The organism is Corynebacterium efficiens YS-314 (assembly GCF_000011305.1).
GTDB lineage: Bacteria > Actinomycetota > Actinomycetes > Mycobacteriales > Mycobacteriaceae > Corynebacterium > Corynebacterium efficiens.
This window is the reverse complement of the sequence record NC_004369.1, coordinates 172269-228128: the sequence shown is the minus strand read 5'-3', so window position 1 is coordinate 228128 and position 55860 is coordinate 172269. Positions and strand designations below refer to the sequence as shown.

At 65.0% G+C, this 55860-nt stretch carries 55 protein-coding genes, 6 tRNA genes and 1 other RNA gene (2 of these 62 running past the window's edge); 33 read left to right on the top strand and 29 right to left on the bottom strand.

The features are described 5' to 3' along the window. Together CE_RS01340 and CE_RS01335 are read left to right on the top strand one after the other, a co-directional pair. Nucleotides 1-1142, top strand: partial view of a Mur ligase family protein gene (locus CE_RS01340; protein WP_006768476.1) — the 3' portion only. Its footprint begins 130 nt before the window's first position; the window shows 1142 of its 1272 coding nt (coding positions 131-1272); its start codon lies off the left edge, out of view; its stop codon occupies nucleotides 1140-1142. Continuing rightward, complete coding sequence (locus CE_RS01335; protein WP_006768477.1) at nucleotides 1142-1894, top strand: type 1 glutamine amidotransferase; 753 nt, start codon at nucleotides 1142-1144, stop codon at nucleotides 1892-1894. Before CE_RS01340 ends, CE_RS01335 begins: the two co-directional genes overlap by 1 nt. A gap of 426 nt (nucleotides 1895-2320) precedes the next feature. On the opposite strand, the gene CE_RS01330 is transcribed toward CE_RS01335, so the two are convergent. From CE_RS01330 to ffs, 6 genes are all read right to left on the bottom strand, one after another. After that, complete coding sequence (locus CE_RS01330; RefSeq protein WP_006768478.1) at nucleotides 2321-2977, bottom strand: recombination mediator RecR; 657 nt, start codon at nucleotides 2975-2977, stop codon at nucleotides 2321-2323. 111 nt (nucleotides 2978-3088) lie between these two features. Then, nucleotides 3089-3412, bottom strand: coding sequence for a YbaB/EbfC family nucleoid-associated protein (locus CE_RS01325; protein ID WP_006768479.1), 324 nt, complete (start codon nucleotides 3410-3412; stop codon nucleotides 3089-3091). Between the two features lie 96 nt (nucleotides 3413-3508). Continuing rightward, nucleotides 3509-5851 carry a DNA polymerase III subunit gamma and tau gene (locus CE_RS01320; RefSeq protein WP_011074871.1) on the bottom strand — a complete coding sequence of 781 codons (2343 nt, stop codon included), beginning with the start codon at nucleotides 5849-5851 and terminating at the stop codon, nucleotides 3509-3511. A 59-nt stretch (nucleotides 5852-5910) separates the two neighbouring features. Further along, the gene (locus CE_RS01315; RefSeq protein WP_006768481.1) at nucleotides 5911-6576 is read right to left on the bottom strand and encodes a suppressor of fused domain protein; all 666 of its coding nucleotides are present in this window, start codon (nucleotides 6574-6576) and stop codon (nucleotides 5911-5913) included. Then, nucleotides 6577-7857, bottom strand: coding sequence for an aspartate transaminase (locus tag CE_RS01310; RefSeq protein WP_006768482.1), 1281 nt, complete (start codon nucleotides 7855-7857; stop codon nucleotides 6577-6579). Between the two features lie 122 nt (nucleotides 7858-7979). Continuing rightward, an RNA gene (gene ffs / locus CE_RS14650) (signal recognition particle sRNA small type) lies at nucleotides 7980-8076 on the bottom strand. A 137-nt stretch (nucleotides 8077-8213) separates the two neighbouring features. Between ffs and CE_RS01305 the strand changes: the two genes are divergently transcribed. The 3 genes from CE_RS01305 to CE_RS01295 all read left to right on the top strand — a co-directional run bounded on the left by CE_RS01305 (nucleotide 8214) and on the right by CE_RS01295 (nucleotide 10247). Continuing rightward, nucleotides 8214-8298: transfer RNA gene (locus CE_RS01305), tRNA-Ser, on the top strand. 207 nt (nucleotides 8299-8505) lie between these two features. Then, entirely contained in the window at nucleotides 8506-9339 is an 834-nt protein-coding gene (locus tag CE_RS01300) for an SDR family NAD(P)-dependent oxidoreductase (RefSeq protein WP_035109072.1), read from the top strand. A 5-nt stretch (nucleotides 9340-9344) separates the two neighbouring features. Next, nucleotides 9345-10247, top strand: a complete 903-nt coding sequence (locus CE_RS01295) for a GNAT family N-acetyltransferase (RefSeq protein ID WP_006768484.1) — start codon at nucleotides 9345-9347, stop codon at nucleotides 10245-10247. 18 nt (nucleotides 10248-10265) lie between these two features. Here CE_RS01295 and CE_RS01290 read toward each other — a convergent pair whose 3' ends face one another. After that, nucleotides 10266-11603 carry a hemolysin family protein gene (locus CE_RS01290; protein ID WP_006768485.1) on the bottom strand — a complete coding sequence of 446 codons (1338 nt, stop codon included), beginning with the start codon at nucleotides 11601-11603 and terminating at the stop codon, nucleotides 10266-10268. Further along, entirely contained in the window at nucleotides 11600-12520 is a 921-nt protein-coding gene (gluQRS, locus tag CE_RS01285) for a tRNA glutamyl-Q(34) synthetase GluQRS (protein WP_006768486.1), read from the bottom strand. Before gluQRS ends, CE_RS01290 begins: the two co-directional genes overlap by 4 nt. Here gluQRS and CE_RS01280 point away from each other — a divergent pair. Continuing rightward, the gene (locus CE_RS01280) at nucleotides 12519-13346 is read left to right on the top strand and encodes a queuosine precursor transporter (protein WP_006768487.1); all 828 of its coding nucleotides are present in this window, start codon (nucleotides 12519-12521) and stop codon (nucleotides 13344-13346) included. The two genes, gluQRS and CE_RS01280, sit on opposite strands and share 2 nt — an antisense overlap. A 462-nt stretch (nucleotides 13347-13808) precedes the next feature. On the opposite strand, the gene tgt is transcribed toward CE_RS01280, so the two are convergent. Both tgt and CE_RS01270 read right to left on the bottom strand, forming a co-directional pair. Continuing rightward, complete coding sequence (gene tgt / locus CE_RS01275) at nucleotides 13809-15074, bottom strand: tRNA guanosine(34) transglycosylase Tgt (protein ID WP_035109074.1); 1266 nt, start codon at nucleotides 15072-15074, stop codon at nucleotides 13809-13811. Nucleotides 15075-15085: 11 nt separating this feature from the next. Beyond that, nucleotides 15086-17494, bottom strand: coding sequence for an MMPL family transporter (locus tag CE_RS01270; protein WP_006768489.1), 2409 nt, complete (start codon nucleotides 17492-17494; stop codon nucleotides 15086-15088). 310 nt (nucleotides 17495-17804) lie between these two features. Here CE_RS01270 and CE_RS01265 point away from each other — a divergent pair, with 310 nt between their 5' ends. After that, nucleotides 17805-18425 (top strand): hypothetical protein, encoded by a 621-nt coding sequence (locus tag CE_RS01265; protein WP_006768491.1) that lies wholly within the window; start codon nucleotides 17805-17807, stop codon nucleotides 18423-18425. A gap of 59 nt (nucleotides 18426-18484) precedes the next feature. On the opposite strand, the gene CE_RS01260 is transcribed toward CE_RS01265, so the two are convergent. The 4 genes from CE_RS01260 to CE_RS01245 form a co-directional block, all read right to left on the bottom strand. After that, nucleotides 18485-18575 (bottom strand) — tRNA-Ser (locus tag CE_RS01260). Nucleotides 18576-18617: 42 nt separating this feature from the next. Beyond that, nucleotides 18618-18851 (bottom strand): CsbD family protein, encoded by a 234-nt coding sequence (locus CE_RS01255; protein WP_006768492.1) that lies wholly within the window; start codon nucleotides 18849-18851, stop codon nucleotides 18618-18620. A gap of 105 nt (nucleotides 18852-18956) precedes the next feature. Continuing rightward, the gene (gene tadA / locus CE_RS01250; protein WP_006768493.1) at nucleotides 18957-19436 is read right to left on the bottom strand and encodes a tRNA adenosine(34) deaminase TadA; all 480 of its coding nucleotides are present in this window, start codon (nucleotides 19434-19436) and stop codon (nucleotides 18957-18959) included. Then, the gene (locus tag CE_RS01245; protein ID WP_006768494.1) at nucleotides 19436-19921 is read right to left on the bottom strand and encodes a tRNA adenosine deaminase-associated protein; all 486 of its coding nucleotides are present in this window, start codon (nucleotides 19919-19921) and stop codon (nucleotides 19436-19438) included. Before CE_RS01245 ends, tadA begins: the two co-directional genes overlap by 1 nt. A gap of 37 nt (nucleotides 19922-19958) precedes the next feature. Between CE_RS01245 and CE_RS01240 the strand changes: the two genes are divergently transcribed. Beyond that, nucleotides 19959-20981 carry a prephenate dehydrogenase gene (locus tag CE_RS01240; protein ID WP_035109076.1) on the top strand — a complete coding sequence of 341 codons (1023 nt, stop codon included), beginning with the start codon at nucleotides 19959-19961 and terminating at the stop codon, nucleotides 20979-20981. A gap of 119 nt (nucleotides 20982-21100) precedes the next feature. Here the strand turns inward: CE_RS01240 and CE_RS01235 are convergent. From CE_RS01235 to CE_RS01220, 4 genes are all read right to left on the bottom strand, one after another. Further along, nucleotides 21101-21173, bottom strand: a tRNA-Arg gene (locus CE_RS01235). Nucleotides 21174-21322: 149 nt separating this feature from the next. Further along, nucleotides 21323-22933: an SLC13 family permease gene (locus CE_RS01230; protein ID WP_407921235.1), complete on the bottom strand. Its 1611-nt coding sequence runs from the start codon at nucleotides 22931-22933 to the stop codon at nucleotides 21323-21325. 349 nt (nucleotides 22934-23282) lie between these two features. Next, nucleotides 23283-23358: transfer RNA gene (locus tag CE_RS01225), tRNA-Arg, on the bottom strand. 33 nt (nucleotides 23359-23391) lie between these two features. Further along, a tRNA-Ser gene (locus CE_RS01220) sits at nucleotides 23392-23480 on the bottom strand. 160 nt (nucleotides 23481-23640) lie between these two features. Between CE_RS01220 and hisC the strand changes: the two genes are divergently transcribed. The 3 genes from hisC to CE_RS01205 are packed head-to-tail and all read left to right on the top strand — an operon-like array spanning nucleotide 23641 to nucleotide 26009. Further along, a complete protein-coding gene (gene hisC / locus CE_RS01215; protein WP_143758384.1) occupies nucleotides 23641-24669 on the top strand; it encodes a histidinol-phosphate transaminase in 1029 nt (342 codons plus the stop codon). Continuing rightward, a complete protein-coding gene (locus CE_RS01210) occupies nucleotides 24662-25081 on the top strand; it encodes a phage holin family protein (RefSeq protein WP_006768498.1) in 420 nt (139 codons plus the stop codon). The genes hisC and CE_RS01210 overlap by 8 nt, the downstream gene beginning before the upstream one ends. 7 nt (nucleotides 25082-25088) lie before the next feature. Beyond that, on the top strand, nucleotides 25089-26009 hold the full coding sequence (locus tag CE_RS01205; RefSeq protein ID WP_006768499.1) for an ABC transporter ATP-binding protein: 921 nt from the start codon (nucleotides 25089-25091) through the stop codon (nucleotides 26007-26009). Here the strand turns inward: CE_RS01205 and CE_RS01200 are convergent. Next, nucleotides 26006-26263 (bottom strand): MoaD/ThiS family protein, encoded by a 258-nt coding sequence (locus tag CE_RS01200; protein ID WP_006768500.1) that lies wholly within the window; start codon nucleotides 26261-26263, stop codon nucleotides 26006-26008. The two genes, CE_RS01205 and CE_RS01200, sit on opposite strands and share 4 nt — an antisense overlap. Nucleotides 26264-26330: 67 nt before the next feature. Between CE_RS01200 and modA the strand changes: the two genes are divergently transcribed. From modA to CE_RS01165, 7 genes are read left to right on the top strand one after another with little or no spacing between them, the layout of a single operon-like run. Beyond that, nucleotides 26331-27128, top strand: coding sequence for a molybdate ABC transporter substrate-binding protein (gene modA, locus CE_RS01195; RefSeq protein ID WP_006768501.1), 798 nt, complete (start codon nucleotides 26331-26333; stop codon nucleotides 27126-27128). Further along, nucleotides 27100-27951, top strand: coding sequence for a molybdate ABC transporter permease subunit (locus CE_RS01190; RefSeq protein WP_011074865.1), 852 nt, complete (start codon nucleotides 27100-27102; stop codon nucleotides 27949-27951). The genes modA and CE_RS01190 overlap by 29 nt, the downstream gene beginning before the upstream one ends. 10 nt (nucleotides 27952-27961) lie before the next feature. Continuing rightward, entirely contained in the window at nucleotides 27962-29149 is a 1188-nt protein-coding gene (locus tag CE_RS01185; protein ID WP_006768503.1) for a molybdopterin molybdotransferase MoeA, read from the top strand. Nucleotides 29150-29159: 10 nt separating this feature from the next. Then, complete coding sequence (gene moaC, locus CE_RS01180; RefSeq protein WP_006768504.1) at nucleotides 29160-29627, top strand: cyclic pyranopterin monophosphate synthase MoaC; 468 nt, start codon at nucleotides 29160-29162, stop codon at nucleotides 29625-29627. After that, nucleotides 29624-30103, top strand: a complete 480-nt coding sequence (locus CE_RS01175) for a MogA/MoaB family molybdenum cofactor biosynthesis protein (RefSeq protein ID WP_006768505.1) — start codon at nucleotides 29624-29626, stop codon at nucleotides 30101-30103. The genes moaC and CE_RS01175 overlap by 4 nt, the downstream gene beginning before the upstream one ends. Continuing rightward, nucleotides 30093-30551, top strand: coding sequence for a molybdenum cofactor biosynthesis protein MoaE (locus tag CE_RS01170; protein WP_011074864.1), 459 nt, complete (start codon nucleotides 30093-30095; stop codon nucleotides 30549-30551). The genes CE_RS01175 and CE_RS01170 overlap by 11 nt, the downstream gene beginning before the upstream one ends. Further along, entirely contained in the window at nucleotides 30548-31615 is a 1068-nt protein-coding gene (locus CE_RS01165) for a ThiF family adenylyltransferase (RefSeq protein ID WP_006768508.1), read from the top strand. Before CE_RS01170 ends, CE_RS01165 begins: the two co-directional genes overlap by 4 nt. On the opposite strand, the gene CE_RS01160 is transcribed toward CE_RS01165, so the two are convergent. The 3 genes from CE_RS01160 to CE_RS01150 all read right to left on the bottom strand — a co-directional run bounded on the left by CE_RS01160 (nucleotide 31612) and on the right by CE_RS01150 (nucleotide 33252). Then, nucleotides 31612-32529 (bottom strand): type IV toxin-antitoxin system AbiEi family antitoxin domain-containing protein, encoded by a 918-nt coding sequence (locus tag CE_RS01160; RefSeq protein ID WP_006768509.1) that lies wholly within the window; start codon nucleotides 32527-32529, stop codon nucleotides 31612-31614. The two genes, CE_RS01165 and CE_RS01160, sit on opposite strands and share 4 nt — an antisense overlap. Nucleotides 32530-32826: 297 nt before the next feature. Beyond that, the gene (locus tag CE_RS01155) at nucleotides 32827-33114 is read right to left on the bottom strand and encodes a 2Fe-2S iron-sulfur cluster-binding protein (RefSeq protein ID WP_006768510.1); all 288 of its coding nucleotides are present in this window, start codon (nucleotides 33112-33114) and stop codon (nucleotides 32827-32829) included. 53 nt (nucleotides 33115-33167) lie between these two features. Next, a tRNA-Ser gene (locus tag CE_RS01150) sits at nucleotides 33168-33252 on the bottom strand. Between the two features lie 98 nt (nucleotides 33253-33350). Here CE_RS01150 and CE_RS01145 point away from each other — a divergent pair. Further along, a complete protein-coding gene (locus CE_RS01145) occupies nucleotides 33351-34307 on the top strand; it encodes an NAD(P)H-quinone oxidoreductase (RefSeq protein ID WP_006768511.1) in 957 nt (318 codons plus the stop codon). A gap of 6 nt (nucleotides 34308-34313) precedes the next feature. On the opposite strand, the gene CE_RS01140 is transcribed toward CE_RS01145, so the two are convergent. Continuing rightward, the gene (locus tag CE_RS01140; protein ID WP_006768512.1) at nucleotides 34314-35489 is read right to left on the bottom strand and encodes an aminotransferase class V-fold PLP-dependent enzyme; all 1176 of its coding nucleotides are present in this window, start codon (nucleotides 35487-35489) and stop codon (nucleotides 34314-34316) included. Between the two features lie 142 nt (nucleotides 35490-35631). On the opposite strand from CE_RS01140, the gene CE_RS01135 reads away from it, so the two are divergent. The 4 genes from CE_RS01135 (at nucleotide 35632) to CE_RS01120 (ending at nucleotide 39423) form a co-directional block, all read left to right on the top strand. Then, nucleotides 35632-36528 carry a galactan export ABC transporter permease subunit Wzm/RfbD gene (locus CE_RS01135; protein ID WP_035109176.1) on the top strand — a complete coding sequence of 299 codons (897 nt, stop codon included), beginning with the start codon at nucleotides 35632-35634 and terminating at the stop codon, nucleotides 36526-36528. A 12-nt stretch (nucleotides 36529-36540) separates the two neighbouring features. Beyond that, on the top strand, nucleotides 36541-37359 hold the full coding sequence (locus CE_RS01130; RefSeq protein ID WP_006768514.1) for a galactan export ABC transporter ATP-binding subunit Wzt/RfbE: 819 nt from the start codon (nucleotides 36541-36543) through the stop codon (nucleotides 37357-37359). A 504-nt stretch (nucleotides 37360-37863) separates the two neighbouring features. Continuing rightward, nucleotides 37864-38469, top strand: coding sequence for a VOC family protein (locus tag CE_RS01125; RefSeq protein ID WP_035109178.1), 606 nt, complete (start codon nucleotides 37864-37866; stop codon nucleotides 38467-38469). 21 nt (nucleotides 38470-38490) lie between these two features. Continuing rightward, a complete protein-coding gene (locus tag CE_RS01120) occupies nucleotides 38491-39423 on the top strand; it encodes a galactofuranosyltransferase GlfT1 (protein ID WP_006768516.1) in 933 nt (310 codons plus the stop codon). An 8-nt stretch (nucleotides 39424-39431) separates the two neighbouring features. On the opposite strand, the gene CE_RS01115 is transcribed toward CE_RS01120, so the two are convergent. The 5 genes from CE_RS01115 to CE_RS01095 all read right to left on the bottom strand — a co-directional run bounded on the left by CE_RS01115 (nucleotide 39432) and on the right by CE_RS01095 (nucleotide 42453). After that, nucleotides 39432-40067 carry an MOSC domain-containing protein gene (locus tag CE_RS01115; RefSeq protein ID WP_006768517.1) on the bottom strand — a complete coding sequence of 212 codons (636 nt, stop codon included), beginning with the start codon at nucleotides 40065-40067 and terminating at the stop codon, nucleotides 39432-39434. Then, nucleotides 40064-40471 carry a hypothetical protein gene (locus tag CE_RS01110; protein WP_006768518.1) on the bottom strand — a complete coding sequence of 136 codons (408 nt, stop codon included), beginning with the start codon at nucleotides 40469-40471 and terminating at the stop codon, nucleotides 40064-40066. Before CE_RS01110 ends, CE_RS01115 begins: the two co-directional genes overlap by 4 nt. 10 nt (nucleotides 40472-40481) lie before the next feature. After that, nucleotides 40482-40874 (bottom strand): GtrA family protein, encoded by a 393-nt coding sequence (locus CE_RS01105; protein WP_006768519.1) that lies wholly within the window; start codon nucleotides 40872-40874, stop codon nucleotides 40482-40484. Between the two features lie 120 nt (nucleotides 40875-40994). After that, the gene (locus tag CE_RS01100) at nucleotides 40995-41891 is read right to left on the bottom strand and encodes a hypothetical protein (RefSeq protein ID WP_035109082.1); all 897 of its coding nucleotides are present in this window, start codon (nucleotides 41889-41891) and stop codon (nucleotides 40995-40997) included. 70 nt (nucleotides 41892-41961) lie between these two features. Then, a complete protein-coding gene (locus tag CE_RS01095; protein WP_006768521.1) occupies nucleotides 41962-42453 on the bottom strand; it encodes a hypothetical protein in 492 nt (163 codons plus the stop codon). A gap of 23 nt (nucleotides 42454-42476) precedes the next feature. On the opposite strand from CE_RS01095, the gene CE_RS01090 reads away from it, so the two are divergent. The 10 genes from CE_RS01090 to CE_RS01045 all read left to right on the top strand — a co-directional run bounded on the left by CE_RS01090 (nucleotide 42477) and on the right by CE_RS01045 (nucleotide 55582). Further along, entirely contained in the window at nucleotides 42477-42704 is a 228-nt protein-coding gene (locus tag CE_RS01090) for a hypothetical protein (RefSeq protein ID WP_006768522.1), read from the top strand. Between the two features lie 68 nt (nucleotides 42705-42772). Next, a complete protein-coding gene (locus tag CE_RS01085) occupies nucleotides 42773-43594 on the top strand; it encodes an ABC transporter ATP-binding protein (RefSeq protein ID WP_006768523.1) in 822 nt (273 codons plus the stop codon). Then, the gene (locus CE_RS01080; RefSeq protein WP_011074851.1) at nucleotides 43591-44289 is read left to right on the top strand and encodes an ABC transporter permease; all 699 of its coding nucleotides are present in this window, start codon (nucleotides 43591-43593) and stop codon (nucleotides 44287-44289) included. Before CE_RS01085 ends, CE_RS01080 begins: the two co-directional genes overlap by 4 nt. After that, nucleotides 44289-44957 carry an ABC transporter permease gene (locus CE_RS01075; RefSeq protein WP_006768525.1) on the top strand — a complete coding sequence of 223 codons (669 nt, stop codon included), beginning with the start codon at nucleotides 44289-44291 and terminating at the stop codon, nucleotides 44955-44957. Before CE_RS01080 ends, CE_RS01075 begins: the two co-directional genes overlap by 1 nt. A gap of 27 nt (nucleotides 44958-44984) precedes the next feature. Continuing rightward, nucleotides 44985-45896, top strand: coding sequence for an ABC transporter substrate-binding protein (locus tag CE_RS01070; protein WP_006768526.1), 912 nt, complete (start codon nucleotides 44985-44987; stop codon nucleotides 45894-45896). 117 nt (nucleotides 45897-46013) lie between these two features. Then, nucleotides 46014-47480 (top strand): FAD-binding oxidoreductase, encoded by a 1467-nt coding sequence (locus CE_RS01065; RefSeq protein WP_011074850.1) that lies wholly within the window; start codon nucleotides 46014-46016, stop codon nucleotides 47478-47480. Between the two features lie 20 nt (nucleotides 47481-47500). Next, the gene (locus CE_RS01060) at nucleotides 47501-48262 is read left to right on the top strand and encodes a decaprenylphospho-beta-D-erythro-pentofuranosid-2-ulose 2-reductase (protein WP_006768528.1); all 762 of its coding nucleotides are present in this window, start codon (nucleotides 47501-47503) and stop codon (nucleotides 48260-48262) included. A 125-nt stretch (nucleotides 48263-48387) separates the two neighbouring features. After that, a complete protein-coding gene (locus CE_RS01055; protein ID WP_006768529.1) occupies nucleotides 48388-50499 on the top strand; it encodes a galactan 5-O-arabinofuranosyltransferase in 2112 nt (703 codons plus the stop codon). Further along, nucleotides 50492-53962: an arabinosyltransferase domain-containing protein gene (locus CE_RS01050; RefSeq protein ID WP_035109090.1), complete on the top strand. Its 3471-nt coding sequence runs from the start codon at nucleotides 50492-50494 to the stop codon at nucleotides 53960-53962. The genes CE_RS01055 and CE_RS01050 overlap by 8 nt, the downstream gene beginning before the upstream one ends. A gap of 132 nt (nucleotides 53963-54094) precedes the next feature. Then, a complete protein-coding gene (locus tag CE_RS01045; RefSeq protein WP_006768531.1) occupies nucleotides 54095-55582 on the top strand; it encodes a glutamate-cysteine ligase family protein in 1488 nt (495 codons plus the stop codon). 1 nt (nucleotide 55583) lies between these two features. Here CE_RS01045 and CE_RS01040 read toward each other — a convergent pair whose 3' ends face one another. Beyond that, nucleotides 55584-55860 carry the final stretch of a glutamate synthase subunit beta gene (locus CE_RS01040; RefSeq protein WP_006768532.1) on the bottom strand. The gene runs 1250 nt beyond the window's last position, so only the last 277 of its 1527 coding nucleotides appear in the window; the start codon falls outside the window, past its right edge — the gene reads right to left on this strand; it ends in the stop codon at nucleotides 55584-55586.

Genomic DNA, 55860 nt, shown 5'->3' with positions numbered 1-55860 from the left:
CCAACGCCGTCGACCCGGAGATCATGGCCACCCTCGCCGCCGACCGCCCCGTCGCGCTGGTGACCGGCACCAACGGCAAATCCACCACCACCCGCATGCTGGCCGCAGCGATGCGCAGGCAGTTCACCATCGCCACCAATGAGGGCGGGGACAACATGGACGCCGGCATCATCTCCGCGCTGCTCGCCGGGCGCGAGGCCTCCCATGTGGTCCTCGAGGTCGATGAACTCCACGTCCCCGCCGCCATCACCCACCTGCAGCCGTCCTGCCTGGTGCTGCTCAACCTCTCCCGCGATCAGCTCGACCGCGTCGGGGAGATCAACAAGATCGAACGCGTCCTGCGCGATGCGGTGCGCTCCAACCCGGACATGATCGTGGTGGCCAACTGCGACGACGTGCTGGTCACCTCCATCGCCTTCGACGCACCCAACGTCATCTGGGTCGCCGCCGGCAGCGGCTGGCAGGGCGATGCCGTCTCCTGCCCCCGCACCGAGAGCCGCATCGTCTACGAGGGCAACCACTGGCGCGCCACCAGGGAGCTTCTCGACGGCCGCACCTTCGAGCGTCCCACCCCCACCTGGGCGGTCGACGGCGACACCGTGCACACCCCCGAGGGCGACGTGGTCCTCGACCTCAACCTGCCCGGTCAGGCCAACCGCGGCAACGCCGCCCAGGCCATCTGCGCGGCCACCGTCTACGGCGTGCCCCTGGCGGAGGCGGTCGATGCGGTCAACAGCGTGGACAATGTCGCCGGCCGCTACTCCACCATCACCTACGGTGACCACGAGGTCCACCTCCTGTTGGCCAAGAACCCCGCCGGTTGGCAGGAAGCCCTGGCCATGGTCGACCGCACCGCCGACGGCCTGGTCATCGCCGTCAACGGCCAGGTCGCCGACGGCGAGGACCTCTCCTGGCTGTGGGACGTGCGTTTCGAGGACTTCGAGCAACTCTCCGTCAAGGCCTCCGGCGAACGCGGCACCGACCTCGCAGTACGCCTGACCTACGCCAACATCGACCACGACCTGCACCGCGACCCCCTCGCCGCCATCCGCGCCTGCCCACCCGGGCGCGTCGAGGTACTGGCCAACTACACCGCCTTCCGTGACCTGAAGAGGGCACTGGAAAAGGAGATCAACAACTGATGAGTACCCTGACAATCGGCCTGGTCCTTCCCGACGTCCTCGGCACCTACGGCGATGACGGCAATGCCCTCGTCCTGCGCCAACGTGCCCGCATGCGCGGCATCGACGCCGAGATCCAGCGCATCACCCTCGACGACGCCGTCCCCTCGGGTCTCGACCTCTACTGCCTGGGCGGCGGTGAGGACACCGCCCAGATCCTCGCCGTGGAACACCTCGCGCAGGACCGCGGCCTGGCCACCGCGGCCGCCGCCGGTCGCCCCATCTTCGCCGTGTGCGCGGGCATGCAGATCCTCGGCGACTCCTTCCGGGCCGCCGGCCGCATCGTCGACGGTCTCGGGCTTATCGACGCCACCACCGTCTCCCTCCAGAAACGCGCCATCGGTGAAGTCGTCTCCGACCCCACCCGCGCCGGTGTCACCGCCGAACTCACCGACACCCTCACCGGCTTCGAGAACCACATGGGAGCCACCCTGCTGGGCCGCGACGCCGAACCCCTCGGCCGTGTCATCCGTGGCGAAGGCAACTGCGACACCTGGGGCGCCTCCGACGTGGTGGACCACGAACGCCAACAGCACGCCGAGGGCGCCGTGCAGGGCAGCGTCATCGCCACCTACATGCACGGCCCCGCCCTCGCCCGCAACCCCCAGCTCGCCGACCTGCTGCTGGCCAAGGCCATGGGTCAGTCCCTGAAGGACCTCGCGCCTCTCCACATCGAGGTTGTCGACCGCCTCCGCGCCGAACGCCTGGCTTAGGCGCTGGCTGCATCCACTGACAGAGCCACCGACCGTGTCATTGCGGTTGGTGGCTCTGTTGTTCATGCTGCGGGGAGGCTTTCGCGTGCAAAAGGGTGCCATCTCCCCTGCCGGTCTGATCGTTTCCGGAGCTAGTTGGTTCGGTTGTGCTCGTTTCCGGGTGCCGGCGAGCATAACCATGCCTATTCCCCTACCGAACCGACCGTTTCCGGCCCTAACCGGTACGGTTATGCTTCCTGAGGGCCCCGGCGTGCAAAAGGGTGCCATCTCCCCTGTCGAACCGACCGTTTCCCGGCCTAATCGGTACGGTTATGCACCGCCACCGGTCCCGGCGTGCATAACCATGCCAACTCCCCCACTGAACCGACCGTTTCCCGGCCTAATCGGTACGGTTATGCACCGTCACCCGCCCCAGCGCGTCACCCGCTAGAGAGGCAGGCGGCCGCTCAGAGCGCGGGACAGGGTGAGCTCATCGACGAATTCGAGGTCGCCACCCAGCGGCATGCCGGAGGCCAGCCGGGAGACAACGAGGTCGGGGAAGTCCTGGAGGAGGCGGGCCAGGTAGGAGGCGGTCGCCTCGCCCTCAGTGTTGGGGTCGGTGGCGAGGATGACCTCATGGATTTGGGGTTTGTCGTCGAGAAGCGGGGTGTCGGGGGTGGAGTCGGCGAGCTCGCGGTCGTCGAGGACGCCGCCGATGCGCTGGAGCAGGGTGGAGATGGTCAGCTCACGCGGGCCGACATTGGCCAGGGGGTCGAGGGCGCCGCCGAGGACGTGGTAGCGGCCACGGAATTCGCCGGTGCGCTCTATGACCTGGATGTCCTTCGGTTCCTCGACGACGCAGATGAGGCCACGGTCACGACCGGAGTCGTTGCAGATGCGGCAGACCTCATCGCGGGAGATGTTGCAGCAGATACGGCAGAAACGTACGCCGTCACGCACCGCCCCGAGGGCGTCCTGGAGGCGGGTGATGTCGTCGGGATCGACGTTGAGCAGGTGGAATGCGATGCGCTGGGCACTCTTCGGGCCGACACCGGGGAGTCGGGAGAGTTCATCGATGAGATCCTGAAGAGGGCCTTCAAACACGGTTGCGATTCACCTATCTTTAAACGGAGCTTAACCAGCCCAGTATCGCACATGGCAAGACCGGACATCGAAGTGCGTTCACGCACCGACGATGCCCGGCCGGGGGAGGTTCTAGAAGAGGCTGCCCATGTCGCCGCCGAAGCCCTGGGACAGCGGGCCCATCTTCTCCTGTGCGAGGTCGGCGACCTTCTTGTGTGCGTCGAGGAATGCGCCCTGGACCAGGTCCTGGAGGGTCTCGACATCTTCCGGGTCCACCACCTTCGGGTCGATGTTGACCGCGGTGACCTCACCGGAGCCGGACATGGTGACGGTGACCAGGCCGTTTGCCGCATCACCGACGACGGAGGATGCCAGGATCTCCTGCTGGGCGGCCTGTAGCTGTGCCTGCATCTGCTGGGCCTGGGCGAGGATCTGGGACATGTCTGGCTGAGTCATTGTTGACCTTCCTGAAAGATGGGGAATCCGTTTGCGCACGAGTCTACCGACGGCCCGCCCCCGGCGCGCACAAAAACCCGTCGGTTCGCTCTCGGCTTACAGCGGTTTCGCCCCGAGTTCGGAGGCGAGTAGTTCCATGGCGATGGTCTTGGCGTCACGCCGGTCCATCTCGCCGGGTTCGCGGGCGGCCTCGCGCATCATCTCTTCCTCCTCGCTTTGCGACGCCCACCTCCTCTCCCCTCCCCCATCAGCCGGGGGTTGCGGTTCCTGGGTGGCCGGTGTTGCCTGCTGGGCCCGCTGCGGGATCCCCTCATCGGCGCTGTAGTCATAGGGGTCCCCACCTGGGATGGGGTAATCCTCCGGCTCGGGTGGCAGAGGCACCCCACCGGAGAAGGGTGCGCTGGTACCCTGCTGTGCCTGACGGTGTGCGGTGGCGTTGGCCGCGGCCTGCTCCGCGCGCTCCCGCCAGGAGAGTTTCGACTCCGCCTCGGGGCGGGGTCGGGGTGTGGGTGCCGGCGGTGTCACGGGTGTCGGTGCTGCAGGAGGCGCAACCGGCTGCTCATCGCCGATCTTTACCGGCTCACCCCATCCCCCACTCCGCGGGGCCGGACTCTCAGGCTCCTCTGGCTCATCGGGGGCCGCAGCGGGCGCGGGGGCCTTGGGGTGCTGGCGGGATTCCTGGGGCTGGCTCGGCATCTGCTGCTGGGCCGACTGCTCCTGCGGGGTGGGCCTGGTGGGGTTCCAGGTCGGTTGTTCAGGCTGTGACGTGGTGGTGAACCCGACCGCTGATGGGTCGGTACCCACCACGCATTCCACTGCCAGGCGGGTGCCCAGTTCACGTTCCAGCACGGTCACGAGCACCTCATTGTGCTCGGGTGCGTTGAGACGGTTCGCCAACGCCCCCGTGCTGTGCCCGAGGACCAGGGTGTCCTGTCGGATGCCCAGCACCTTGGCCTCGGTGAGCATGATCTCGGTGCGGATGTTCTCCTTGCCCACCAGCGTGCGCAGCTGCGCCCATTTGGAGCGGATCGTCGGCAGCAGATCCGCAGTGGGCACGGCTGGTGTCGCGGGCTCCGGCTCCGGCGCGGGTTCGGGTACAGGCGCAGGTTCGGGTGCCTTGACCGGTTCCGGAGCTGGTTCCGGGGCTGGCGCAGGTTCCGGTTCCTTGACCGGCTCCGGCTCCGGTTTTTTCGGTTCGGGGCGTTGACCATAGCTTTGCGACGCTGCCAACGCCTTCGCCCTCGCCGCCGCAGCCGCGCCGCCCGGCCCGGAGAAGGTGGGGGCGGTCCCCGCAGCGGCAGGTTGGGTCGCACCCACCGCCGGTGCGATGACCTGCGCGACCTGGCCGCGGGAGAGCAGCAGTCGCACGCAGAGGATCTCCAGGAGCAGGCGTGGTGAGGTCGCACCGCGCAGGTCTGCCAAGCCGGTGTTGACCATCGAGGCAAGGGTGGCCAGTTCATTGCCGGAGAACATCGCGGCCTGGTCGGTGAGGACCTGGGCCCGGTCGGTGGGGGCGTCGACAAGCCCGAGGTCGAAGGCCTCCGGGACGGTCTGGAGGATCATGAGGTCACGCAGGCGGTCCAGCAGATCGGTGGCGAAGCGGCGGGGGTCGTGGCCGGCTTCGATGACGCGGTCAATGGTGGCGAACATACCGGCCTTGTCATCGGTGGCGAGGGCGGTGATGGCGGCGTCGATAAGCGTGAAGTCGGTGACCCCCAGCAATGGCAGGGCGCTCTCATAGCTCAGCCCGTCGGGGCCGGCGCCGGCGAGCAGCTGATCCAGGATGGAGAGGCTGTCGCGGGGACTGCCACCACCGGCGCGGATAACCAGCGGGTAGACGGCGTCATCGACGTGCACACCCTCCGCGCGGCAGGTGCGTTCCAGCAACCCGCGCATGGCGCCCGGGGTGAGCAGGCGGAAGGGGTAGTGGTGGGTGCGCGACCGGATCGTGCCGATGACCTTGTCCGGTTCGGTGGTGGCGAAGATGAAGATGAGATGCTCCGGTGGTTCCTCCACGATCTTGAGCATCGCGTTGAAACCCTGCGGGGTGATCATATGCGCCTCATCGATGATGAACACACGGTATCGGGACTCCGCCGGGGCGTAGTGCGCCTTCTCCCGCAGCTCACGCATATCATCCACACCGTTGTGGCTGGCCGCGTCGAGCTCGGTGACATCCAGGTTCCCCGGCCCACCGGGTGCCAGAGACACACAGGAGTTGCACACCCCACACGGGGTGGACGTCGGCCCCTGCACACAGTTCAGGGACCGGGCCAGGATGCGTGCCGACGACGTCTTGCCGCATCCGCGCGGACCCGAGAACAGGTAGGCGTGATTGATGCGTCCACTATCCAACGCGACAGAGAGCGGGGCAGTCACATGCTCCTGCCCCACCACCTCGTCGAAACTTGCCGGTCGATACTTGCGATACAGAGCCACGCTTCGAGCATACCCGGGCAGACCGGGCCCACCAGACCGCCTGTGGGGACCGGTCGGGATCAGCGACGCAGGTCGAGCAGATCCACCTGCTGGGCCGCCATCTGCTGGAATAACACATCGCCACCGTGTTGGGCGGCCACGGCGAATTCCTCATCGGTGAGCAGGATCAGCTGAAGTGGGAGGGTCAGACGCGCCAGACCGGAATCCTCATCACCGGGCTCCACATGGACCTCGCCGGCCTCCTCGCGGACAAACGGGATCTCCGGACCCCAGATACGCGGGTCGGCGAGGATGCCGTGGTTGACGGTGTAACCCTCCTGCGGGAGGTTGGCCAGGATGCCCACGCCGGGCAGCACCTGCCCGGGCTGGGCATGCATGGGCGCCATATCCGTTGTCCCGGCAGGGGACGAGGAGAGGGCCTCGCGGTAGGCGAGGGAGGCGTCGTGAAGCATCGTGGCGGCGGCGGCCACGGCACGGCCCGGCACGCTGACCTCGGCGCGCGCGAGACACAACAGCTCACTGCGGACCTCGACGCTCTCCGCATCCGCTGCAGTGACCAGACCGGTATTGACCCGACCGAAGTCAACGGTGCAGGCCACCGCCTCCCCGGGCGATTCCGGGTTGATGTTGTCGAACACCGCCACCGTGAAGGCGTCCACGCGGTGGAATGCCGCCTCGCCGGGGAACAGCCTGTTCACCCAGTACGCGGTCTCCTGGATATTCACTTAACGCGCATAGTGCTCCGCCGCGGCGAGCAGAACACAGGTAGCCACACCATCCATCGCAACCTCCAGCTCCTCCACGGGAGGCAGGGACGGCGCGAGACGGATATTGCGGTTGTTGGGATCACGGCGCAGCGGGAAGGAGGACCCCGCGCCGGTCAGGGCGATGCCGGCCTCCTTCGCCAGTTCCACCACGCGTGAGGCGGTGCCGTCGACGACATCGAGGGAGATGAAATAACCGCCGGTGGGGTGGGTCCAGGTGGCCACGCCGTACTCACCGAGACGGGTCTCCAGGATGTTCAGGACGGTCTCGAACTTCGGCGCGAGCGATGCCGCGTGCTTGCGCATGACCGCACGCACACCCTCCGCATCCCCGAAGTAGCGGGCATGGGCCAGCTGATTGACCTTGTTCGGGCCGATGCCACGGATGCCGGCGATATCGGTGTACCAGTTGCGGTTGGCCTCGGAGGTGATGAAGAAGGACACACCCGAACCCGCCAGCGTGATCTTCGAGGTGGAGGTGAACGCCCAGATACGGTTGGGGTTACCGGCCGCCTCGGCGATGCCGACGATATCGAGGATCTCCGGGAACTCCTCGGTCAGGGTGTGCACGGCGTAGGCGTTGTCCCACACGATGCGGAAGTCCGGCGCCGCGGTCTCCAGCTCGGCGAGCTGCTTTGCGACGCCCTCACTCACGCTGTAACCAGTCGGGTTGGAGAAGGTCGGCACCACCCACATGCCCTTGACCTGTGGATCCTTCACCAGCTCCGCGACCGCGGCGACATCGGGGCCGTCCTCGTTCATCGGCACGGTGATCATCTCAAAGCCGAAACGCTCCGAGATGGAGAAATGACGGTCATAACCCGGGACCGGGCAGATCCACTTTACGGTCTCCTCGTCCTTCCAGGGACGCTCGGAGTCATTGTTGCCGAAGGCGTAGGACCAGCTGATCACATCGAACATGATGTTGAGGCTGGAGGAATCACCGGCCAGGACCTGCTCCACGGGAACACCCATGAGCTCAGCCCAGATCTGCCGGATGTCCTGGATACCGGTGAGCCCACCGTAGTTGCGGACATCGGTGCCATCGGCGGCCTTGTAATCCCCCTTGCCCGGCAGTGCCAGGAGATCATCGGCGAAATCCAGCTGCTCGGAGGACGGCTTACCGCGGGTCAGATCCAGTTTCAGGTTCTTGGCCTTCAGATCATTGAACTCGTCGGTGATTTTTTCACGGAATGCGGCGAGCTGATCGGCATCGAAATCGTGCAACTGGACGGAACTCATGACGGTGAACCTCCGGAAGTGGTGGCAGGGGAACAGCCGGTTTCAGGGCTGTCCCGCGGGTGCAGAGTGCGGGAAAAGACCACAAAAAAAGAGCAGCAGCCTCTGGGCCACCACTCTAGACGTTTAAGGGGATCCCGCGCACCCGTCAGAGCTCGCTGACCCTTGCTGCATTCCTGCCCTGGGGGAGTTCACAAGATAAACGCCGCACGGGATCCTGCCCACAACATTAGCGGACTCGGGGCGGAAAACGCTAACCAGGGGGCCATATGTGGGTTGAACTGGCGATTTGGCATGGACCAAGGCTTTTGTGTACGCTATTCCCAGAACGAAACAACCATGTGTTGTGATGTTCTGCTGGAGGATTCGACTAGCGGCCTATGTCGCTCGCCTGGAACGCGGGTTGGGAGCAATCCCTCAGGGGTTCAAATCCCCTATCCTCCGCAATAGGGATCAACCCCCTCGGTGATAATCACCGAGGGGGTTGATTCTTTTGTATTTCCACACCGGTCGGGTCCGCGGGTGGGGTTGTGTCGAATTTTTCACGTTTTCGGGGCTGTCGGGTTCGACTTTTTCGACACAGTGCAGGGTGTAGCGCCGAGATGTGTTGAACACGAGGGCCCCAGGGGGATTTTCCCTATACTCGCGCCCATGAAAACTATCGTGATCACAGGTGCCTCCGATGGCATCGGTGCGGCTGCCGCCCGCATCATCAGCACCGCCTGCCCTGAGGATCGTCTCGTTCTGGTGGGGAGAAATCCGGGGAAGACAGAGGGCGTCGCAAAGCAGCTCGACGCCGAGTGGCACACGGCCGACTACGCCGACCTCGACCAGGTCCGCCGCCTCGCCGGTGAGCTCGCCGCGCTGGACCGCATCGACGTGCTCGCCAACAACGCCGGCGGTATCTTCGCAGGCCCGAAGAAAACCGTCGACGGTTTCGAACTGACCTGGCAGATCAATGTGGTCGCCCCCTATCTGCTCACCAACCTGCTCATGCCCGTCCTGCTCGAATCGAGGGCATCCGTGGTGGCAACCTCCTCCAACGGGGCGCTGTTCGCCAAATTCGACGAATCCGACCCCAACACCTTCAAGGGGTTCACCTCCGACCGCGCCTACGGCAACGCCAAACTGGGCAATATCCTGTTCACCAAGGAACTACACCGCCGCTACCATTCTGCCGGGATGAACGCCGTGGCCTTCCACCCCGGCATCATCTCCTCCAACTTCGGGCAGGAGGACGCCGGATTGCTGGGCAGGATGTTCCAGAGCCCGGTGTCCCGATTCTTCTCCACACCAGAGTTCGGTGGCGAGAACCTGGCGTACCACATCGCCGGTGTACCGGGCATCCATTGGGAATCAGGGCGCTACTACGATGAGAAACGACGCCCGGGACGTCAGCGCGCTATTGCCCACGACCTCGATGTGGCACGCCGGGTGTTCGACGACATGGCTGCGTCACTGGAGGTGGAGTGGCCTGAAGGGTAGGAGCAATGAAGGAAGACAAACCCGAGGATAAACTCACCGCCCTGCGAGATGTGGTCTCCCGACTCCGGGAGGAGGGCCGCCCGGCTGTGAACTGGCAAGGCGGTGACCGTGCCGAGGAGAATGGGCCGATCACTTTCGGTTTCGTGGTGATGACGCGGGCGCAGATGGATGCCATGCGTGTGCTGTATGACCACGGGTTGATCATCTACGATGCCCTCAACAGCATCGAGTACCGTGACCTCTACGAGAACCTCAACCCGGACCGGCCGCTGGATCTCAACATCGTGGATACCCGGAAGACCCTCATCCACGTCAGCCGCATGGACCGGTTCGGCGGGGATGACTGGGCGAGGATGTTCGCCAGCGGGAAAGGCCTCGCGCTCTTCGAACGCTGGCTCGGGCTCGAGGAGGACTGGGCCACCCGGGATGTCCAGATCGTGGACGGGCATGACCGCCTGCGGGATGTGACCAGGTTGCTCCACGAACATATCGATTCCCTCCTGTGGGATAGCCGCGTGACACGGAAGTTCATGGACATCGAACAGACAGAGGCGGAGCTGGCGGACCCGGGCGCGCTCTACGCGCCACCCGGCGGTCGGTTGCTGTTAACGCTGCTTGACGACGCCCCGGTGGCCCTACTCGCGCTCAAGCCCCACTCCCCCGCCACCGCCGAGATCACGAGACTGTACGTCCAGCCCGACGCGCGGGGCTACGGCCTGGCATCGCAGTTGGTGGACAAGGCAGTGGACACCGCCCGGGCAGTCGGATACCGGCAGGTTGTCTTGAGCCTCATGCCGGAGATGGAAATGGTGCGTGACATGTGTTACCGGCACGACTTCACGAGCATTGAGCCCTACAACAATGATGCCCCCGATGGGTTGATCCCCATGGGGATGTCCTTGACATAGCTGAGTGAGGGCAGGGGGTCATTCCTGGGTGGGTGGCCCGTCTGTCTTACTCAGCTTCACCCGGGTGATCCGGTTGCCCCTGACCTCGGCGATCTCCAATTCGTACCGGATATCCCCCGCATCGTCCTCGGCATCGATGGTGTAATCCGCGGGGATCTCCACGACATCACCCACCCGGCCCAGGCGCCCGAGCTTCATCACGATCCACCCCGCCACCGTCTCATAGGGGCCCTCGGGAAGCAGGATGCCGGAGACATCGGCGAAATCCTCCAGGTTGGTGCTGGCATCCATCAACTGGGATTCATGCAGCTGCATCACCGCCCGGTGCTCATCCCGGTCGTACTCATCCCAGATCTCCCCGACCAGTTCCTCCAACAGATCCTCCAGGGTGACCAGCCCATCGGTGCCCCCGTATTCATCCACCACCATGGCGATGTGGTTGCCACTGGCCCGCATCTGACGCATCGCTGCAGGTAAACGCAGTGTGCCGGGGAAATACTGGATGGGGCGGGCGATCTCCCGCAGCGGCAGATCCCCCTCTCCCCTGGTGGCGGCCTCCAACAGGCCCCGGACGTGGATGAAACCAATCGTGTCATCGATGGTCTCCTCATAGACCGGATAACGGGAATACGGCTGGTTCCGGATGGCGTCGACCACCTCCGCCACGCTTTCCGACGCCTCGAAGGCCACCACATCGGAGCGGTGGCGCATGATCTCCGTGACCAGGCGGTCATTCGCCTCGAAGACATCCGCGACGATCTCCCGCTCCCCCTGTTCAAAGCCCTCAAAGGAGGTGACGATCTCCACCACCTCCTCCTCGGTCATGTCCTCGGTCCGGGCATCCGGATCGAACCCGAGCAGCCGGAGCAGCAGATTGGAGGAGCCGTTGATCAACCAGATCACCGGGCGCATCAACCGGGCGAAGATGTTCAGGGGCGGGGCGACGATCAGCGACACCCGCTCCGCCTTCTGCATGGCGATACGCTTCGGAACGAGCTCACCGAGCACCAACGACAGATACGACACGATGAGGGTGAGCACCACCAGGGAGATCACCCCGGCCACATCCCCGGGCACACCCCACCCCTGCAGCACCGGGGTCAGCTGCGGGGCAATCGTCGAGGCACCGAACGCCGAGGAGAAGAAACCGGCAAACGTCACCCCGATCTGCACCGCGGAGAGGAACAACCCCGAATCTCGGGCCAGTCCCGCCACCGTCCGGCCTGCGCCCTTCGATCGTTCCAGACGCCTGATCTGCGACTCACGCAGACTCACCAGGGCCATCTCCGTTGCGGCAAACACCCCACCGATGAGGACGAACACCAGCACCAGCACGGCGCTCAACCACACGCTCATTTATCCATCCTGTCAGTTGCGGATCCGTTAAGACCGGTGAAGATGAAGGGTTCCAACGACAGTGCCCCGGGATCGAACACCGCCAGCAGTTCCACCGGGGTGGAGATCCCCTCGTAGCCGAGTGAGGCTGCGAGGGAGGAGATGATGTGGGTGAGGGGGGCGTCGACAAGCATCTCACGGAGGGTGACCGCCCCGTCGCGCTTGGCCAGCCGCTGACCGCGCGCGTTAAGGACCAGGGGCACGTGGACGTACTCCGGGATCGCGGCGCCCAGCAGCGTGCAGAGGTACGCCTGGCGGGCGACGGAATCAAGCAGGTCGTCGCCACGGACAACCTGGTCAACGCCCTGGAAGGCATCATCGACCACCACAGCGAGATTGTATGCCCAACCCGGTTCCTGCCCACCGCGCAACAGGATGAAATCATCCACGTCGCCGGTCACCTCACCGCGCAGACGGTCGACGACGGTGAAACTGTCCACCTCCGCGCGAAGACGAATCGCCGGGTGACGATTCTGGGCAGCCAGCCCGGCACGACGCTCAGCGCGCTGCCCCGGGGTCAGTTCCCGGCAGGTCCCCGGATACATCCCCGGCTTCGCATGCGGCGCGCGGGAAGCCTCCTGGATATCACGCCGCGAACAGTAACACTCATACGTATCCAGCTGGGCGATCGCAGCACGGTAGGCATCATGGCGGGACGATTGATAAAGCACATCGCCATCCCAGTCCAGCCCCAACATGGACAGATCTGACAGCTGACGCTCCGCTGATTCCATCGTGGAACGCTGCTCATCGATGTCCTCGACGCGCATGAGGAAATCCCGACCGTCGTGGCGAGCGAACACCCACGCCAGCAGGGCGGTACGGAGGTTACCGAAGTGGAGATCACCACTCGGTGAGGGAGCATATCTTCCGGCCATGGACTACACATTAACCGTGACAGGCCGGATGGGGTTCGGATGGAACCGGTGTCCATCCCGCATTTCAGCAACAGTTACCCCGCGGTTTAAGGTGGTGGACGTGAAAAATGACAACGATACACACACGCCTGGGCAGGGCGTGGCAGTTGCCGCAGCAACCCCCACGTCCGGTAAAGCCCAGTTCATCCCCGTGCAGGCCAGCCTGTACCCCGTTCTGGTCGCACTGTTCACCGCGATTTTCCTGATCTCCAACATCACCGCCTCCAAGGGCGTTGAAATCGGCCCGCTGATCACCGACGGCGCCTTCTTCCTCTTCCCCGCCGCGTACATCATCGGCGATGTCCTCGCTGAATGCTACGGACTCAAAGCCACCCGACGCGCCATCATGACCGGCTTCCTGGTCACCATCATCGCCGTCGTCTCCTTCTACATCGCCATCTGGCTGCCCGCCGCCAGCTTCTGGGACGGCCAGGAATCCTTCGAAGCCACCCTCGGCCTCATCCCGCAGATCGTGCTCGCATCCCTGGCAGGATATGTCGTCGGCCAGCTCCTCAACGCCTATGTCCTGGTCGCGATCAAGAAACGCACCGGTGAAAAAGGCCTCTGGGCGCGCCTGCTCGGATCCACCGTTGTCGGTGAATTCGGTGACACCCTGCTCTTCTGCGCCATCGCCGCCCCCGTCATCGGTATCGCGACAGCTGGCGACTTCATCAACTACGTCATGGTCGGTTTCCTCTGGAAGACTCTCATCGAGGTCGTGCTGCTCCCCGTCACCTACGCCGTGATTGCCTGGGTCAAACGCCGCGAGGGATACGGCACGCACTGAGCTGTCGGGGTTGGGCGGGAGGTTACCGTGCGGGAAGTTGCCGTGCAAAAGGGTGCCAACTTCCCCGTGGAATGGGCCGTTCCCAGCGCTAGTTGGCACGGTTATGCGCGGAATACCGGTGCAGTCAGCAATTGGGCGCCACAGAACCCCGAGACGAACACAACCATGCCAACTCCCCCGCGGAACCGACAGTCTCCCGCCCAAGGTGGCACGGTTGTGCAGCACGGTGCCGGTATGACCGGAATTTCGGCCCGCCAGAACCCCGAAACGAGCACAACCATGCCAACTCCACCCTGAAAAGGACCGTTCCGCGGCCAAGGTGGCATGGTTATGCACCGAGCGCCGGCCCAGCCAGCAATTCGGTGCCCCGGAGCCCCAACACGAGCACAACCGTGTCAACTCCCCCGCGGAACCGACAGTTTCCCGCCCAAGGTGGCACGGTTGTGCTCACTGCAGCGCCATCTACCTCTTCCCGGCGTAGTACCTGCCGAGGAATTCGGCTTTGAACTCGTGGTAGGTGCCGTTGTCGATGGAGGTGCGGATGTCGTCGACAAGCTTGATCATGAAGTGCAGGTTGTGCATGGTGCACAGGGTGCCGGCGAGGAATTCCTTGGCTTTGAGCAGGTGCTGGATGTAGGCGCGGGTGTAGTTCTGGCTGACGTAGCCGCCGACTTCCTCGTCGATGGGTCGGAAATCGCGTTTGAAGCGGGAGCTGCCCAGGTTGAGGCGTCCGTCGAGGGTGTAGACGCCACCGCGGCGGCCGAGGCGGGTGGGGGCGACACAGTCGAAGGTGTCGGCGCCGGCTTCGATGGCCACGAAGAGGTCGTCGGGTTCGGAGATGCCCAGCAGGTGGCGGGGTTTGTCGTCGGGGAGTTCGTCGCAGACCCAGCCGACGATGGTGCCCAGGTTCTCCTTCTCCAGGGCGCCGCCGATGCCGAAGCCACCGAAACCGCGGCGGCCCTCGTCGGCTGCCTCGCGGTCGAGCTCGAGCAGGCCGTGCACCGCTTGTCGACGAAGGTCCTCGTACTGCGCGCCCTGCACCACGCCCCAGAGTGACTGCAGTGGCTTGTCCGCCCGTTCCTGCGTCAGGCGTTCGTGTTCCAGCAGGCAGCGCTGCGCCCAGCGGCGGGTGCGTTCCACGGACTCGACCTGGTAGTCGTAGGTGTCGATGAGGGTGGTGAGTTCGTCGAAGGCGAAGATGATGTCGGCGCCGAGCTGATGTTGGATCTGCATGCTCACCTCGGGCGTGAAGCGGTGTTTGGAACCGTCGATGAAGGATTTGAAGTCCACTCCGTCATCGTCGACATGTGCCATGCGTTCCTTGTTGGCGGCCTTGATGTCCTCGCGGGTGAGGTTGGTGGTGTCCATGGCCAGGACCTTCTTGAATCCCGAGCCCAGGCTCATGACCTGGAAGCCACCGGAGTCGGTGTAGGTGGGTCCGTGCCAGTTCTCGAAGGCGGACACGCCACCGGCCTCGTCGACGATGTCGGGGCCGGGCTGGAGGTAGAGGTGGTAGGCGTTGGACAGGATCGCCTGGGCGCCGGTTTCGCGGATCTGTTCCGGGGTCAGGGTCTTGACGGTCGCCTTGGTGGCCACCGGGATGAAGGCCGGGGTGTGGATGTCACCATGGGGGGTGTGGATGGTGCCGGTGCGCCCGTGTTTTCCGGGGGCTGGGTCGTCCAGCTGGTTGTGGAGCGTGAACGAGAGATCGGTTTTTTCCGCAGACATGGTTGTCCACTCTACTGCCTGACCTGGCTGCGCTCCCATTCCCTTTCCAGTGCGGAGCCCTCCACATCCAGGCTCGGAAGGATGCGGTCCAGCCAGCGGGGCATCCACCAGGTGGCCCGTCCCATGAGGAACATCGACGCCGGCACCAGCGCCATGCGGATGAAGAAGGCATCGAAGAACACACCCACACCGAGGGCGAAGCCGAAGACCTTGATGAAGGGCAGCGGCTGGTCGATGAAGGCCACGAACACGGCGATCATGATCAGGGCGGCGGCGGTGACCACGCGGGAGCCCTGGGTGTAGCCCTCGATGACGGACTGGTCGACCGCGCTGTACTTCGATCCGGGCATTCCGCGGCCGTTGTGGTGGGAGTAGTGCTCGCGCATGCGGGTTACCAGGAACACCTGGTAGTCCATGGCCAGGCCGAAGGTGACACCGATGAGGAAGATCGGCATGAAGGAGATCAGCGGGCCGGGCGTGTTCACGATGCCCCATAGGCCCTCCTGCCAGAACAGCACCGTCACACCGAAGGCGGCACCCACGGACAGCAGGAAACCCAGGCCCGCGACCAGCGGGACCATGAGGGAGCGGAACACCAGGATGAGCAGAAAGATCGCCAGTCCCACGACCACGGCGAGGTAGACGGGCATGGCACCTTCAAGCTGTTCGGTGATGTCCTGCTGCACCGCGGTCAGGCCGGTGGTGCCCAGTTCCACACCGGTGGCGTCCTCCATCTGGATCTCCTGGGTGCGCAGGACATGCAGCAGGTCGGTGGTGGCGGGGTCAGCCGGGCCGGTGAAGGGGGTGACCAGGACCTGTGCTGCGGTGGCGTCGTCGTTGACGGCGATGATCTGGGCGTTTTTGACATCCAGGTTGGAGTCATAGGTCTGGGTGACATAGAGGAACGTCGCAAAGCGGGCGGCCGCCCCGCGGTCGAAGTCGGGGTCGCCGACGTCCTGGACGTTGATCAGGGGCTGCAGCGCCAGCGCATCGGGGTTGACGTCATGCGCATCCACCACCACCAGGAACGGCGCGTTCACGCCCGCCCCGAAGCCCTCGGCCATGAGTTCGGCGGACTGGCGCTGGGTGGTGTCGATGTTGGAGGTTGAGTCCGACGGCAGCGCGAGCTCCAGGTTGGTCACGGGGATGGACAGCGCGCCCAGACCCAGCACCACCACGGCCACCACCAGGCCGGGCACCTTCTGCACGAAGGTGACCCAGATGCGTCCCTTGGAGCGGCGGCTCAGTACCTGCTCCCAGGTCTGACGTGGGGTTGGGTTGCCACCGATGCCGGGGATCTTGCCCTTGAATGCCCGCCCACCGAGCACACCCAGCAGCGCGGGGATGAAGGTGATGGCGATCAGCACTGCGATTAGGACGGTGAACGCCGCGGAGACACCCATGACGGTGAGGAAGCCGATGTCGGCGATGGCCAGGGCCACCAGCGCGATGATCACGGTCGCGCCAGCGAAGACGACGGCGGACCCCGCGGTGCCCACCGCCATGCCGGCGGCCTCTGCCCGGGGCATGCGTTTATATTCGGCGCGGTAGCGGGACAGGATGAACAGCGCGTAATCGATACCAACCGCCAGACCGATCATGACGGCCAGCACCGGGGTGATGTTGTTCAGTTCCATGAAGGCGGTGGCCAGCACGATCGACAGCGCACCGATACCCACACCGATGACCGCGGTGAGCAGCGGCAGGCCCGCGGCCACCAGGGAGCCGAAGGTGAAGATCAGGACGATGAAGGCGATGCCGATGCCGATGATCTCACTGGTGGTCTTGATCTGGATGGGATCACCGAATCCGGGGCCACCGGCCTCCACGCGGACGCCCAGGTCACGGCCCTTGTCCAGTGCATCGTTGATGGCGGCCCGGTGGTTGTCGTCGACATATTCAGGGCCCGGGACATCGATGTTGAAGGTGGTGTAGCCGATACGGGCATCCTCGCTGAGCATCCTCAAGTTGGCGGCGTCCTCGATGGCCGATTCCTCCGGCAGCCCCATCTCCGTCATCTGCGCGACGATCTGTTCCTCGAGCGCGGGCGAGACCTCCACCGGGTTGCCGAAGCGCTCGGTGCCGGTCATCTCGTCCCCGAGGTTCTCCCGGAGCGTGTCGACGACCACATCCACCGCCTCCCTCATCTCCGGATGTTCCAGCGTCATGCCCTCGGGCGCCTGGAAGACCACGTTGATGCCGGCTGCGGTGACGGGGTTGGGTTGGTCGGGGAAATTCTCCACCAGCGACACGGTCGCGTCGATCGACGGGGTGTCCTCGATGGTGAAGGTGTTGGTGAACCCACGCTGCAGTGACAGTGCCAGGCCGGCGACGATGGCCAGGATCACCAACCACGCGGAAATGACGATCCACTTGCGGTTGTAGGACCACCTGCCCAACCTGAATAGCAGTTTTGCCACTGGGGTGTTTCTCCTCTGACCGTACTGATGAGCGCACTCAGTTCTTCTGTCCGTCCAACTTACCCCCGTCGGGCGGGTTTCCGGGAACCGGAGAAACCGGGCACGGTGGCGGACCGCCGCACCCCGGGTGACATACCCCGGTGATTTTTCAGATAACCGTCCTCTGCTCCCGGATGGGCACACTGAATGTCTATTTTTCCCACCCCGATCACAGGATTCTTTAAGCATTCCGCCCTCCCCCATCATGCGGCCCCGTACACTGACACCAAGAAGAAATGTGGTCTGAGTCACTAACTAACAGAGGTGCACCATGGTTTACAGCTTCACTTCCGCCCGTCACCTGGCCATCATGATCATGCTGATGTGGCTGGTGGTCGCAGGCCTGGCCTCCCCGGCAGCAGCGCAGAACTCCACCACCGCCTCCGGACTGCCGGTCTACTGCCTGGCACCGGACGGGGTGGTCACACCCCCTCCCTGGGAGACCAGCCGCAACACCCGCCCCCACTGGTACATCGGCCTGAATTCGGATCCCTCCGAATATGTCGGGGATGTCATCACCTACCGCACCGGCGCCAACTACGGGCCCCACCCCACCGCGTTCGGATCCATGGATGAACACGGCACGCTCACCTTCGCTGCGCTCGATGACCCCGGTTCCACCACAGCACAATCAAACACCGGGGATATCCGCTTCTTCGGCATCAAATTCCGGAATGAATCCGGGCTTTACACCGAGTCCCCCACCCCGGCCTTCGCCATGTACATCGGACCCTCCCGGCAGGTGATCGAGGAGACGTGTGACGGTACCTTCTACGACTCCGCCGGGCACCTCCGCCCCGCCGGTGACATCTACTGGCAGGCCGCCCACCGGAAACACTTCCCCTATGCCGGTGGCACGCATGCCATCCCCCGGGCCCCTTCAAGCAGCTGACAACCCCCGGCATGGAGAAAACCGCCTGTCAGCACTACTGCTCACAGACGGTTTTCCACTGGCGGTGGCGGGGGGATTTGAACCCCCGGTTGGGGATTACCCAACAATCGCTTTCGAGGCGATCACCTTCGGCCGCTCGGACACGCCACCGCGAACCAGCTTAACGGTTTGGTGAGGTGTCAAACAAATCAGTTAGTTGACGGCTTCGGGATGCTCCACATCCGGGTCCTTGTCCTGGAAGGAACCCAGCACCTTGTTGGCGCCGTCCTTGATCTTGTCGCCGGCATCGCTCACGGCTTCCTTGATGTCAGCCTTGGTCTGATCGGCACGACCCTCATCGGCGAGGGATTCATTACCGGTTGCCTCACCGATGCCCTCCTTGATCTTGCCGCCGACACCTTCAGCCTTGTTGGACAGGTCACCCATGATGTTTCACTCCTCGGAATCAAGTAGTTGCTGCTTATAAGGCCCCACTGTAGTGACATCAACCAGCCGGGAGTGGGTTGTTATGGAATTTTCATCAGGCTGTAATTAACGCTGCCCGGAGAAGAAATCAGTCATCAACTTGGCGCAGTCCTCCTCCAGGACCCCGCCAGTGACCTCCGCCCGGTGCAGCACGGCCGGATCCCTGACCACATCGAAGACCGATCCGCAGGCCCCGGTGCGGGGTTCAAACGCCCCGAACACCAGGCGGCCCACCCGCGCACCCACCAGGGCGCCGGCGCACATGCTGCAGGGTTCCAGGGTGACCACCAGGGTGCAGTCGGTCAGGCGCCAACCGTCGGTGAAGCGGCGGGCGGCGCATCGTAAAGCAATGATCTCGGCGTGCGCGGTGGGGTCCCGGTCGGTTTCGCGGCGGTTGGTGGCGGTGGCCAGGATCTGGCCGTCGGGTGCGTAGATGACCGCGCCCACGGGCACATCCCCGGGCGGGGTCTGCCGGGCGATCTCGAGGGCGTGACGCATGCGGCGTTCATCCTGCAGCACACGCCGCGGGGTGGGAAGAACCCCCATCAATCCATGCCCGTGACGCGGGCGAGCTCGTCATCGAAACCGAGTTCCTCCGCGATGCGCAACAACTGCTCGGAGGGCGCCAGATCGAGGTCATCACAGATGACGGACAGCACCTCCTCCGCGACGCCGAGATCGGCGAGGATATCGAAATCACCCTCGGGCCAGGGGTCCACATCATCGAGGTCATCCGGGTCGAGGTCCGGGATGTCGGCGTCGAGTTCATCCATGATGGAGGCGGCGAAATCATCATCGACGGCCATCGTGGCATCGGAGAGGAAGGCGAAGGTATTACCGGGGGTGGGGCGGACGATAACAAAATACTCGTCCTCGACGTTGAGCAGGGCGAAAGCCGGTCCCTCACTGCGCAGACCGCGGACCGCCCTGACCGAGGTGGCGATCCCGGTGAAATCATCATTGAACCGACTCACATGCCAGCGACCATCGGCCAGGGTGGCTGTGACCGCAAAGCTAAAACCGTCATCCATAGAGCTAACCGTAGTAGCAATGTGTCACACTTGTCAGGTGACTACCAAAGACATTTCCCGCCCGGTTTGCATTCTCGGCCTCGGCCTCATCGGAGGATCACTGCTCCGCGATCTCCATGCCGCTGGCCACACTGTTTTCGGTTATAACCGCTCCCGCTCCGGCGCCCGTTCCGCCGTCACGGAGGGCTTCGACGTCTCCGCCGAGCTCATCCCCACCCTGGGGCGCGCCGCGGAGGAGGACGCCCTCATCGTCCTCGCTGTGCCCATGACCGCGGTCGAGGAGCTTCTCGACGAGATCAACACCCACGCCCCCAACTGTGGTTTCACCGATGTGGTCAGCGTGAAGACAGCTGTCTATGACGCCGTCAAGGCCCGTGACATGCAGGACCGCTATGTGGGCAGCCACCCGATGGCCGGCACCACCGAATCCGGTTGGGGGGCCTCCATGACCGGCCTGTTCGAGCGGGCCGTGTGGGTGATCACCTTCGACCACCTGATGGATACAGAGAAGGTCTCCGCCCACTGGACGGGCATCTGGAAGGATGTCTGCCAGATGGCCGCCGCGGTGGGGTCGGAGGTGGTGCCCGCCCGCGTCGGTCCCCATGATGCCGCAGCGGCCCGGGTGTCCCACCTGCCCCACCTGCTCGCGGAGACCGCCGCCATCGTCGGTGACAACGGTGGCGCGCTGTCCCTGTCGCTGGCCGCCAGCAGTTTCCGGGATGTCACCCGCGTCGCCGGCACCGAACCCGGGTTGGTGCGTGCCATGTGTGAGGGCAACGCCGATGCCCTGCTCACCGCGCTCGATGAGGCGCTGGCGATTCTGCAGGAGACCCGCGACCACCTGGCCGCCACCCCACCGAGCGTGGAGCAGCTCGCTGACAACGGTTACCGTTCCCGCCTGCGCTATGAGGCCCGCACCGGCCACGGCCGCTCCCAGGAGTCGGTCAGCCCGATGCTCACCTCCTCCCGCCCGGTGCTGCGCATGCACCCGGGCCAACCGAACTGGGATAAGCAGCTCATCCACGCCGAGACCCTCGGTGCGCGCATCGAGGTGTTCTAACCCCGCTTGTCGACGCCCCGCCCACCGCGCGCTCCCCGCACCTGCCGGGGGTACGGGTGGGCAGGGGGCGTCGACAAGCAAAAAATCCCAGCCTGACCGGCTGGGATTTTCTGTGATTGTGCGCCCGGAGGGATTCGAACCCCCAACCTTCTGATCCGTAGTCAGATGCTCTATCCGTTGAGCTACGGGCGCGGTGCAGATTGTGGCTTACGCGCTCTCTGCAACGACTGATTACATTACACCGGGTTCCATTTTCCTACAAATCCGCAGTTGATACGCAAAACCCGCACCCCGGAAATGTCGGGGCGCGGGTTCAACATTCACGCAGATGTCACCTGTTATTAAAGGACAATCCCGAAGACGGGAATGGCGATCAGGTAGGTGGCAATCGTGATGAGGATGAGAGCGATGATATTGAGCCACACACCGCCCTTGACCATCTCGCCGATCTTGACGTAACCGGAACCGAAGGCGATGGCGTTCGGCGGGGTCGCGACAGGCAGCATGAAGGCACAGGTTGCAGAAAGCGCAACCGGGATGGTCAGCAGCAACACGTTTTGCTCGCCTCCGGCGGTGAGTCCGATGCCCACGGCGACACCACCCATGATCGGGAGGAAGGTCGCCGCGGTGGCGGTGTTGGAGGTGAACTCGGTGAGGAAGAGCACCAGTGCCGCCACCGAGAAGATCAGCAGGATGACCGGCAGGGTACCCAACCCCTTGGCCATTTCACCGATCCACAGGGACAGACCGGTCTGGGTGAACATGGCTGACAGGGACAGGCCACCACCGAAGAGGATGAGCACATCCCACGGGGTTTCATTGGCGGTCTTCCAGTCCAGCAGACGCTCGCCATTCTTGAAGTTGGCGGGGATGGTGAACAGCAGGACACCGGCGATGATGCCGATCATGGCATCGTGGATGGCCAGCTCGGAACCTGTCCAGTCCAGGATCAGCGGGATGAAAACCCAGGACAGGGCGGCCGCGAGGAAGACGATACCCACGCTGATCTGCGGCTTGGTCCAGGGACCCAGTTTCTTGATCTCCTCCCGGATCAGTTCCTTTCCACCTGGGATCTCATCGATTTCCGGCTTGAACACGGTGGTCAGCACCAGCCACGCAATCACGGTGAAGATCACCGCGATCGGCACACCGACCAGCATCCACTGCCCGAAACCGATGGTGATGTCGTGGGACTCGGACATGTAGGCGGCCAGCAGCGCATTCGGAGGGGTGCCGATGAGGGTACCCAGGGAGCCAATCGACGCGGAATAGGCGATGGCCAGCATGAGACCGGTGGCGAACTTCTTCTGGTTTTTCATGCCACCGACGGTTTCCGCGGTGAGCACCAGGACGGACATGCCGATCGGCAACATGACCACGGCGGTGGCGGTGTTGGATACCCACATCGACAGGAAGCCGGTGGCCACCATGAAGCCCAGCACCAGCTGCTTGGGCCTGGTACCCACGGCAAGAACCACTGCGAGCGCCATGCGGCGGTGCAGGTCCCACTTCTGCAGCCCCAGGGCCAACAGGAAGCCACCGAGGAACAGGAAAATGGTGGGGTTGGCATACGGTGAGGCGGCATCGGCGAACGAGGACACCTGGAACAGCGGGAACGCGATCAGCGGAATCAGGGCGGTCGCCGGAAGCGGGATCGCCTCGGTCATCCACCAGGCCGCCATGAGCACGGTGGTGGCGGCGGTGATCCGCATGGCCTCACGGGAGTACTCGGCCTCCGGGTCGAAACCGGCAGATTCAGCCACCACCTCCACAGCATTGGAGGGGAAGAACAGATAGACCAGCAGGGCGAGCACCACACCCGTGATCAGGCCACGGGCCCGGCGGTGCCATTCCCTCCGGTCCCCGACCTTCATCACCTCGCCGACATCACCGGCCTCGCGGGCACCACCGGTATCGCCGGTGCCGCCTTCTTTTACTTCAGTTGCGCTCATCGCTGCAATTCTCCTCTTTGCGTACGGGTCTTTTTGAGACCCGGGAATCCTAACCCCGTTAACATGTTGGAACGTAAAGTGGAAGAGCGGGAGAAAGATATGATCAAATTGCTTGATACGTTCGGCATGCGATACCACCTGCAGGATTGCCATTACCTTTAATCGGACTGTTATTTCACTGTCTAACCCCGGTGATCACCCCCATAAGCAGGGGTACTTACCTGCGTGGACCCCGGTTTGCGCGCTTTGCGCACGACTCAGAACGGCTCTCTTGCACCCGCACCGCCCGGGGCCGCAGAAAGACGAAAGATCCCGGCTGAACTGTGGTTCAACCGGGATCTTCGTATTGTGGTGCGCCCGGAGGGATTCGAACCCCCAACCTTCTGATCCGTAGTCAGATGCTCTATCCGTTGAGCTACGGGCGCAGATCCTCGACCCTGTAAACAAGGCTCGAAGAGCGGAGACGAGAGGATTTGAACCTCCGGTCCTCCGTTAAGAGGACAACTCATTAGCAGTGAGCCCCATTCGGCCGCTCTGGCACGTCTCCATGGCCATACCGACATGGTTGATATGACCGTCTAGTACAGTACCGTCCGTTTCAGGATTTAGACAAATTAGGTGGCCACAGCTGGGTTTTCCCCCATTCCGCGGCGGTAGGGGGATTGTGCCAGACGATCGTGTCCACCCCCGCGAGTAGGGTTGAATTCATGATTCGCGCTGACCTCACCGACATCCCCACCTACGTCCCGGGGAAGAACCTCGGGGATGCCCTCAAACTGTCCTCCAATGAAGTCGCCTTCCCCCCGCTGCCGGCGGCGGTGTCGGCCATCACCGAGGCTGCCACCGGCGCCAACCGCTACCCGGACATGGGGGCGGTAGAGCTTCGGGGCGTGCTGGCGGACCACCTGGAACTCACCCCCGAGCAGATCACCGTGGGGTGTGGTTCCTCCGCCCTGTGTCAGCAGTTGGTTCAGGCCACCTGCGCTGCCGGGGATGAGGTCATCTTCCCCTGGCGCAGTTTCGAGGCCTACCCCATCTTCGCCCGCGTCGCCGGAGCCACCGCTGTGCCGATCCCGCTGCTGCCGGACACCCAGGGCCATGACCTAGAGGGGATGCTCGATGCCATCACCGACCGCACCCGCCTGATCTTCCTGTGCAATCCGAACAACCCCTCCGGCACCACCTTCACCGAGGAGCAGTTCGAGGCCTTCATGCAGCGTGTCCCCGCTGATGTTGTGGTCGGCCTGGATGAGGCCTATTTCGAGTTCAACCGGGCGGAGGACTCCCCCGTGTCCACCGAGGCCGTGCAGCGCTACCCGAATGTCATCGGCCTGCGGACCTTCTCCAAGGCCTACGGACTGGCCGGGGTGCGCGTAGGTTACGCATTCGGCAATCCGGAGCTGATCGGGGCCATGAACAAGGTCGCAATCCCCTTCGCCGTCAGTTCCCTCGCCCAGGCTGCCGCCATCGCCTCCCTCAACGCGGCTGATGAGCTGCTGGAACGCACCGAGGAGGTGGTCACTGAACGCGAGCGTGTGGCGCAGGTGGTCGGTGCCGCCCCCAGCCAGGCCAATTTCGTATGGTTGCCCGGTGAGGGGGCAGCGGAACTGGCGGGCAGATTGGCGGAGCACGGCGTGGTCATCCGCGCCTTCCCGGAGGGTGCCCGGATCACCGTGACCAACGCCGCCGAAACTGATCGCCTCATCCGGGCCTGGGAGGCTGTGCACCATGGGTAGCATCTGGGGTTTCTTCGTCCGCACCGCCGCCACCGCGGTGGCGCTGTGGGTAACCATCCAGCTCATTGCGGGCATCTCCATCACCACCCCGGCGCAGCCGTTCTACGCCAACGGTGAGTACGACACCATCCTGGTCTTCCTCGGTGTCGCCGCCATCATCGTGCTGCTCAACACCACGGTGAAACCGATCCTCAAGCTCATCGGCCTGCCCCTGACCATCCTCACCCTCGGGTTGTTCCTGCTGGTGATCAACGCCGGCATCTTCCTGTTGGCGGAGTGGATCTCCAACCTGCTGGGGCTGGGCCTGCACATCACCGATTTCTGGTCCGCGGTGTGGGGGGCGCTGATCATCACGGTGGTCAACTGGATCCTCGGGCCGGTGACCGGGTTGCTCGGCGGGCGCAGGGGCTGACCCCACGGTGTCGCTGCGCATTGACGGGGTCACGCGGACATTCGGGCAGGTCAGGGCCCTGGATGAGGTGAGCCTGAACGTGCCCACCGGGTCGATCACCGTCGTGGTGGGGCCCTCGGGCAGCGGGAAGACCACCCTGTTGCGGCTGCTCGCCGGGTTGGATGCCCCCGATGCCGGTGAGGTGAGCATCGATGGGCAACCGGTCACCCTCGGTGCCACGGCGCTGTGTTTCCAGGACGCACCCCTGTATCCGCATCTCACGGTGGCGGAGAATGTCGCCTTCCCGCTGCGTCTGCGCGCCAGCCGCACACCCCGCCCGCAGGTGGAGACGCGTGTGGGGCGGGTGCTGGAGATGTTGCACATCGACCACCTCGCCTCCCGGCGCGTGGCGGGATTGTCCGGGGGTCAGCGCCAGCGGGTGGGGATCGCCCGCGCGCTGGTGCGGGAGGTCCAGGTCTATCTCTTCGACGAACCGATGGCCCACCTCGATGAGCAGCTCGCCCGGGGGATTGTGGCGGATCTGCGTCGGATCCAGCGCGAACTGGGCCTGACCTTTGTCTACATCACCCATTCCCGGGAGGAGGCCTTCGCCCTGGCGGATCAGATGGTCATCCTCCACGAGGGTCGCGTGGTGCAGGCGGATGCGCCGCAGCAGCTGGTAGAAGCCCCGGACAGTCTGTTCGTGGCGGGGTTTCTGGGGCGGGCGGAATTGAACGTCGAGAAGCAGGGTGACCGGGTCACGGCGACGCGGCCGGAGGAGGTGACGGTGACCCCCGACCCGGCCGGGATTGCCGTGCAAGAGGTCGTCTATCTGGGCCCGGGGTGGTTGGTCCGCACCGCACGGGGTGCAGGGGTGTCCGATGTCCCGCTCAGCCCTGGGGACACCGTGCGCCTGGAACCGCGCCGGGTATTCACGTTCCCGGCCTAACCACCCGCGAAGGGGGGCAGCACATCCACCCGCGACGCCCCGGCCAGGGAGGCGTCGGGCTGGGCGGAGCGCCCGTCGATGAGGAAGGTGCAGCGGTCGAAGACCTGCGCGAGCGTCATCCCGGCGGCCGTTGCGTCGGTGTGTTCCCGGCCGAGGTCGGCGAGCAGGTCCCCGAGGGTGCCCTCCTGCTTGTCGACGCTCTCCCGGTCCACACCCCGGGCGGCGCGGGCAGCTGCGAAATAGTGGATCTCCATGACCTGTTCTCACGCCTTCTTAGATACGATTATTAAACCTTGACCCAATGGTAGGAAAGGCTGCAACGTGAAGCAAGAGTTCCGACGCACCCGACGCACCCTGAGCATCCTGAGCATCCTGAGCCCGATCGGGGCCCTCGCGCTCGCCGGTGTGCTGACCGCCTGCACGGGGTCTACGGACACCAGCGACACCGTCCGGGTCTTCGCCGCCGCCTCCCTCAACACCGCAGCCGATGACCTGGCAGCGGCCTTCACCGCGGATCACCCGGATGCGGATCTGGTGTTCAACTTCGCCGGTTCCCCCACCCTGGTGCGCCAGATCGCCGAAGGCGCCCCCGCCGATGTGTTCATCTCCGCGGATGCCGCCACCATGGACACCGCCCTGGAACTGCCGGAGTTCACCGGCGCACAGCCTGCGGTCATCGCCACCAACCGCCTGGTGCTGGCCACCGCGCCGGCCAACCCCGGGGAGATCGCCACGGTGGCCGACATCAGCGATGACCTCATCGCCCTGTGTGCCCCCGAGGTGCCCTGCGGCGCACTGGCCCGCACAGCCCTGGGGGAGGCCGGGGTGCAGCCAGGCCGCACCACCGAGGAGGCCGCCGTCTCGGATGTGGCGATGAAGATCTCCACCGGTGAAGTGGACGCCGGATTCATCTACGCCACCGACGCGGCCGCGCTGGCCACCACACAGGACATCACCATCATCGACCTGGAGGGGAACGTGGACACCACCTACCCCCTGGCACTGACCACCCTGGGGCGGGACAACCCGGCCGCCCGCGCCTTCGCCGACTTCCTCTCCTCCGAGGCGGCAACGGATATCCTGACTGATCATGGCTTCCGGAAATCAGGCACAGACTAGGGCGCGCGACGCCATGCGCGTGCCCAACCTCATCCTGCCCGGGTGGTTGCTGCTGCCCGCCACGGTCGCCCTGCTGTTCCTGCTGGGTCCGGTGGTGGCGCTGCTTTTCAACATCCCATGGCACCGTTCCTGGGAACTGTTGACCCAACCGGAGTCCCTGCAGACCTTCGGGCTCTCCCTGCGCACCGCGGTGCTGGCCACGGTGGTCTGTACGCTGCTGGGTTTCCCGCTGGCGCTGGCGCTGCACCATCACGCCCGTAACCATCCGCGGTGGGTGGCGACCATCCAGGTACTGGTCTACGCCCCATTGGTGTTGTCCCCGGTGGTCTCCGGGCTGGCGTTGACCTTCCTGTGGGGTCGGCGCGGACTGCTCGGCCAGCACCTCGACCAGGTGGGTGTCCAGGTCGCGTTCACCACCACCGCCGTGGTGATCACACAGGTGTTCGTGGCGCTGCCCTTCTTCGTGTCCACGGTGGTCACCGCGCTGCGCGGCATCCCGGTGCGCTTCGAGGAGATCGCCGCCACTGAGGGCGCCACACGCTGGGAGGTCATGCGGCGGGTGATCCTGCCGCTGAGCATGCCCGGCGTGGTCACCGGGATGATCCTCGGGTTCGCCCGCGCACTCGGTGAATACGGTGCGACGCTGACCTTCGCGGGTAACGTCGCAGGTGTCACCCGCACCATCCCCCTGCACATCGAGCTGGGCTTAAGTTCCAATGACATGGATCAGGCCCTGGGGGCGGTGATCATGCTGCTGGCGGTGTATGTGCTGATCATCGGGGCCATCGGGGTGACCCGGATGATCTCACGTCAACACCGCTGAAAGGACCCTCATGTCACGCACACCGGAACACCACGTCGAGGCGATCCGCGCCCTGCTGCCCGCCCCCGGCGCGGAAATGGTGGATCTGCACGCCGCGCTGGGCCGTCGCACCACCACGCCGATCAACGCTGTGTGGGACTCCCCGCGTTTCGACAACTCCCAGATGGACGGTTTCGCCCTCACCACCGCGCAGCTGGCCGGCGGCACCTTCCCGGTCGGCCCGACGATCGCGGCCGGGGTCGACCCCGCCACGTGGTACCCCACCGGGCTTGTCGACGCCACCCTCTGCCCCATCATGACCGGCGCCCGCCTCCCCTCCGGCACCGCGGCGGTGATCCCGGTGGAGAACACCCGCCCCGGTGAGTTCACCGCACCCCGGGTCACCATCCCCGCCACCCCGGCCGGGCAGTTCCTCCGCCTGCGGGCTTCCGACATCCGCGCAGGTGAGGAGATCATCCCCGCAAACACCGAAATCACCCCGGTCCACATCGCACTGCTGGCCAGTCAGAGCATCACTGCGGTGGAGGTGATGCGCCGGTTGCGGATCATCACGGTCACCGGTGGTGCGGAGATCAACAACTCCGGTGGCGCCGCCACCATCCCCGACGCCAACGGTCCCCTGTTGCGCGGCCTGGCACAGCGTCACGGGATGGAGGTGCTCCACCAGCTGCACACCGATGACCACCCGGCGCGCCTGGCCGAGCAGCTGGAGAAGGCCATCGACCGGTACCAGCCCGATGCGGTGATCACCTCCGGGGGCATCAGCCACGGGAAATTCGAGGTGATCCGGCAGGTCCTGGAACCCGGTGAGGGTGCCTGGTTCGGCCATGTGGATCAACAGCCCGGTGGCCCGCAGGGGCTGGCGGTCTTCCATGGCACACCCGTCATCGCCCTGCCCGGCAACCCGATCTCCACGCTGGTCAGTTTCGTGTTGTTCCTCCCGCCGGTGCTGCGCGGCGAGCCGCTGACCCCGGTGGTCGCGGAGATGGCTGTCACCGCCACGGGATTGTCGGGCGGGCGGGATCAGTTCCTGCGGGGGCGATGGGAGGTCGTCGACAAGCGTCTGGTGGCCACGCCGCTGCCGGGTACCTCATCGCACCTGCTCGCGCAGGCCGCCGGCGCGACGTGTCTGATCCGGGTGCCCGCGGGGACTACGGTGGAGGCAGGAAACAGCGTGGACACCTATCCACTGGGCTAGAGGAGTAACAATGAGCGAACTGACCCACGTGCGTGCCGACGGCTCCGCACACATGGTGGACGTGACCGCCAAGGCCGAGACCAGCCGCACCGCGGTGGCCGAGGGCTTCGTGCGCACCCGCGCCGATGTGGTGGACAAACTCTTCACCGCCGACCTGCCCAAGGGTGATGCCCTGCCGGTGGCGCGCGTGGCCGGCATCATGGGTGCGAAGAAGACACCGGAGATCATCCCCCTGTGCCACCCACTGCCCCTGGGCAAGATCACCGTGGATTTCGAGCGGCTGCCCGACGGCGTGCGCATCGAGGCCTCCGTGAAGACCCGCGGGGTCACCGGCGTGGAGATGGAGGCCCTGACCGCCGTGACCACCGCCGCCCTCACCGTCTACGACATGATCAAGGCCGTGGACAAGATGGCTGTCATCGACGGGGTGCGTGTGCTGGCCAAAACCGGCGGGAAATCCGGGGACTGGTCGGTATGACCACCTCTGCCCTGGTGCTGGTGAGTTCCACGCGCGCGGCGGCCGGCGAGTACACCGACCGTTCCGGGGCACTGCTGGTGGAGTGGCTGCGCGGGCGTGGCATCGACGTGCCTGATGCCCGCGTGGTGGCCGACGCCGACCTGCCGGGGGCGCTCGCCGGGGTGCTCGGGGATGCTGCCCGTCCGGATGTGGTGCTGATCTCCGGCGGCACCGGCCTGACCCCCGATGACCGCACCCCGGAACTGCTCGCCCCCTACCTGGACCGTGAACTGCCCGGCATCGTGCACGCCTTCTGGAACAAGGGTATGGAATCGGTGCCGACCGCGGTGCTATCCCGCGCAGTCGCAGGCACCATCGGCGCCACCTTCGTGATGGCGCTGCCCGGGTCCACGGGTGCTGCACGGGATGCGGTGGCCGTGCTCGATCCACTTCTTGACCATCTTGTTTCCACGCTGAAGGGACACCATGACCACTGATCCTGCCTATGTCGACGAACAGACCGGCATCCTCATCGACGCGTTCATGACGGAGGACTCACTGACCGACCTGCTGCCCGCAGCCAAGACCGCGACCTGCACCGATGCCATGGGTGCGCTCGTGGTCTTCGAGGGTGTGGTCCGCGACCACGACGGTGGTTCGCGGGTGAAGTCGCTGACCTACACCGCGCATCCCAGCGCCGGCGCGATGATCAGGAAGGTGGCGGAGGGGGTCGTCGCAAAGCACCCGCGCACGCGCCTGTGGACCGCGCACCGCACCGGCGCCCTGGCCATCGGGGATGTCGCGTTCCTGGTGGTCGCCGCCGCCGCCCACCGCGGGGACGCCTTCGCCGCCTGCGCCGCGCTTGCCGACGCCGTCAAAGCCCAGGTCCCCATCTGGAAGGAACAGGAACTGGTGAACGGCGACACCGAGTGGGTGGGCCTGTGAAACGCGAGCAGATCGCCCGCTACCGCCGCCAGATCATGCTCGGCGAAGTCGGCCAGGCAGGGCAGCAGAAGCTTCTCGACGCCCGCATCGCCGTCATCGGTGCCGGCGGCCTCGGGTCTCCCGCGCTGCTCTACCTCGCCGGTGCCGGGGTGGGGCACGTGCTCATCATCGACAACGACGTGGTCGACCTGTCCAACCTGCACCGGCAGGTCATCCACACCACCGACGGGGTGGGACGGCCGAAGGCGGAATCGGCGCGGGAGGCGATGCTGGCGCTGAACCCCACTGTTGATGTGGCGGTGGCGGTGGAACGTCTGAACTGGTCAAATGCACTGCCGCTGCTGAAGGGTTATGACATGATCCTCGACGGCTCCGACAACTTCGAGACCCGCCATATCGCCTCCTGGGCCGCTGCCCGCCTGGGGATCCCGCACATCTGGGCGTCCATCCTGGGTTTCGATGCCCAACTCACCGTCTTCCACGCCGACCACGGCCCCATCTACGAAGACCTCTTCCCCACTCCCCCACCCGCCGGCTCCGTCCCCTCCTGCTCCCAGGCCGGGGTCCTCGGCCCCGTGGTCGGTGTGGTCGGATCCTCCATGGCAATGGAGGCCCTCAAACTGATCACCGGCGTCGGCCGCCCCCTGATCGGGCGCCTGGGCTACTACTCCTCCATGGACGCCACCTGGGAATACATCCCCGTGGTGGGTGATCCCGCGGTGGTGGAGAAGGTGCGGGCGAAAGAGGTTGTCGCTGGTCCGGAGTCAGGCTCCGGGGAGGCGTTGGATGTGCCCCGGGTGTCGGCTGTGCCTTCTGGGGTGACGTTTGTCGACGTTCGCGAACCCCACGAATTCGCCGCCTACGCCATCCCCGGCGCGGTCAACGTGCCCTTGTCCGCAATCCGCTCAGGTGCCGTGCCCGACGCCGTAGCGGCCGGCGAGGAGGTGCTGGTCTACTGCGCGGCCGGGGTGCGCTCCGCCCAGGCCGTGGCCATCCTGCAGGAAGCCGGATACGGGGGCATGACCAGCCTCGACGGCGGCATCGAGGGGTGGCTGGACGCTTAATACGTGTCCATCAGGACGTTGTGCCAGAACCACACCGGCCCCATCCCCCGGTTGCCGAGCACCTTGCGGGGATGCTGCGCCCGGAACGCCTGGATATTTTTGAGGAGCATGATGATCTCGGGCATCGCATAATTGACGCAGTCATCCGTGATGCGCAGTGCCAACCACCCCTCGGCCTGCGCCTCGTTGGTCTTCCACCTGTCGACAATGAAATTCCTCTCATCAGAACCGTGATACTTGCGGCTGTCCACATCAATCACCACCCGCAGCGCCTTGATCGCGGTATCCCACCGGTACCCGGACACGAGAAAATTCTGCTGTGTTTGAAAGCCCGCGGACTGCAGCGCCGACACAAAACTCTTCTCCAGGCCGCTGTCCGTACCCGACGCACACACCCGGAGAAACTCCCTGAGCTGGGCCTTCCTGGTGGTTTTAAGTTCCTTCACCTCCTTCTCCTGACGACGCACCCCCTTGACCGACACATACGACCGTTCCACCAACTGCCGCAGCTCTCCCTCCCGCACCGACCCCTCAGCCAGGCACGTCGCCACCGCATCCGCCAGCGACACCACCCGGAAACCACGGACCTCCTGGAACCGGATTCTGCGGCTCCTGCGCAACCTGATGATGTGTGCCGCCCCCTGGCGTAGATTAGGCGTGGGGACGCGGGCGGTAAGAGGCAGACTCAGCTGTTTCCCCTGGTAGGCCTCCACCGCTGATCTCCCCTCCAGCACCGCCTCCGGCCGCAGTTTCTGCAGCGCCTCCCATGCGGTCTCGGCGGTTGGCTCCGGTGTCGTGGTGTACACCCCGTGGAAAAGCCGGTGGATCTTCCCCGCCCGCACTCCCTGCGCGATCTCTGCCCTGGTCTTGCCCGAATTCCGCAGCTCCCTGTAGGTCCACACTGTTTGTCCCATGCCCTTTTAGACACCGCGGACGCTGAATTGGTTCCCCCGGGGCGGGCATTTGCTGCAATACCGTGCCGCTTCGGGGTTGGAACGGTCAGTTTGGGGTGCTAGTTGGCACGGTTTTGCGCGGGATGAGGTCTGCCGCAGCATTTCCGTACGACCTCCGCGCTGAAACCGACCCTCCCGACCGGGAACTGGCACGGTTTTGCAGCCGACGAGCCCCCGGGTGGCATTTCCATGCCACCTCGACGTCACCACCGACCATCCCAGCCACTAACCGGCACGGTTTTGCACGAGCCGGGGCCGTCAGTCGTCGAAAGAGCAGTGGTAGGGCCCCTCCTCGTCGCGGATGGCCTGGCAGGCGAGCACCTGGTTTTCCTGCTCGATCTCGTAGCGGCTCAGGACATCGTTGCGGAGCATGTGGGAGCGGCCGCCGGTCAGGGTGCACTGGCTGGTGCCGCAGTGGCCCTCCATGCAGGAATAGTGGGCGGGGAGGTCGGCGGCGAGGAGGGCGTCGAGAAGCGTCATGCCGGCGGGCCAGGTGAAGCTGTAGTCCTCGCCGTCGACGGTGAGGGTGTGGAGGATGTCAGTCATATCCCCACCATAGAAAAAACCCCGCTCACCTGCATGAACGGGGTCTCGATCAGCGGAGACGGAGGGATTTGAACCCTCGGATGGTTTCCCATCGCTGGTTTTCAAGACCAGTACATTCGGCCGCTCTGTCACGTCTCCAGCGTCGATTAGCTATCGACAGAACGGAATATTACCTGACTGCCTGCCTATCGCGGAAACCGCCCCGGGGAACCTGATTTCACCTACCCTCGGAGGGCATGAAGGCAATTGTGCAGACTGAAGAGAAGAACACAGCGTCCCTGGAGCTGCAGGACGTACCCGTCCCGACCCTGAAACCCGGTGAGGTGCTGGTTGAGGTGAAGGCCGCCGGCGTCAACCGTGCGGATCTGTTGCAGACGCAGGGCAACTACCCCGTCCCGCCGGGAGCGTCGGAGATCCTGGGCCTGGAGTGCGCAGGCATCATCGCGGATCCGGGTGACACCGGCCGCAGCAAGGGTGAGGAGGTTGCCTGCCTGCTCACCGGTGGTGGTTATGCGGAGTTCGTGGCCGTGCCGGAGGGTCAGCTGATGCCGATCCCGGAGGGTTTTTCCTTCGTGGAGGCCGCCTCGATCGTGGAGGTGGCGTGCACGGTGTGGTCGAATATCGGCATGCTCGCCGGTCTTAAGGAGGGGCAGACCTTCCTGGTGCATGGTGGGGCTGGTGGTATCGGCACGTTCGCGGTGCAGATGGGTAAGGCGATGGGTGCGACGGTGGCGGTGACCACCGGCTCCCCGGAGAAGCTCCAGACCTGTCAGCAGCTCGGCGCGGATATCCTCATCAATTACCGGGAGGAGGACTTCGCGGAGGTGTTGAAGAACAGGGCGGATGTGATCCTGGATATCATCGGCGCGAAGTACCTCGGCCAGAATGTCAAGGCACTGGCCAAGGACGGCCACATGGTCACCATCGGTCTGCAGGGTGGGGTCAAGGGCGAGCTCAACCTGGGTCTGCTGCTGGCCAAGCGTGGCACCATCTCGGCCACCGCCCTGCGCGGTCGCGATGACGCGGACAAGGCGCGCATCGTCGCCGCCACCGTCGAGGCGATCTGGCCCATGCTTGCCGACGGCCGCATCACCCCCCACATCGACCACACCCTCCCCCTTGCCGACGCGGCGAAGGCCCTCAAGGCCCTGGAGGATGGAACCGTCACCGGAAAGCTCGTGCTGGAGGTCTAGAGCGCACTAGGCCAGCGACGCCAGCACGCGGGTGAGCTGGTCGATCTCGTAGGTGGTGTTGAAAGGCCCGAGCCCGATGGTGATGGCCCCGCCGGCCTCGGTGACCCCCATCGCATCCAGCAGCGGGTCGCGGGGGCTGACGGTGGTGACCAGGTGATTGTCCATGAGCCTGCGGTGGACCATCTCGGCGGGGACATCCTGCACGGTGAAGCTCAGGCGGGGGATGCGGTCCAGTCGGGCGGCGTCTTCACCGGCGGCGTCACCGGAGATGCCGATGATGTGCACCGCGGGCAGTCCCTGGAGGGATTCGATGAGGTGGTCCATCACGTGCTGCTGGTGGCCGGCCAGGGAGGCCATCGATCCGCGCAGGTCGGTGGCGTCCTCGTCGAGGTTCGCCAGGTGCCGGAACAGGTTGGGTACCCCGCCGAACAGGCCGTGGGGCAGGAAACCCGGATCCGGTTCGAGGGCGACGGAGCGGTCCAGGCGGGGGAACATCGAGGAATCGCGGAAGATCAGTGCGGAGACATGCGGGCCGCCGAGTTCGCCCATGTCGAGCATGACGATATCGGCCTGCCACTCCTCCAGATCCAGCGGCCGGTAGGCGGCGTAGGCGGAGGCATCCACCACGATCCAGGCGCGGGAACGTTCGCGGACGGTGTCCACGATCCGGGCTGTCGGTGCCACCGTGCCCAGTAGAGGGTGCGCTGCGGAGAGCACCACGAGGCGGGTCGCGCCGTCGACAAGCTCCTTGTACTGCCAACCGGGCAGCTGGCCGGTCCCCAGGTCGGGTTCCGCCCAGCGCACGGTGGCGTCGAGAAGCCCGAAGGGTTGGGTGAGCCAGTCGGCGTCCGCGCGCGAGAGCACCACCCCTGCTTTACGACGCACAAAAGACCCGAGGCTACGCGCCAACACCCGCGCCAGATAATGACGGGTCGGCCCCAACACCACCTGCGCAGGCTCCACGCCGGCCATCTCCGCGACCGTCGCACGTGCCTGCTCCACCTGCGACACCGCATAGGGCACCTGCCCGTCGAAAGGCATCTGGGCATGCAGACGAAACGCGGACGCCACCCCGGACGCCACCCGTTCCGGGACCTGGGGAAGTTGATGCGCGTTCAGGTACGTCCAGCCATCGCCGAGAGAGGTATAAAGACCCCGGACCCTGGCCACGTCAAAAACCATGAACGCGCTCCCTTCCTTGCAGCACAACTAGCCCCACAACCACTTCAAGGCAACTTTACCCCACCTGGTGGACAACCCAATCCCACGTTTTTCACCGCTGCCGATACCGTGGGTCCGCGCCCCGACAGCTAGGGTAATGACTGTGCAGGAACAACAACAGCAGAAAAACCTACAGGCGGACCTCGCCAGGATGACGGTGGTGCAGCAGGATTCCGCACCACCGTCACAGTCCATGACCTTCCGGGCTGCCTGGGACGACATCGTCCGTGGATTCAAACAGCACGAACTGTGGCTGCAGCTGGGCTGGCAGGACATCAAACAACGCTACCGCAGATCCGTGCTCGGCCCGCTGTGGATCACCATCGCCACCGGCGTCATGGCCGTCGCCCTCGGCCTGCTGTACTCCGTGCTGTTCAAGATCCCCCTGGCGGAATTCCTCCCCCACGTCACCGTCGGCCTGATCATCTGGAACTTCATCTCCGGATGCATCAAGGAAGGCGCAGACATCTTCATCGACAACGAGGGCCTGATCAAACAGCTCCCCTCCGCCCTGTCGGTGCACGTCTACCGCCTGGTGTGGAAACAGGCCCTGTTCCTGGGCCACAACCTGGTCATCTGGGTGATCCTCATGCTCATCTTCCCCCGCCCACTCGGCTGGGATGTGCTGCTGATCATCCCGGGGATGTTCCTCCTGATCGTCAACGGGGTGTGGGTGGCGATGTTCTTCGGGATCATCGCCACGCGCTACCGCGATGTCTCCCCACTCCTTGAGGCCGGCACCCAGCTGCTGTTCTACGTCACCCCCATCGTGTGGATGACCTCCACCCTCCAGAACCACAGCGAGGAGATGGGTGGCCGTGCGCGCCTGGCGGAACTCAACCCGCTGTACCACTACCTCGAGGTGGTCCGCGCCCCCATGATCGGCTCCGACCTGCCCGCCTACCACTGGTGGATCGTCCTCGGTTTCACCGTGGCGGGCCTGGGACTGGCACTGCTGGCGATGAGACAGTGGCGCTTCCGCGTCAGCTACTGGGTTTAGGAGAGTGTGGACATGGTTTCAATAGATACATACAACGCCTGCGTCGACTTCCCCATCTTCGACGCGAAATCCCGCTCCATGAAGAAAGCCTTCCTCGGCGCGGCCGGCGGCGCGATCGGCCGCAACCAGGACAATGTGGTCGTGGTCGAGGCGCTGAAGAACATCAACCTGCACCTGCGCGAAGGCGACCGCGTCGGCCTGGTCGGCCACAACGGTGCCGGTAAATCCACCCTGCTGCGCCTGCTGTCGGGCATCTACGAACCCACCCGCGGTGCAGCGGACATCCGGGGGCGGGTGGCGCCGGTGTTCGACCTCGGCATCGGCATGGACCCGGAGATCTCCGGATACGAGAACATTGTCATCCGTGGCCTCTTCCTCGGGCAGACCCGCAAACAGATGAAAGCCAAAATGGAGGAGATCGCCGACTTCACCGAACTCGGCGAATACCTCTCCATGCCGCTGCGCACCTACTCCACCGGCATGCGCATCCGCCTGGCACTCGGCGTGGTCACCTCCATCGAACCGGAAATCCTGCTTCTCGACGAAGGCATCGGCGCCGTCGACGCCGCCTTCATGGCCAAGGCCCGCGACCGCCTCCAGGCCCTGGTGGAACGCTCCGGCATCCTCGTCTTCGCCTCCCACTCCAACGACTTCCTCGCCCAGCTCTGCGACACCGCCCTCTGGGTCGACCACGGCGAGATCCGCCAGGCCGGCCTCGTCCCGGATGTGGTGGAAAGCTACGAAGGCAAAGGCGCCGCCGACCATGTCCGCCGCCTGCTCAAGCGCATGGAGGAAGAAAAGCGCGGGGTGGAGACTGCCCCGGAGAGCTAACCAGCCTGTGTGAAAAGGGGCGCCGACTTCACCAGAGCGTGGAGTTGGTGCCCCTTCTTTTGTTCCGAGCGCGGTGTGAGGTGGTCACGAGCCCTGCCGGGGCAGTTCCGGGGCTTTCTCGCGGCCGGTGGCGTGCACAACCGTGCCAACTCGCCACCCAAACCGACCATCCCGCAGCCAAACGTGCACCCTTGTGCACCAGCAGCCGCCCGCGGGTGCACAACCGTGCCAACTCCCTGCCGGAACCGACCGTTTCCCGGGCTAGCGCGCACCCTTATGCACCAGCAGGACCTCCCGGGGCCGGTGGCGTGCATAACCGTGCCAACTCCCTGCCGGAACCGACTGTTTCCCGGGCTAGCGCGCACCCTTATGCACCACCGTCCGCCCGCGCATGCACAACCATGCCAACTCACCACCCAAACCGACCATCCCGCAGCCAAACGTGCACCCTTGTGCACAGCACCGGCCGCCCCGGAACCACGATCGGCACCTATCATGGCGGCCATGGCTACACACCTGGACCACATTGTCATCGCGGCGCCGGATCTCAATGAGCTGGTCAGCCGTTTCACTGAACTCACCGGCATCACACCTGTCGAGGGCGGTCGCCACAACACGGGATCGGCAAACGCGCTGGTTCCGCTCTCGCAGCCAGCGGGTTCCTACATTGAGCTGATCGGCCCGGACCCGGAGGCGGAGAAGCTCACGGAGGATAATTTCGCACTCGCCTCATCCACTTCCACGGAGCCCAGGGTGGCCGCGTGGTGCGTCCGCCCGGATGATCTGGATGACTTCGCGGCCGACAGGAAGGTTGAGGAGATGAGCCGTGAAACCCCGCAGGGCACGACGCTTAAGTGGAGGCTGATCAAGCCGACCCCCGGCGTGGACTACGCCCCGGAACCGTTCGCCATCGACTGGCAGGACTCCGATCATCCCTCTGCCGTCGAGGAGCCCCTGGCCAGGGTGGTCAAGCTGACTGTGCAGGGGGCAGAGTTGCCGGGGGATCTGGCGGAGGAGACCGCCGCGGTCGTGGAGGCCCGTGAGGGTGAGCCGTATCTGGAGTTGGTGCTCGATACGCCGATGGGTGAGGTCAATCTGAAGGACATCTAGGGCCGTGGCAAGATGTAGTCCATGGCCAACACCTCTTCACATCTCCGGGACGGTATTGATGTCGCGGCGGTGATCGTCACGCACAACCGCGTGGAGTTGCTGCGACACTCGTTGGAGGTCGTCGCTGCGCAGACCTATCCGGTGAAGCACATCATCGTGGTGGATAACGGTGCGGATCCGGCGGTGGAGGCCCTGGTTACCGAGGTCGCCGGGGACAGGGGTGTGTACACGCCGTCGTTGACCAATCTCGGTGGCGGTGGCGGTTTCGCCTATGGGTTCCTCACCGCGCTGGCACTCGGGGCGGACGCGGTGTGGTGCGCCGACGATGACGGCCGACCGGAGGGGCCCGAGGTGCTCAAGACGCTTATCGACGCAGCCTCCGCCCACCACCTCGAGCAGATCTCCCCGGTGGTGTGCAACGCCACAGAACCGGACCGGCTCGCCTTCCCGTTGCGCCGGGGTCTGGAGTGGCGCCGTTACCGCAGTGAACTCATCGATCCCGCCCACCCGGAGGAGACCGTGCTGCCGGGTATCGCCTCCCTGTTCAACGGTGCCCTGATCAGCGCCCACGCCATGGAACGCATCGGGGTGCCGGATTACCGCCTGTTCATCCGGGGTGATGAGGTGGAGTACCACCGTCGGCTGGTCCGCTCGGGCCTGCCGTTCGGGACGTGTCTGACCACCGCCTATCTGCATCCGGATGGCTCCGATGAGTTCAAGCCGATCCTGGGCGGTCGGATGCACACCCAGTACCCGGACAATGCGGTCAAGCGGTTTTTCACCTACCGCAACCGCGGGTATCTGATGAACCAGCCGGGGATGCGCCGACTGCTGCCGCAGGAGTATGCGCGCTTCGGGTGGTTCTTCCTGGTGCAGCAGAAGAGCCCGAAGAAGTTCCTGGAGTGGTTCCGTCTGCACCGCATGGGGCGGCAGGAGAAATTCGACCGGCCCTAGATCAGGTTCTAGATCAGCCGGACCAGTTCCTCGTGGTAGCGCCCCGGGAGGCACCCGGCCGCCACCACCTTCCGGGCCAGGTCCTTGTCGCCCATCTTGGCGCGGAAGGCCATGCCCATGGTGATGTCGTGGTCGGGCTCATCCAGGGCGACCAGCTCAGCACCCGGCAGGATGCGTCCCGGTTCGATGACCCGGAAGTAGGAGCCCACGCGGCCGTGGTCGGTGAAGGTCTTCATCCATCCCCTGCGTTCCAGCCAGGCACCGAAGGTGCGGCATGGCCGGCGCGGAACGGAGACCTCCAGCACTGCCCCACCGACGCGGAAGCGCTGGTTGATCAGCACTGCGGAGAGGTCGATGCCGGAGGTGGTGAGGTTCTCACCGAAGTAGCCGTTGCGGTAGGTGGGGTCCCAGAAGTCGAGTTCCTCGCGTTCGAAGGCGTAGACGGCCTTGTGCATGCCGCCGTGGTGGAGGGAGTCGCCGACGACGTCGTTAAGCACACCGGAACCGTCGCCGTAGTCGGGGCCCGGCGCGAAGACCTCGATGCCCTCAGGCACCGGCTGTTTGTCAATGCCGCTGACGCGGTCCGCCCCGCCCGGGTCGGGTTGTGCGGCACCGATATTGGTGGTCAGCACGATGCCGGTCATGCAAACACCCGACGGGCCAGATGATAGCGGGAGAAGCCCGCGACCAGGCACATCACGATGCCCACCGGCAGCATGACCAGCATGCCGATGGAGGCGACGGTGGCCAGGGTGTTGGCCAGGGTGAGCAGGCCGCCACCGGTGCCCAGCAGCAGGTTCGCCACCACCGACGACACCCCGGGCAGGGCAATGAGCAGGGCACCGACCAGGCCCACCCAGGTCCGCCAGGTGGAGATGGCCGCCTCGCGGGCGTTGACCACAGCGGCGACAATCGCCAGCACCGTCAGCACCATGAATGCAACAAACATCCCGATCGCGAGGTTCAGCGGTGCGAACACCAGCGAGATGAGGGCGAAATAGAGGACGCCGGCCAGCCCGGTGATCATGGTGATGTTCCAGCTCTTCATGGGTGTCACCTTACTTGAAGATCACCATGCGCTGGACGATGAAGTTGATGGTGGTTCCGGTGCCCTGCGCGATGATGAAGGCCACGACAAGAGCAACGGAGGCGGGCCAGTCCCAGGAGGTGAAGAGGGCGTCGAAAAGCGTCTGCAGGCCGACGTTGACCAGGAACGTCGCCGCGTAGAGCGCCACGACGGCCAGGAAACGGCCGGTGGATTTCTCCGCCTGGAAGGTCCAGCGGCGGTTGATCATGTAGGCGGTGGTGGTGCCGGCGATGAAGGAGATGGTGCGGGCGACCGGCACGGGGAAGCCGAAGACCAGCTGGAACAGTGCCAGCAGGCCGAGGTCCACGACCGCGGAGATGCCACCGGTGATGATGAACCGGAAGGCCTGCGTTCCCAGGCCCATCCGTTCGCCGGTAACGGAACTGGGGACTGCACCGGGGACGGAACCGAGGGCGGCAGCCTCGACAGCGGCAGTTTGTTTCTCAGACACGGGCTACACATTAGTCCCGCGGGGATCAAAGCACTAAGCGCGCAACAGCTCGCGGTAGATGTCGAGGCGTTCCACCGGTGCTGCGAGATCCCTGCCGTAGGCACCGAATTTTTCGAGCACGGCCAGGGAGTCGGTGCAGGCGGCGGTGATGTCGGCGGCGGGGAGTGGGGAACCGTCGTCTGCGACCCACCCCAGGGCGGACATGGTGGAGGTGATCACGTCATCGAAAAGCTCCCGGTCGCCGAGGCAGGACAGGGCGAGCACGCAGGACCAGAAGGCGTCGCTGCCCTCGGCGCCGCGTTCGCGGGGCAGCGAGCGGCAGAGGCGGACGGTGGGGGCGTCGAGTGGCGTGGGGCGGTGGAGTTCGAGGGCCTGCAGCAGGGGGATGAAATCGAAGACGCCGGTGCGGTCGACGATGTCGATGATCTCCGGGCGGACATGGGTGAGCACCGAGCGGATGGTGTCGGTGCCGGTGAGTTCGGCGTTGATGACGGCGAGGTCGAAATCGAGGTCGGAATTGTAGGTGAACACCCCGGACCCGCCGATGCACAGGGCACGCGGGGTGCCGCTGTCGCGCGGGTAGGTTTCCAGGCAGTGCAGCTCGAACTGCCACAGACCCCAGATATAGATGATGGTGCCACCGGCATCGAGCACGCGTCCCACGCAGGTGGTGGAATCAAGTTTCCGGCCGCCGGCATTGGCGAAGAACCACGGCGAATCGTCCTCCACACCGAAGGCGATACCGAGGACTTTATGCAGTTCGGTGAGTGCCAGTGCGGCATCCACCCCGATCTGGCGGTGGACCTCACGGTCGGCCTGGATGTTACTCGCCTGGATCAGCAGCGTGCGTTCGGAACCTGTCCCACCGCTCCTCCGCGCACGCGCAGACGCCAGTGAGATGACGTTGTCGTGGGCAAAGTGGGTTGGCATGTGCCCCAGCGTAGTCATGTCCACGGGGGCTTTTCAGGGCCGGACCTCACCAACGGCGCTTGACGACGCCCTATTTCGTCCGCATATCCACTTCATAGGTGGCATAGACCGCCGCCGCGTAGAACACGCCGATCACCGTGTACGGCCGGGTGATCCCGCGCCGGCTGAGGAAGCGTGCCAGACGCTTGGTCAGCACCATGTCCAGACGGATGAGGACCGCGAGAAACAGCACGAACAAACCCACATACAACCAGGTTGTCAGCGGTCCGCGGGCCCCGGAACGATCCGAGGCGGGCCCCGGGGTGATGCCCAGATCCCCGAGCTGGTGACGCAGCTGATCATTGAGCAGGGTGGGATCATCGGGGAAGAGGTACCGGCCGCCATCGGCCCGGGGGATCATCCCGACCACCCCGGCCCCGGCGGTCATGAGCCCCGCATAGGCCAGCGCGCGACGGCGGGGACTGTCGAGGTAGTCGGTGAGCGCGACCCCGGTGCCCACGAGGAGCGATCCGGCGGCGGCCTGAAGACGTGCAGAGGTGGTGTCCGTGGTGCTGGAATCCATGCCACCAGAGTACCGTTGACACCATGTTCGGCATTTTCAAGAAGAAGCAGGAAGCACCCGTCCACATCGCGGCGGAACGCACCCACCTGCCCCTCGATGATTTCATGACCCGCCTGATCGCCCAGGAGCTCCCACTGCTCGACAGCGTGGACCGTTCCCGGGTGTATGAGCTGCTGCGCCTCTACGACGGGCCCACCATCACCTCACAGGAGGAACTGCCCGCGGAGATCCGTGAGATCATGGATCTCTAACAACGGCTCCCTCTAGAACAGCTCCGGTCCCCGGTCCACCGGTCCCCCACCTGGAAGGCTTGCGCGAGATGATCACCTTCGACACGGTATCCAAGCACTATCCCGATGGTTCGGGGGTGTCCGTCGCCGTGGATAATGTCTCCTTCACCGTGGAGGAGAATTCCACCGTGGTGCTGGTCGGATCCAGCGGTTCCGGTAAATCCACCCTGCTCAGCCTGGTCAACCGGATGACCGACCCCACCTCGGGCCGGGTCCTCATCAACGGTGCGGATGTCGCCGATACCGATCCCGTCCGCCTGCGTCGGTCCATCGGCTACGTCCTGCAGTCCGGTGGTCTGCTGCCCCACCGCACCGTGGTGGACAATGTCGCGACCGTGCCGCTGCTCAAGGGGGAATCCCGGGGTGCGGCGCGTCAGAAGGCCATGGAGTTCATCGAGGTGGTCGGTCTGGACCCGGCGGTGGCGCGCCGCTACCCCGCCCAGCTCTCCGGTGGGCAGCAACAGCGCGTGGGTGTGGCCCGGGCGCTGGCCGGTGAATCCGACATCCTGCTCATGGATGAACCCTTCGGTGCCGTCGACCCGATCGTGCGCCTCGACCTGCAGAATGAGGTCAAACGCCTGCAGCGGGAGCTGGGCAAGACCATTCTCTTTGTCACCCACGACATCGATGAGGCCTTCAGCCTGGCCGACAAGGTGGTGGTCCTGCGTCCCGGCGGGGTGATCGCCCAGGAGGCCACCCCGGCGGAGCTGATCACCGATCCGGTTGATGATTTCGTGGCGGATTTCATCGGCCTGCGCTCCGGTTCCCGCGCCCTGCGGGTGATCGGGGAGGGCACCGACAGGCTCATCGTGGACGGCACCGGGAGAATCCTGGGGGCGTTGGAGCAGTGAACTGGTTGTCGCAGAACTACCCGTGGGTCCTCGAACTGACCTGGATCCACCTGTGGCTGACGCTGCCGGCGGTGCTGCTCAGCCTGGCCATCGCGATCCCGCTGGGTTGGACCGCGCACCGGTGGCGCATCGGTGGTGCGCTGCTGCCCCTGGTGGGTGTGCTCTACGCCATCCCCTCCCTACCGCTGTTCGTGCTGGTCCCGGTGCTGTTCGGTACCGGTCTGCGCTCACCGGTGACCATGGTTGCCGTGCTGACCCTCTACGGGGTGGCGATCCTCACCCGCACGGTGGCCGATGGTTTCTCCTCCGTGCCGCTGCATGTGCGCAAGGCCGCCACCGCCGTCGGCTACTCCTCCGCGCGTCGCTTCTGGTCCGTGGAGTTCCCGCTGGCGCTGCCGGTGATCATCGCAGGACTGCGGGTGGTGGTGGTCAGCACCGTCAGCCTGGTCACGGTGGGTTCGGTGGTGGGTATCCAGAGCCTGGGCACCCTGTTCACCGACGGTTTCCAGCGCGGGATCATCGCGGAGGTGGTCACCGGGGTGGTGCTCACCATCGCCCTGGCCCTGATCCTGGATGCATGTTGTGTGCTGGCGCAGCGTCTGCTGCTGCCGTGGTCAACCACCCGGAAGACAACCCAGAAAGCAGCCCGCGCTCCCCGACCAGCCCGCGCTCCCCGACCGGTGGAGGTTGACTGATGGACCTGTTGGCCGCCACCCTTGTCTGGCTGACCGATCCGGGCGAATGGTCCGGCGCCGGGTCCATCCCGCAGCGCCTGGTGGAACACCTCGTGGTCACCCTCATCGTGGTGGGGATCGCCGCGGCCATCGCCATCCCGCTCGCGGTGCTCATCGGCCATCACCGGGTGGGCGGGAATGTGGTGTCAGCGGTGCTCGGGGCCGGTCGCGCCATCCCCACGCTCGGTCTACTCACCCTCCTGGGGTTGTGGATCGGCATCGGGGTGACCGCCCCCGTGCTCGCATTGATCGTGCTTGCGGCCCCGCCGCTGCTCGCCGGGGCCTATTCTGGGGTGACGAGCGTGGAGGCGGCCACCGTGAAGGCAGCCCGGGCGATCGGGATGTCGAAACGTCAGATCATCTTCTCGGTGGAGGTGCCCCTGGCGTTCCCACTGATCATGGGTGGGGTGCGGTCCGCGGTGGTGCAGGTGGTGGCCACCGCTACGCTGGCTGCGTACACCGCTGATGCCGGGCTCGGCCGCTTCATTTTCTCGGGTCTGAAAACCAGGGATTATGGGGAGATGATCGGGGGTTCGCTGCTGGTGATCGCCCTGGCGCTCGTGTTGGAAGCTGTATTCTCGTTCGCCCTCCGCGTGCGGAGATCCCATTTTCTACAAACGACGACCTGATAGCGGGTTACTACTGAAAGGCCAGTCATGAAGACACTGTTACGCACCGGAATCACCGCCGTGATCGCCAGCGCCCTGCTCGTGGGCTGCGGATCCTCCGACACCCTCGAGGAGACCGCGACCGGCACGGACACGGCGTCGGAGACCATCGTGGTCGGATCCCAGGACTACTACTCCAGTGAGATCATCGCCGAGCTCTACGCCCAGGCGCTGGAAGCCGCCGACTATGACGTGCAGCGCGATTTCCGCATCGGTCAGCGCGAGGTGTACATGGGTGAGGTGGAAAACGGGTCGGTGGATCTCTTCCCCGAATACACCGGGCCGCTGCTGCAGTACTGGGAGCCGGACACCGACGCGCGCCTGCCGGACGAGGTCTACAGCGAGCTTGTCGACGCCGCCCCCGACAGCCTCACCATCCTCGACGCGGCACCCGCCACCGACCAGGATGCCTATGTGGTCACCCGCGAACTCTCCGAGCAGTATGATCTCAGCAGCATCCCAGACCTGGCGAACATCCCGGGCCCGCTGGTGCTGGGGGCCAACTCCGAGGCGGAGACCCGCCCCAACGGCCCCATCGGCCTGCGGGAGAACTACGGCATCGAGGCCGGTTTCACCCCGATCGAGGATGGCGGTGGCCCCCTGACCATCAAGGCCCTGCGCGATGGCGATGTCCAGTTCGCCATCGTCTACACCGCCGACCCCTCCATCGCCGACAATGACCTGGTGGTTCTGGAAGACCCGGATGGCATGTTCCTGGCCTCCCAGGTGGTGCCGGTGGCCAGCGACGCACTCGATGAGCAGGCACAGGACATCATCAATGAGATCAGTGCAGCGCTGACCTCCGAGGAGCTGCTGGCCCTGAACTCCCAGAGTGTCAACGATCAGGCGCCGGCGGCCACCATCGCCACCCAGTGGTTGGAGGACAAGGGCCTGATCTAGGGACGGGCGCGGGGCGGTGTGACAAACCCGCCCCTCCTGGGTTTTTCGGTAATACCCGTCACGAATCCGTCATGGGAACGGTCATCCGGTTTGAAGGGGGGGTAACCTTGGTACCCGATGAACAGTTCTAACGGCATGTCCAGCACCGGTACTTCGGCCGGTGCCTCCGGGGCCCTTCCACTAGAAGCTCGTACCCTGACGGGGTGGGGACGCACCGCACCCACCACCGCTGAAGTCCTGACCACCCCGGACCTCGACGTGATCGTCGATGCCGTGCGCCGGGTGGCCGAGCAGAACGATTCCAAACCCGCCTACCTCAGGCGCGGCGTCATCGCCCGCGGCATGGGCCGTTCCTACGGTGACCCGGCGCAGAACGCCGGCGGTCTTGTCATCGACATGCAGCCGCTGAACAAGATCCACTCCATTGATCCGGAGTCCGCCATCGTCGATGTCGATGGTGGCGTGACCCTGGATCAGCTGATGAAGGCGGCCCTGCCCTATGGGCTGTGGATCCCGGTGCTCCCCGGTACCCGCCAGGTCACCATCGGTGGTGCCATCGGACCGGACATCCACGGCAAGAACCACCACTCCGCCGGTTCCTTCGGTGATCATGTGGTCTCCATGGAACTGCTGGTTGCCGATGGCCGCATCCTGCACCTGGAACCGGAGGGCACCGCCGAGGACCCGGACGGCACCCTGTTCTGGGCGACCGTGGGCGGCATGGGCCTGACCGGCATCATCGTCCGCGCCCGCATCCGCATGACCAAGACGGAAACCGCGTACTTCATCGCCGACACGGATCGCACCGACAACCTGGATGAGACCGTGGAATTCCACTCCGACGGTTCCGAGCACAACTACACGTACTCCTCCGCATGGTTCGATGTGATCTCCCCCGAGCCGAAGCTGGGTCGTTCCACCATCTCCCGTGGTTCCCTGGCCACCCTCGCACAGCTGGAGGAGCTCTCCCCCAAGCTGGCGAAGGACCCGTTGAAGTTCAACGCCCCACAGCTGTTGACCGTCCCGGACATCTTCCCGTCCTTCACCATCAACAAGTACTCCCTGATGGCCATCGGTGAGGCCTACTACGCCATGGGCGCACCTGCCCGGAACCAGGTGAAGAACCTCACGCAGTTCTACCAGCCGCTGGATCTCATCGGCGAGTGGAACCGCGGCTACGGTTCCAAGGGTTTCCTGCAGTACCAGTTCGTGGTGCCGATGGATGCCGTCGAACCTTTCAAGGACATCATCCGCGACATGCAGAAGTCCGGTCACTACTCCGCGCTGAACGTGTTCAAGCTGTTCGGACCGGGCAACCGTGCACCGCTGTCCTACCCGATGCCGGGTTGGAACGTCTGCGTGGACTTCCCGATCCGTCGGGGCCTGGGTGCCTTCCTCGATGAGCTGGATGAGCGTGTCATGGAATTCGGTGGTCGGCTCTACCTGGCCAAGGAATCCCGCACCAGCGCCGAGAAGTTCCACTCCATGTACCCGGGCATGGAGGGCTGGCTGAAGACCCGCAACGAGATCGACCCCACCGGTGTCTTCGCCTCCGACATGTCCCGCCGTCTTGAGCTGCACTAGTTTTTAAGGAACACACCCAAATGCTGAACGCTGTGGGCAAAGCCCAGAACATCCTCCTGCTCGGAGGAACCTCCGAGATCGGAATCGCCATCGTGGAACGTTTCCTCCAGCAGGGAGGCTCCCACGTCACCCTGGCCGCGCGGAAGGACTCCCCGCGTATCGACGCCGCCGTGGCGAAGATCAAGGCCGCCGGCGCTGATTCCGTGCGTGTCGTCGACTTCGACGCCCTGGATACCGACTCCCACCCCGCCGCCATCGACGAGGCCTTCGCCGAGGGCGATGTGGATGTGGCTGTGGTCGCCTTCGGTGTCCTCGGTGACAATGAGGTCCAGTGGCGTGACCAGGCCGAGGCCGTGAGCGCTGTCTCCGTGAACTACACCGCCGGTGTGTCCGTGGGTGTGCTCCTGGGCCGTAAATTCGAGGCGCAGGGTCACGGCACCATCGTGGCCATGTCCTCGGTGGCCGGTCAGCGCGTGCGCCGGTCCAACTTCGTCTACGGTTCCGCCAAGGCCGGTTTCGACGGTTTCTACACCCAGCTCGGCGAGGCCCTGCGTGGCTCCGGTGCCAACGTCGTGGTCGTGCGCGCCGGACAGGTCCGCACCAAGATGAGCGCCGACGCCGGTGAGGCACCCTTCACCGTCAACCGTGAGGATGTCGCCGACGCCGTCTACGACGCCGTGGTGAACAAGAAGGACATCATCTACGTCCACCCCATGTTCCAGTACGTCTCCCTGGCCTTCCAGTTCATCCCGCGGGCGATTTTCCGCAAGCTGCCGTTCTGATCGGAGCCACCAGGCGTCGATAGGCACCACCCACCGAAACCCGTTGCTCACACCCTGATCAACGGGTTTCGTGCTGACCGGGTTCATCCCCCACTTCTGGGGGCTGATGTGACAAACTGCTAGGCATGATGAATTCCTCCGAACCTCACGGAGAGCCACACAGCACCACGGGAACGACGGGGACCCAGCTGCTGCCCACCCCGGGTGGACACGATGACACAGCCGTGGAGGTAAATGTCTTCTCCCCGGATCAGATGACCCGGGGCAGAACCATCCTGGCGATCATCCTGGCAGCTGTGGGCGCCTTCGCGCTCACCCTTGTCGCGTGGCTGGTGCTCCGCCAGACCAGCCTCCCGGCCTTCGGTGCCTCAATGGTCACCCGGGCACTGGCCTCCGCCGGCATCGTGCTCGTCCTGGTGGTGGTGGGTCTGCTCATGTGGTGGTGGATCCACGATGAGCACAAGGCCGACCCGAGGTGGAACAACGGGACCCAACTGGAGATCACACGACCGGCCTGGCGGGAGTTCCTCACCCACGCAGTGGCCTACCTCAGCCCCGCCGCCCTCGTGGTGGCGGTACTGGCGATTCCGTTGTCCGCCACCCGCCTGCACCTCGACGGCATCAGCGTGGACCAGGGTTTCCGGACCCAGTACCTGACCCGCCTGGCCGATGACATCGCCATCAGCGACATGAACTACGCGGATATGCCCACCTACTATCCGCCCCTGTGGTTCTGGTTCGGTGGCCGTCTGGCCAACCTGCTGGACATGCCCGGGTGGGAGGTGTTCCAGCCGTGGGCGATCATCTCACTGGCGGTGGGGGGTGCCGTCCTGGTGCCCGTATGGCAGCGGCTCGTGGGTTCCCTGCCGGTGGCCACGGGCATCGCCCTGGTGTCCACCTGTGTGGTTCTGGTGATGAGCCCCGATGAACCCTATGCCGCCCTGGTGGCCCTGGGTATGCCGGCCCTGGTCGCGCTGACCCCGCGCATCCTGCGGGGTGACTGGTTCGCACTGATCGGCGGGATCCTCTTCCTCGGGTTCTCCGCCACGTTCTACACCCTGTTCACCGCTGTCATCGCACTGTCGGTGGTGGTGGTCACGGCGGTGACCGTCGTGGTGATGCGCCGGGAGTGGAAGCCACTGGTGTGGTTGGCGGTGCTGGGTTTTTCGTCGATAGGCATCGCCCTGATCACCTGGGGACCGTTCCTGCTCGCCAGCCTGCAGGGCGCGGAGCAGAGCGGGGATACCGCCATGCACTACCTGCCCTATGACGGCACCCTGATTCCGCTGCCGATCCTCGCGTCGAGCACGCTCGGTCTGCTCAGCCTGATCGGCCTGATCTTCCTCGTGGTCCGGGGCCGGGATCCGGTGGTGCGGGCGATGTGGATCTCCCTGATCGTGCTCTACGGGTGGATCGTGGCCTCCATGCTGTTCACCGTGCTGGGCAACACCCTGCTCGGGTTCCGCCTGGACACCCTGGTGGTGTTGATGATGACCACCGCGGGTGTGCTCGGCATCGCGGATTTCCGTCTGGCGGGCATCTACCTGCTCTACCCGGAACGCATCACCCCGCGGGTGGCACGTGGTGTCACCACCATCCTCATCACGGTTGTGCTGGCCGGTGGACTGCAATATGCGCAGAGCATCCCCGAGCGCAACGCCCATGCCATCGACCTGGCCTACACCGACACCGATGGTTATGGTGAACGCGCCGATCTCTACCCCCCGGATTCCGCGCGGTGGTACCGGGAGATCGACAGCCACCTGCAGGATCAGGGTTTCATCCCCTCGGAGACGATCGTGCTCACCGATGAACTGAACTTCATGTCCTATCACCCCTACCGGGGTTTCCAGGCGTTCACCTCCCACTACGCCAATCCGCTCGGGGAGTTCGGCAAACGTAACGAGGCCATTGAGCAGTGGGCGGTGGAGAGTTGGAATGAGTTGTCCGACCCGGCTGATTTCGCCGCGGCCATCGATGCCGTGGAATGGGCCGGCCCGGATGTGTTCATCATGCGGGGCACGGTGCCGGAGGACGCGGATGCCGAAGGAGGCGGGGATACCGCCCCGGGTGGTGTCGGTGGGTGGAAATACGACCTCGCGGAGGACATCTACCCGAACAATCCCAATGTGCGTTTCCGGGGGGTGTACTTCAACCCGGAGGTGTTCCTGGGGGCGGGTGCCCCCTGGGAGGTGGAGCAGATCGGGCCGTTCGTCGTGGTGACGCGTGATGAGTGATACCTCACGTGGCGGAGGTGAAAGCGGAAGTTACCGCGCCCATACCGTAGACTCGTTGCCTGTGTCGGAAGTAGTTGTGTCGAAAAAAGAACAGGGTGCCCCGGGGTCCAGCCCGGTTGGTGGCACCGAGAAGGTCGCCCCCGGATGGCTGAAGAAGCTGGCCATCACCACGGGCCTCCTGGGTCTGCTGATGTTTCTGCTCACCCCGTTCATGCCGGTCAACCAGGTGCAGTCCTCGGTGTCCTGGCCCCAGAACGATGAGCTCTCCAGCATCAATGCGCCTCTGATCTCCTACGCTCCACAGTCGCTTGAGGCGACGATCCCGCTGACCGCACTGGAGAACCTCTACCCAGGTCAGACACTCGTCTTCGGAACTCTGCCCCTGGACAGCACCGATGCCACCAACCGTGGCCTGTTCGTCCGCACCATCGACGGTGGTCTGGATGTGGTGGTCACCGGCGAGGTCCTGCTGGAACTGCCCGAATCCGAGGTGGAGGACCTGCCGGCCGGCGCGACACTGGAGATCACCTCCACGGAAACCAACACCACCGCAGAGATCACCGGAACGGACCACCTCGGCGAGACCGACGAGGATGCCCGCCCCCAGGTCACCGGCATCTACACCGAGCTTGTCGACGATCCCGCCACCTACTCCACCATGGTCGCCGACGGCCTGGCCGTCGACGTCGAGGTCAACTCCCGTTTCACCTCCTCACCGAGCGTGATCAAGTACATCGTGATGTGGACCGGTCTGCTGCTGACCCTGGCCTCACTCTGGGCGCTGCACCGCATGGACATCCTCGACGGCCGCCGGGTGCACCGCTTCCTGCCGGCCAACTGGTACCGGGTCAAGCCCCTCGACGGTGTCGTGGCCTTCGTCCTGGTGTTCTGGCACTTCCTGGGTGCGAACACCTCCGACGACGGCTTCATCATGAACATGGCCCGGGTGTCGCACAACGCGGACTACATGGCCAACTACTACCGCTGGTTCGGTGTGCCCGAATCCCCCTTCGGCGCACCATTCTATGACCTGCTGGCACTGATGTCGTATGTGTCCACCGCGTCCATCTGGCTGCGGCTGCCGGCGCTGATCTCCGCGTTCATCATCTGGTTCGTGCTCTCGCGTGAGGTCCTGCCGCGCCTGGGTGCGCGTATCGACGGCCGCCGCGTCGCCCACTGGTCCACCGCCATGGTGTTCCTGGCATTCTGGCTGCCCTACAACAACGGCACCCGCCCCGAGCCGATCATCGCCGCGGCCGCGCTGCTGGCCTGGGTGTCCTTCGAACGTGCCATCGCCTCCTCCCGTCTGCTGCCCGCGGCGGTGGGCACCATCCTGGCCACCCTCGCGCTGTCCGCCGGCCCGACCGGCCTCATGGCGGTGGCCGCCCTCCTGGTCAGTCTGTCCAGCCTGATCCGCATCCTCTACCGTCGCCTACCCCTGATGGGTGCTCCCCATGGATCATCCCGGGGCACGGTGTTCACCGCCGTGCTGGCCATGCTGGCACCGTTCCTGGCCGCCGGCACCGCCATCCTCATCGCCGTGTTCGGTGACCAGACCTGGGCCACCGTGATGGAATCCATCTCGGTACGCTCCGAGAAGGGTCCGGCACTGAGCTGGTACAACGAGTACGTCCGCTATCAGACGCTGTTTGAGCAGACCGTGGACGGTTCCTTCACCCGACGTTTCCCCGTGATCATGCTCATCGCCTGCCTGGCGATTGTTGTCGGCTGCATCCTGCGCTACGGCCGTGTCCCGGGTTCGGCCAGTGGACCGTCGCTGCGCCTGACGCTCGTGGTCTTCGGCACCATGTTCTTCCTGATGTTCACCCCCACCAAGTGGACCCACCACTTCGGTGTGTACGCCGGCCTGGGGGCCGCGGTCGCGGGTCTCGCCGCGGTGGGCCTGTCCTATGTCGCTGTGAAATCCCCACGGATGCGCACGATCTCGGTGGGTGTGTTCCTGCTGTTGTTCGCCTTCAGTCTCGCCGGCACCAACGGCTGGTGGTACACCTCCAGCTATTCCGTGCCGTGGTGGGACAAGACCATCCAGATCAACGGCATCGAGGCCTCCACCGTCATGCTCGCCATCGCTGTGGTGGTGCTGATCGCCGGTGTGGTCCAGTCGTTTGTCAAGGATGTGCGTGTCGCCCAGGCCGAGAACCGTGACGCCATGGGTGAATACCGCTCCGAGGAGGCCGCCAAGGTGGCCCGTGCGTCCCGCTTCCGGGGTCTGATGGCCTCACCCATCGCGCTGCTGTCCGCCATCGTGGTGCTGGTGTCCATGGGATCCATGGGTAAGGCTTTCGCCGACCAGTACCCGGAGTACAGCGTCGGCCTGGGTAACCTCCGCGCACTCGGTGGGCAGACCTGTGGTCTGGCAGCCGACGCCATGCTGGAGACCAACTCCAATGAGTCCTTCCTCACCCCGGTCAACTCCCCCCTCGGGGAATCGCTGGAGGCCGATGAGGTCCGTGGGTTCAGCTCCGCCGGCATTCCGCCCTTCATCAGCCAGGACCAGGCCTCGACCGCCTCGGTGGGTGCGATCGCCGATTCCGTGGAGGATGACGCCGCGGGATCCGATGATGCCTCGGGTCAGGCGACCGGCAACACCGGTGGCCTGCGTGCCGACGTCGGTATCAACGGCTCCACCGCCCGCCTGCCGTTCAACCTGGACTACACCCAGATCCCGGTTGTCGGTTCCTGGACGGATGGCACCCAGATCCCCGCTGAGATCACCACCGACTGGTATGAACTGCCCGAGGCCACCGAGCAGGCACCGATCATCGTCGTGTCCGCGGCGGGCCGCATCGCCCACTTCGACATCAACGGTGTGTTCCAGTCCGGCCAGTCCGTCCTGCTGGAGTACGGCACCCTGGATGAAGACGGTGAGGTCACCGTCCTCGGTGAGGAGATGATGTACGACATCGGTCCGGAGCCGTCCTGGCGTAACCTGCGTCTGCCCATCGACGCCCTGCCGGAGGAGGCGGATGTCGTCCGCATCGTCGCCACCGATGACAACCTGGACCCCGACCAGTGGGTGGCCATCACTCCGCCACGCGTCCCGGAACTGGATTCCCTCAACAACATCATCGGCTCGGAGACACCGGGGCTGCTCGACTGGGCTGTCGGTCTGCAGTTCCCCTGCCAGCGCACCTTCGACCACTACGCCGGCATCACCGAGATCCCCGAGTACCGCATCTCCCCGGACCACGGTGGCAAGTCGACCCTGTCGCCGTTCCAGGACTGGGCCGGTGGTGGCGCGATGGGTACCGCCGAGGCGGTGAACACCGCCTATGAGATCCCGTCCTACCTGCGCAATGACTGGGGCCGCGACTGGGGTTCCATCGAACTCTACGAGCTGCGCACCAACTCCCGCGGTGAGGCACCGGTGGTGGCTGATGTGAACCTGGAGACCATCCAGCGCTCCGGGGTGTGGAACCCCGGTTCCATGAAGATCGGTTAGCATTTTCCAGGTGGTTTTGAGGGCGGGAACCCAGGGGTTCCCGCCCTTTTGTTCACCTCCCCCACCCGGCATGAGCTGCGGTGGGATGCCAGCCCCGGCCACGACAACCGGTTTTGTGGTTTATTCGGGGTTATGGGCGAATCAGTTTCCTCCGACAGATACACTCCTCAGCAGCGCACACGCTACCGTCAGCTGCTGATGGAAGACCTGGAGATCTTCGACCGGCACCTGCAACGGTCCGAGTTCGATGATCACGGGTCCATCGGGCTTGAGTTGGAACTCAACCTGGTCGATGCAGACATGCAGCCCGCCCTGCGCGGTGCGGAGGTGCTGCGGCATCTCGACGGGGAATTCCAGTCGGAGATCGGCAACTACAATGTCGAACTCAACCACCCGCCGCTGTCGGCGAAACACGATGGGCTGCAGCGTCTGCAGGATGGCATCACCAACCGCCTGAACCGGGTGCATGAGGCCGCCACCACGGAGGGCGTCAATGTGGCCATGATCGGCACGTTGCCCACCATCACCCCGGAGTTCCTCGCCGATCCGGCATGGATGACGCAGGAGAACCGGTACCGGGCACTGAGCAATGCGGTGATGGAATCGCGCGGTGAACTGGTCCACATCAACCTCGCCGACCGGGAGCATGTCAACCAGTCCTTCCACGACATCGCCCCGGAATCCACGTGCACCTCCATGCAGCTGCATCTCCAGCTCGCACCCACCAGATTCGCCGCGGCGTGGAACGCCTCGCAGGCGATCGCCGGTGCCCAGGTGGCGTTGAGTGCGAACTCCCCGCTGTTCCTGGGGCGTCGGGTGTGGCATGAAAGCCGCATCCCGGTGTTCAAGCAGGCCATCGACACCCGCACCTCCGAGCTGGTCAACCAGGGGGTGCGTCCCCGGGTCTGGTTCGGGGAACGGTGGATCACCAGCGTCTTCGATCTGTTTGAGGAGAATGTCCGCTATTTCTCCCCGCTGATCGCCGAGGACCGGGCGCTGGCCGGCACGCCGATGATGAAGGGGAAATCCCCCGCCCTGCACTACCTCAACCTCCATAACGGAACGATCTGGCGGTGGAACCGTCCGATCTACGCCCCCGGCGAGGAACGGTCGCACCTGCGTCTGGAGAACCGTCTCCTACCCGCGGGCCCCACCCCGGCGGATATCGTCGCGGATGCCGCGTTCTACTACGGGGTGGTCAAGTACCTGGTGGAGGAGAACCGCCCGGTGTGGTCGCGGTTGACCTTCGCCGATGCGGAGCGGAACTTCCAGTCCGGGGCCCGTTCCGGGTTGTTCGCCCGGATGACCTGGCCCAGGCTGGGCCAGGTCAATGCCACCGACCTCATCGTGGAGCACCTCCTACCCCAGGCCCGGGAGGGACTGCGCCGTCTGGAGGTGGATGATTCCATCGCCGAGCACTACCTCGGGATCATCGATGAACGCGCCCGGACCCGCCAGAACGGCGCGACCTGGCAGCTGCGCACTCTCAATAAGCTGGAGGGACGGCGGGGACTGCCGGATTCGGAGACCCGCCGTGCGGCCCTGGCCGGCATGCTGGAGCTCTACCTGCGGAACCAGGCCACGGGTGAGCCGGTGCACACCTGGGAGATCGGCAGTTAGGTCACACCGCCATCGGCATGTCCTGAGGGGTCACGGCAACCGGGAGTGCGGTTTCACCCATGAGGTCGGCGTCGACGGCGGCGGCACACGCCCGGCCCTCGGCGATGGCCCAGACGATCAGGGACTGCCCACGGCCGTTGTCGCCGGCGATGTAGACGCGGGAGTTGGTGGGACTGCGGTAACCGGCGTCGCGGATCATGCGGCCGCGGGTATCGAAACCCACGCCCAGTTCATGGGCCAGCCCGCCCTGTTCGGCGCCGGTGAAGCCCAGGGCCACC

Coding starts and splice junctions, on each gene's coding strand:
- CE_RS01175 (WP_006768505.1), top strand. CDS start 29,624: ATGACCACCTCTGCCCTGGTGCTGGTGAGTTCCACGCGCGCGGCGGCC.
- CE_RS01190 (WP_011074865.1), top strand. CDS start 27,100: ATGGCTTCCGGAAATCAGGCACAGACTAGGGCGCGCGACGCCATGCGC.
- hisC (WP_143758384.1), top strand. CDS start 23,641: ATGATTCGCGCTGACCTCACCGACATCCCCACCTACGTCCCGGGGAAG.
- tgt (WP_035109074.1), bottom strand. CDS start 15,074: ATGTCTGCGGAAAAAACCGATCTCTCGTTCACGCTCCACAACCAGCTG.
- CE_RS01070 (WP_006768526.1), top strand. CDS start 44,985: ATGAAGACACTGTTACGCACCGGAATCACCGCCGTGATCGCCAGCGCC.
- CE_RS01045 (WP_006768531.1), top strand. CDS start 54,095: ATGGGCGAATCAGTTTCCTCCGACAGATACACTCCTCAGCAGCGCACA.
- CE_RS01145 (WP_006768511.1), top strand. CDS start 33,351: ATGAAGGCAATTGTGCAGACTGAAGAGAAGAACACAGCGTCCCTGGAG.
- CE_RS01055 (WP_006768529.1), top strand. CDS start 48,388: ATGATGAATTCCTCCGAACCTCACGGAGAGCCACACAGCACCACGGGA.
- CE_RS01170 (WP_011074864.1), top strand. CDS start 30,093: ATGACCACTGATCCTGCCTATGTCGACGAACAGACCGGCATCCTCATC.
- CE_RS01130 (WP_006768514.1), top strand. CDS start 36,541: ATGGTTTCAATAGATACATACAACGCCTGCGTCGACTTCCCCATCTTC.
- gluQRS (WP_006768486.1), bottom strand. CDS start 12,520: ATGGCCGGAAGATATGCTCCCTCACCGAGTGGTGATCTCCACTTCGGT.
- CE_RS01310 (WP_006768482.1), bottom strand. CDS start 7,857: ATGAGTTCCGTCCAGTTGCACGATTTCGATGCCGATCAGCTCGCCGCA.
- CE_RS01290 (WP_006768485.1), bottom strand. CDS start 11,603: ATGAGCGTGTGGTTGAGCGCCGTGCTGGTGCTGGTGTTCGTCCTCATC.
- CE_RS01230 (WP_407921235.1), bottom strand. CDS start 22,933: ATGAGCGCAACTGAAGTAAAAGAAGGCGGCACCGGCGATACCGGTGGT.
- tadA (WP_006768493.1), bottom strand. CDS start 19,436: ATGGGGGTTCTTCCCACCCCGCGGCGTGTGCTGCAGGATGAACGCCGC.
- CE_RS01075 (WP_006768525.1), top strand. CDS start 44,289: ATGGACCTGTTGGCCGCCACCCTTGTCTGGCTGACCGATCCGGGCGAA.
- CE_RS01065 (WP_011074850.1), top strand. CDS start 46,014: ATGAACAGTTCTAACGGCATGTCCAGCACCGGTACTTCGGCCGGTGCC.
- CE_RS01280 (WP_006768487.1), top strand. CDS start 12,519: ATGGACTACACATTAACCGTGACAGGCCGGATGGGGTTCGGATGGAAC.
- CE_RS01120 (WP_006768516.1), top strand. CDS start 38,491: ATGGCCAACACCTCTTCACATCTCCGGGACGGTATTGATGTCGCGGCG.
- CE_RS01185 (WP_006768503.1), top strand. CDS start 27,962: ATGTCACGCACACCGGAACACCACGTCGAGGCGATCCGCGCCCTGCTG.
- CE_RS01295 (WP_006768484.1), top strand. CDS start 9,345: ATGAAGGAAGACAAACCCGAGGATAAACTCACCGCCCTGCGAGATGTG.
- CE_RS01255 (WP_006768492.1), bottom strand. CDS start 18,851: ATGGGTGACCTGTCCAACAAGGCTGAAGGTGTCGGCGGCAAGATCAAG.
- CE_RS01160 (WP_006768509.1), bottom strand. CDS start 32,529: ATGGGACAAACAGTGTGGACCTACAGGGAGCTGCGGAATTCGGGCAAG.
- CE_RS01105 (WP_006768519.1), bottom strand. CDS start 40,874: ATGGGCCTGGGAACGCAGGCCTTCCGGTTCATCATCACCGGTGGCATC.
- CE_RS01050 (WP_035109090.1), top strand. CDS start 50,492: ATGAGTGATACCTCACGTGGCGGAGGTGAAAGCGGAAGTTACCGCGCC.
- CE_RS01060 (WP_006768528.1), top strand. CDS start 47,501: ATGCTGAACGCTGTGGGCAAAGCCCAGAACATCCTCCTGCTCGGAGGA.
- CE_RS01210 (WP_006768498.1), top strand. CDS start 24,662: ATGGGTAGCATCTGGGGTTTCTTCGTCCGCACCGCCGCCACCGCGGTG.
- CE_RS01125 (WP_035109178.1), top strand. CDS start 37,864: ATGGCTACACACCTGGACCACATTGTCATCGCGGCGCCGGATCTCAAT.
- moaC (WP_006768504.1), top strand. CDS start 29,160: ATGAGCGAACTGACCCACGTGCGTGCCGACGGCTCCGCACACATGGTG.
- CE_RS01090 (WP_006768522.1), top strand. CDS start 42,477: ATGTTCGGCATTTTCAAGAAGAAGCAGGAAGCACCCGTCCACATCGCG.
- CE_RS01115 (WP_006768517.1), bottom strand. CDS start 40,067: ATGACCGGCATCGTGCTGACCACCAATATCGGTGCCGCACAACCCGAC.
- CE_RS01100 (WP_035109082.1), bottom strand. CDS start 41,891: ATGCCAACCCACTTTGCCCACGACAACGTCATCTCACTGGCGTCTGCG.
- CE_RS01335 (WP_006768477.1), top strand. CDS start 1,142: ATGAGTACCCTGACAATCGGCCTGGTCCTTCCCGACGTCCTCGGCACC.
- CE_RS01300 (WP_035109072.1), top strand. CDS start 8,506: ATGAAAACTATCGTGATCACAGGTGCCTCCGATGGCATCGGTGCGGCT.
- CE_RS01095 (WP_006768521.1), bottom strand. CDS start 42,453: ATGGATTCCAGCACCACGGACACCACCTCTGCACGTCTTCAGGCCGCC.
- CE_RS01325 (WP_006768479.1), bottom strand. CDS start 3,412: ATGACTCAGCCAGACATGTCCCAGATCCTCGCCCAGGCCCAGCAGATG.
- CE_RS01245 (WP_006768494.1), bottom strand. CDS start 19,921: ATGGATGACGGTTTTAGCTTTGCGGTCACAGCCACCCTGGCCGATGGT.
- CE_RS01200 (WP_006768500.1), bottom strand. CDS start 26,263: ATGGAGATCCACTATTTCGCAGCTGCCCGCGCCGCCCGGGGTGTGGAC.
- CE_RS01140 (WP_006768512.1), bottom strand. CDS start 35,489: ATGGTTTTTGACGTGGCCAGGGTCCGGGGTCTTTATACCTCTCTCGGC.
- CE_RS01110 (WP_006768518.1), bottom strand. CDS start 40,471: ATGAAGAGCTGGAACATCACCATGATCACCGGGCTGGCCGGCGTCCTC.
- CE_RS01265 (WP_006768491.1), top strand. CDS start 17,805: ATGGTTTACAGCTTCACTTCCGCCCGTCACCTGGCCATCATGATCATG.
- CE_RS01085 (WP_006768523.1), top strand. CDS start 42,773: ATGATCACCTTCGACACGGTATCCAAGCACTATCCCGATGGTTCGGGG.
- CE_RS01155 (WP_006768510.1), bottom strand. CDS start 33,114: ATGACTGACATCCTCCACACCCTCACCGTCGACGGCGAGGACTACAGC.